Genomic DNA, 54712 nt, shown 5'->3' on the forward strand with positions numbered 1-54712 from the left:
GGCGTCGGCGTTCATCACCATCACCTTCTTGCGCTCGTGCATGGTCTCGGTGACCACGAGGTGGGTCAGGTCGGTCTTGCCGACCTCGCGCGTCAGCAGGTGGGTGGGGATCACCCCGAAGGTTTCTCCCCCCGCCGCCTGCGCCGCGCGGGCGACGATGCCCATCAGCCCGACGTCGCCGGCACCGTAGACGAGGCGCCAGTTCTCCGAGGCGATGGCGGTACCGAGCGCCTCGGCGGCATCGGAATAGGCAGCGTCGCGACCCGGGCGGGAGCCGCAATAGACACAGACGGACTTGGGGATCATGATGAAGACTCGGTCAAATTGCCGTTTTGACCGGTGATAACGGGATTGTTATACGTTCTCAACCGTGCCGCATCGCGGCACGCCGGGGACACAAGGCAGAAAATGACGACACGGGCACTGGGCTGGCTGATCTTGGGCGTGGTTGCGCTCACCGCGATACTGTATCTGGGCGACATCATCGGCCCCGGGGCGGACCCCGTGTCACAGCCTTCGCCCGAGGTCGTGCCCGAGCCCGCCCCGGCTCAGGCCAGCGTCGCGAGCGATGCGCCCGCCGACGCACCCGTCCTCTCCGACGACGCCCCCGAGGCGATGACCGAGGCGCCCGCGCTTCCCGATGCCGCTCAGCCGGTGGCGGAGGCCGCCCCCGCGGCGCCCGCCGCCTCCGACCCTGCGCCCGGGACCGGGGCCGTCGCCGCGCCCGCGGCGCCGCGCTTCGACCTGGTGCGCACCGATCCCGGCGGCCAGACGCTGGTCGCGGGCAGCGCCGCGCCCGGCGCCGAGATATCGGTGCTGCTCGACGGCGAACTGCAGCCTGCCGCCTCTGTCGACCGTTCCGGCCGCTTCGCGCTCTTCCTGGACGTGCCGCCCTCGGCCACGCCGCGGGTGCTGCGCCTGCGCATGACCATGGACGGACAGGAGGTCGTCTCCGACGACGAGGTGATCCTCGCACCGCCCGCCGGCGCCGAGACGGCGAAGGCCCTGGCCCTGGCCAAGCCAGAAACGGACTCCCCCGGGGCCTCCGCCGAGGCGCCGACAGCACTCCCGAGCCTCGACGACGCGGTCGCCCCCGACACCGCGGCCCAAGCCACCGGCACCACGCCCCAGACCGCCGGGCCCGCAGCGGCTGCAACCGAGCCCCCCGATGACCCCTCGGACAACACTCAGGCCCCCGCGGTGCTGCTCTCGACCGCCGAGGGCGTCGAGGTCATGCAGCCCGCAGCGCCCGCGATGCCGGACCAGGTCGCGATCGACGCCATCACCTACGGCGACAGCGGCGAGGTCACCCTCTCGGGCCGCGGCACCGCGTCTTCGGAACTGCGCATCTACCTCGACAACCGCCCCGTCGCCCGTGCCGACGTGCCCGGGACCGGGCGCTGGCAGGCCGAGCTTCCGGCGATCGAGACCGGCACCTACACGCTGCGGGTCGACGAGATCGACGCGCAGGGCACGGTCGCTTCCCGCGCCGAAAGCCCGTTCCTGCGCGAGGACCCGGCCAAGCTCGCCGCCGCCGGCGAGGCGGTGGACGCGGGCGCGCCGCTCCGCGTGGTCACCGTCCAGCCCGGCCACACGCTCTGGGCACTGGCCCGCGACCGTTACGGCGAGGGCACGGCCTATGTGAAGCTCTTCGAGGCCAACCGCGGCCAGATCCGCAATCCCGACCTGATCTACCCGGGACAGGTCTTCGACATGCCGGACTGACCCCGGCCGCCCCGGAACCACGGTCCGCCCTTCATCTTGCCAGATAAACTCCGGGGTGAATTGGCGCGCAGCGCCAAGAGGGGCAGCGCCCCTTCCTCCCGCGCCACCGGCGCAGCGATCCGACATCACCCCGGTGTCCTCGTGCGCGGTTATCGGCTGTGATCGCGCACCAGGGGTTGGGCCCCGGGGGCAAGCCGCCGCCATTCGCCGCGAGGTCGGAGGGCACCCTCGCGCCACGCCCCGAACGTCGCAAATCCGTGCCAGCCTCAAACGGCCCGGACCCACACAGCCTCCTCCCCGCACGCCGCGCAATGCATGACCACACCACCGCGTCCCGAACCCCGCACCATCCCCCGACCTCCCGCCATCGCTGGCAACCGGCCGCCGCTCGGGGTAAGCGTCGGGGCAGCCACCGCCGAGGACGCCAGGATGCCGCCCGAGACCACCACCGAGATCGCCACCAGCGAACGCCGCTCGGGCTGGCGCACCATCCGCCGCGTCGGCCCCTATCTCTGGCCCGACGGGCAGGCCTGGGTGAAGCGCCGGGTGGTGATCGCGCTGCTCTTCCTGCTCTGTGCCAAGCTCATCGCCGTGGGCACGCCGATCCTCTACAAGGACGCGGTGGACGAGCTCTCGGGCGAGGTCTCGGACCTGATGCTGGGCGCGGTGGGGCTGACCGTGGCCTATGGCGTGGCGCGTCTGATGACCGTGGGCTTCCAGCAACTCCGCGATGCCGTCTTCGCCCGCGTCGGCCAGCGCGCCCTGCGGCGTCTGGCGCTCGAGACCTTCACCCACATCCACCGGCTCAGCCTGCGCTACCACATCACCCGCAAGACCGGCGGGCTGTCGCGGATCATCGAGCGCGGCGTCAAGGGCGTCGAGTTCCTGCTGCGCTTCCTGCTGTTCAGCGTGGGCCCGCTGATCGTCGAGCTCGCGCTGATCGCGGGCGTGCTCTACGTGCTCTTCGACGTGTCCTACCTCGCGGTCGTGGTGCTGACCATCGCGCTCTATGTCTGGTTCACCTTCAAGGTCACCGAATGGCGCGTGCGGCTGCGCCGGACGATGAACGAGCAGGACACCGACGCCAACCAGAAGGCCATCGACAGCCTGCTGAACTTCGAGACCGTCAAGTATTTCGGCGCCGAGGACCGCGAGGCCAGCCGCTACGACGCCGCCATGCGCGGCTACGAGGCGGCGGCGGTGAAGACCACGACCTCGCTCGCCTTCCTCAACTTCGGCCAGTCTCTCCTGATCACCGCCGGGCTCGTGATCGTCATGGTGATGGCGGCGCTGGGCGTGCAGCGGGGCGATCTCACCGTGGGCGATTTCGTCATGGTCAACGCCTACATGATCCAGATCACCATGCCGCTGAACTTCCTCGGCACGGTCTACCGCGAGATCCGGCAGAGCCTCGTCGACATGGGCCAGATGTTCGACCTGCTCGACCAGCCCGAGGAGGTTACCGACCGTCCCGGCGCGCCCGCCATCGCGGTCCGGGGCGGGGTGGTGCAGTTCGACGACGTGCGCTTCGGCTACGAGGCGGCGCGGCCGATCCTCAAGGGCGTGTCGCTGACCGTCGGGGCGGGCCAGAACGTGGCCCTCGTGGGGCCGTCGGGCTCGGGCAAGTCGACCATCGGGCGGCTGCTCTTCCGCTTCTACGATGTGCAGGGCGGCGCGATCCGCATCGACGGGCAGGATCTGCGCGAGGTCACGCAGGAGAGCCTGCACGCGGCCATCGGCGTGGTGCCGCAGGACACGGTGCTGTTCAACGACACCATCCGCTACAACATCGGCTACGGCCGCGACGGCGCCACCGAGGACGAGATCGTGGCCGCCGCGCGGGCCGCGCAGATCCACGACTTCATCCGGAGCCTGCCGGAGGGCTATGACACCCAGGTGGGGGAGCGCGGGCTGAAGCTCTCGGGCGGCGAGAAGCAGCGCGTGGGCATCGCCCGGACCCTGCTCAAGAACCCTCCGATCCTGCTGCTCGACGAGGCGACCTCGGCGCTCGACACCGAGACCGAGGCCGAGATCCAGACCGCGCTGAAGCGCGCGGGCGAGGGCCGCACGGTGATCACGATCGCGCACCGGCTCTCGACCATTGCCGATGCGGACCGCATCGTGGTGCTCGAGAAAGGGCTGGTCGTCGAGGAGGGCACTCACGAGGCGCTGCTGGCGCGCGAGGGGCGCTACGCGCAGCTCTGGGCGCGGCAGCAGGCGGATCGCGACGCGGCCTGACGCGGCAGAGTCCCGGTCCGGGCTGCGGGTCTGCTGGCGGAATTGGTCAATTATCCTGACCGCACTTGTTTCCGATCGGAAACATGCCTACAGGTCAGGAAACTTCGATTCCGCTCCAATACCCAGAGGGAGGCCCGCCATGAGCGACCGCATCACCCGAAACGGTCTTCAGATTGACCCCGTCCTGTTCGATTTCATCGAGGAAAAGGCGCTTCCCGGCAGTGGCGTGACGCCCGAGACCTTCTGGGAGAAGCTGTCACAGCTGGCGCACGAGTTCGGCCCGCGCAACGCGGCGCTGCTCGAGACGCGCGACCGCATCCAGTCGCAGATCGACGCCTGGCATCTCGAGCGCAAGGGCGAGCCGCATGACGCCGCCGCCTACCGCGCCTTCCTCGAGGAGATCGGCTACATCGTCCCCGAGGGCGATGATTTCGTCATCGAGACCCGGAACACCGATCCCGAGTTCGCCGCCGTGCCCGGCCCGCAGCTGGTGGTGCCGATCACCAATGCCCGCTACGCGCTGAACGCGGCCAACGCGCGCTGGGGCTCGCTCTACGACGCCTTCTACGGCACCGACGCCATGGGCTCGCTGCCGCCGAAGGGCGGCTTCGACATGGGCCGCGCCGGCGAGGTCGTCGCCAGGGCCAAGGCCTTCCTCGACGAGACCTTCCCGGTCAACGGCGGCAGCCATGCCGGCGCCGACGGCTACACGGTCGAGGGCGGGACCCTGCGCGTCGCCGGCAAGCCGCTGCTGAGCCCGTCGCAATTCGCCGGCTACCGCGGCTCGGCCGAGGCGCCCGAGGCGATCCTGCTGCGCAACAACGGCCTGCACGTCGAGCTGGTCATCGACCGCGACCACTTCATCGGCAAGACCGATCCGGCCGGGCTTGCAGACGTGCTGATGGAAGCCGCGGTCTCGGCCATCATGGATTGCGAGGATTCGGTCGCCTGCGTCGATGCCGAGGACAAGGCGCTGGCCTATGGCAACTGGCTCGGCCTGATGAAGGGCGATCTCGAGGACAGTTTCGAGAAGGGCGGCAAGACCGTCACCCGCAGCCTGCACGCCGACCGCGTCTACACCGCGCCGGACGGCTCGGAGCTGGTGCTCAAGGGCCGCTCGATGATGCTGGTGCGCAACGTCGGCCACCTGATGACCAACCCCGCGATCCTGCTCGAGGACGGCTCGGAGATCTTCGAGGGGCTGATGGACGCGATGGTGACCACGCTCATCGCCAAGCACGACCTTGCGAAGTCGGACGGGGCTCGCAACTCGGTCGAGGGCTCGGTCTACGTGGTGAAGCCCAAGATGCACGGCCCCGAGGAAGTGGGCTTCGCCGACGCGATCTTCAGCTTCGTCGAAGAGGCGCTGGGGCTGCCGCAATACACGGTGAAGCTCGGCATCATGGATGAGGAGCGCCGCACCAGCGTGAACCTCAAGGAATGCATCCGTGCCGCGAAGCACCGGGTGGCCTTCATCAACACCGGCTTCCTCGACCGCACCGGCGACGAGATGCACACCTCGATGGAAGCGGGCGCGATGTTGCGCAAGGGCGACATCAAGAACACCGCCTGGATTGCCTCCTACGAGGACCGCAACGTCGACATCGGCCTCGCCTGCGGCCTGCGCGGCAAGGCGCAGATCGGCAAGGGCATGTGGGCGATGCCGGACCTGATGGCGGACATGCTGAAGGCCAAGATCGGCCATCCGAAGGCCGGCGCAAACTGCGCCTGGGTGCCGTCGCCGACCGCGGCCACGCTGCACGCGCTGCACTACCACGCGGTGGATGTGCTGGCGCGCCAGGCCGAGATCGCCGAGGCCGGTCCGCGCGGCACGCTCGAGGATCTGCTGACCATCCCGGTGGCGCAGGGCGCGAACTGGTCCGAGGACGAGATCCGCGAGGAGATCGAGAACAATGCGCAGGGCATCCTTGGTTACGTGGTGCGCTGGGTCGACCAGGGCGTCGGCTGCTCGAAGGTGCCGGACATCCATGACGTGGGCCTGATGGAGGACCGCGCCACCTGCCGGATCTCGTCGCAGCACCTGGCCAACTGGCTGCACCACGGCGTGGTCTCGCAGGACGAGGTGATGTCGGTGATGAAGCGCATGGCCGAGGTGGTGGACCGCCAGAACGCGGGCGACACGGCCTACGTGCCGATGGCTCCGGGCTATGACGGCTTGGCCTTCAAGGCAGCTTGCGATCTGGTGTTCGAGGGACGGGTGCAACCGTCGGGTTACACCGAGCCGGTCCTGCACCGTCGCCGGCTGGAGCTGAAGGCCGGCTGAGGGCTGGCTGCAGGCCGGTTGAGGGCCGGTTGAGGGATTGCGCCGCGGGCTGCGCCCGCGTCGCCCGGCGCCTGCCTTGCGGCAGGCGCCGGGTGGGGGCTCTGCCCCCTCTGCGGCTGCGCCGCATTCACCCCCGGAGTTTGCCGGGCAAGATGAAGAGCGCGGCGGTCCGGCTGTTCCGGGGTGCCGCCGATGGAACGCGGGGGGCGCTGTTGCGGCATGCCCCCGGAGTGGACGAGACAAGGAGAGATGACATGGCTGGACTGACGCTGAGCCGCGCGCGGGTGATGATCCGCAAGACCCTCGAGAAGGGCAAGGAAATGGACATGAACCCGCTGTCGGTGGTGGTGCTGGACGCGGGCGGCAACGTCATCGCCTTCGAACGCCAGGACGGGGCGAGCCCGGGCCGGTTCCAGATCGCCCACGGCAAGGCCTACGGGTCGATCATGCTGGGGATTCCGGGCAGCGCACAGATGGCGCGCGCTGAGTCACAGGCCTATTTCATCGCCGCCGCCAACGGCGCCTTCGGTGGCTCGCTGATCCCGGTGCCGGGCGGCGTTCTTGTCAAGGATTCCAAGGGCCGGGTGCTCGGGGCGCTGGGTGTGACCGGCGACAGCTCGGACAACGACGCGGCTGCCGCGAAAGCGGGCGTCGAGGCAGCGGGGCTGGTCGCCGCGGTCTGAGCAACCTTTCGAAAAGCTTGCTGCTGCACTATCTTGCAGTGCAGCAGCAAGCGAGAAGAGGCTTTCATGACCCGCCCAGTCGTCGGCATCATCGGCAACCAGCACCTGTTGAACGACAGCTATCCCGCCCATGCCGGGGGCGAGATGAATACCGAGGCCGTGGCCTGCGTGTCCGGGTGCCTGCCTCTCCTGATCGCGGCCGACCCACGATTCGTCACTGTCGACGAGTTGATGGAGGTCTGCGACGGCTTCCTCCTGACCGGCGGACGGCCCAACGTGCACCCCGAGGAATACGGCGAGGAGCCGACCGAGGCGCATGGCGCCTTCGACCGTGCCCGCGATGCCATCGTGTTGCCGCTGGTGCGGCAGTGCGTCGAGCGCGGGCAGCCGTTCCTCGGCATCTGCCGCGGGTTCCAGGAGGTGAACGTGGCCATGGGCGGCACGCTCTATCCCGAGATCCGCGATCTTCCCGGACGGATGAACCACCGCATGCCGCCCGACGGCACGCTGGAGGAGAAGTTCGCGCTGCGCCACAAGGTCTCGCTGGCGGAGGGCGGTTGTTTCCACCGGCTCTTCGGTGCGCCCGAGGTGATGACCAACACGCTGCACGGGCAGGGGATCAAGCGCCCCGGAGCCCGCATCGAGATCGAGGGTTTCGCGCCGGACGGCACGCCCGAGGCGCTCTACGTGAAGGGCGCGCCCGGGTTCACCATGTCGGTGCAGTGGCACCCGGAGTGGGACGCGGCCAACGACCCGGTGTCGCGGCCGCTCTTCGAGGCCTTCGGCACCGCGGTTCGCGAGTTCGCGGCGGCGCGGCGACGGGCGCCGCAGCGGATCTCGGCCTGATCTTGCCGCGCCTGGCCGGGCGGGGCCGGGCGATGGCTGGGACGTGGTTTTCGGCAGAGATAGCGCGGTCTGGTGGCGGGGTGCCTGGCCCTGACGGCCGTGGTCGCCGGTTGAGGCGCATTCGGCGGTCTTGAAGGATGCCGGGGTGACCTGGGGCAGTGGTTCCGGTCGCGCTTCGCCTCTGTGGCAAGGTTGCGCTGGTTTTCCTGGGTCTGCAGGTGTTGCGCCTGACCGCCACTGCACTGACTGAGGGCGACCGGGTAGAGCGCTGACATCAGGCAAACCGTTCCAAAGCGCCCCCTGCGGAGATCCGTGCCGGGGGGCGGTTCGTCTCTGGCAGGGGCCAAACGGCCGTTCAGATCCGGAAATCCACCGCCCGGTTGAGCGGCAAGGTGCGGTGCCGCTCGCCGGTCAGGTCGAAGATCGCGTTGGCCAGGGCCGGGGCGGCAGGGGGCGTGCCGGGCTCGCCGATGCCGCTGATGTGGCGCTGGGTCTGCAGGATGCGGGTCTCGACCAGGGGCATCTGGCTCAGGCGCAGCGCGTCGTAGTCGTAGAAGTTCTGCTGCTCCACCGCGCCGTCGGCGAAGGTGATCTCGCCCATCATCGCCGCCGAGAGCCCGTAGACCAGCCCGCCCACGAGTTGTTGGTCGATGATGCCGGGATCCAGCGCCACGCCCACGTCGGCGGCCATCCATGCGCGGGTGAGGCGGATCTTCTCGTCCTCCCCGGCCACCTCGACGACGCAGGCCACCGGGGTGCCGAAGCTGAAGCACATGGCGACGCCGCGCCCGGTGCCCTCGGGCTTCGCACGCCAGCCGGACATCTCGCGCACCGCCTCGAGCACTGCTGCCGCCGGGGCCCAGGCCTCGCGGGCGAGCGAGAGGCGGAATTCGAGCGGGTCGGCGCCGGCCGCGTGGGCGAGCTCGTCCATGAAGCTCTCGTGGAAGAAGCCGTTGTAGCTGTTGCCGACCGAGCGCCAGAAGCCCACCGGCACGTTCAGGTCGGGCGCGACGTGGCCACGGGCGCGGTGATTGGCGATGGCGTAGGGCTGGTTCCAGAGCCCCTCGACATGGACCTTGTCGGGCCCCGGCGGCGCGAAGCCCATCCAGCGGTGCAGCGCCTGCCGCGCGGTCGAGGGCCCGGCCACGGCGGCGTCGAAGAGCGCGGTGGTGCCGTCCTTCACCGCGCCGCGCATCCGGGCAATGGCGGCGGGGCGGTAGAAGTCGTGGGTCATGTCCTCTTCGCGCGACCACGTGGTCATCACCGGCGTGCCGGGCAGGGCCATGGCGACGCGGGTGGCGAGGACCGAGAAATCGAGCTCGCCGCGCCGTCCGAAGCCGCCGCCCATCAGCGTGGTGTGCACTGTGACCCGGTCGTCGGAGAGCCCGGCCGCATCGGCGCAGGACCGCCGGGTGAAGGCGGGGATCTGGTTGCCGGACCAGAGCTCGAGCCCCTCGGCGGTGATGTGAGCGGTGGCGTTGGGCGGCTCCATGGCGGCATGGGCGAGGAAGGGCACGCGGTACTCGGCGGTGATCTCGGTGGCGCCCTCGGGCAGGCGGTCGGCGTCGCCGCGGTCGAGTAAGGTGCTGTCGGGGTCGAGCGCGAAGGCGGCCTCGATCTGCGCCATGATCGCGTCGGTGGTCTCGGCGTGGGGGGCGGGGCCCCAGTCGATCTTGATGGCCGCGACCGCCTGCTGGGCGAGCCACGTGTTGCTGGCGATGACCGCGACGCCGTCGCCGAGGTCGACGATCTTCTCGACCCCCGCCATGGTCCGCGCGGTGCTGTCGTCATAACCCAGCATCGTGCCCCGGCGCGGCGACATGCGCAGCGCCGCGAACCTGAGCCCCTCGGGCCGGACGTCGATGCTATACTGTGCGGTGCCGGTGGACTTGGCGACGGTGTCGAGCCGGGGCAGCGGGCGGCCGAGCAGCGTCCACTGGGAGGGATCGCGCAGCTGCACCTCGCGCGGGGTGATGGCTGCGGCCTCGGCGGCGAGTTCGGTGTAGGGCAGCGCGGTGCCGTCGGGGGCGATCACGGTGCCGGCCTCGGTGCGGAGGAGGGCGGCGTCGATTCCGAGCCGGTTCGCGGCGGCGCCCTTGAGCATCTCGCGGGCGGCGGCACCGGTGGCGCGCATGCGCTCGTACCCGTCCTTCATGGCGGTGGAGCCGCCGGTGACCTGCATCTCGAGCGGCTTGCCGAGCGTGCCCATGGCCTCGCCCACCGCGTGCTGGAAGGCGCTCTTGCCATAGGCGGGGCCCGGGGCGCTCTCGCCCATCATGGCGGTGTTGTAATAGGCGGTGGCGGGCGGGCCGTGCAGCACGCGGACCTGGTCCCAGGCGAGGTCCATCTCCTCGGCGACGAGCGCGGCCCAGGTGCTTTGGGTGCCCTGTCCCATCTCGGCGCGCGGGGCGATGATGGTGACGCCCGCGCTATCGATCAGCACGAAGGGGTTGAGCGTGGTTTCGCCCTCCGCCGGCTTCAGCGGGTTGGCGGCGGGGCTGCCGAGGTACCAGACGCCGAGCGCGACGCCGCCGGCGATGGCGGCGGAGCCGAAGAGGAAGGTGCGGCGGGCGATCTTGCCGAGGCTTGCCATAGATCAGCTCTCCATGCCCGCGGCCGACCGGATGGCGGCGCGGATGCGGGGGTAGGTGCCGCAGCGACAGAGGTTGCCCGACATGGCGGCGTCGATCTGGTCGTCGCTGGGCTGCGGGATCTCGGCGAGCAGGGCGGCGGCTTGCATGATCTGGCCCGACTGGCAGTAGCCGCATTGCGCGACCTGGTGCGCGACCCAGGCCTGTTGCAGGCGAGAGAGGCTCTCGGGGGTGCCGTGGCCTTCGATGGTGGTGACCTCGCCCCAGACATCGGAGAGCGTCACCTGGCACGAGCGCACCGGCTCGCCGTCGATATGGACGGTGCAGGCGCCACAGGCAGAGACGCCGCAGCCGTACTTGGTGCCGGTGAGGTTCAGCGCATCGCGCAGCACCCAGAGCAGCGGGACGTCGTCGGGAAGGTCGACGTCATGCGAGGTTCCGTTGACGGTGATCGTGCCGGGCATGGCATCGTCCTCCTTGCCGATCGGTTTCTGACAGATTGAGCTGAGATCGTGCCGGGCATGGCATCGTCCTCCTTGCCGATCGGTTTCTGACAGATTGAGCTGATAGTGTCACTTCGTCAATTGACAAAATTCGGCTGATTTGTCAGAGCATTCTCCATGCAAGAGGCCCAGCAGCACATCGATCCGAAAGCCGAGGCGATTCTCGAGGCCGCCTTCGGACAGTTCGCCGCCTACGGGTTCCGGCGCACCTCGATGGAGGATATCGCGAAGGCGGCAGGCATGTCGCGCCCGGCGCTCTACCTGCATTTTGCCGGCAAGGAGGCGATCCTGCGGGCGCTGGTCGGGCTCTACTACGCGCGGCTCGGCAACGCGGTTGAGGCGGCGCTGGCAGGGGCCGGCGCGCCCGAGGAGGTGCTGGAGCGCGCCTTCGCCTGTCACGCGGCGGCGATCCCCGACGCGGTGCTGCGCGCGGCGCATGGCGAGGAACTGCTCGACCGGACCGCGGCTCTTTGCGGTGACATCTTCGTGGAGGGCGAGGGGCGGCTGGCGGCGCTCTACGCGGACTGGCTGTCGCGCGAGGCGAATGCGGGCCGGCTGCGGCTGGAGGGGCCACCGCGCGAGCTGGCGGGCACCATGCTCGCCGCCGCCAAGGGCACCAAGGTCGCGCCCTATGACGCCTATCCCGAGCGGCTGCGGCTGCTGGCCCGTCTGCTTGGCCGCGGTCTGCGGGCCTGATCTTCACGCGGCGTGACCTCGCGGTGCGCCTTCGGCGCGCAGGTCATGTCGCCTTTCCGGGCCTGCGGCCCGCCGGCTCCGCGCCCGTGGCCGGCCTGACGACACGTTCCCTGACCCGCGCGGTCTGGAAGGTGCCGGAGCCCCGCGCGAAACCGTCGCTGAGGCCGGTATCGACGTGCCGCGCGCTGTCTTCCTCTGGCCCCAAATATCCCCGCAGGAGGCCGCCCGACCTTGCCGCAGGGCTCAGGTCACAGGCTTGCGGCGGTGATATTTCGGATGATCCCACAGCGCGCCGCGCAGCACGCGGGCGAGCACCTCGACCGCTTCGCGGATCTCGTCCTCGCCGATGTAGAGCGGGGTGATGCCGAAGCGCAGGATGTCGGGGGCGCGGAAATCGCCCACCACGCCGAGGTCGATCAGAGCCTGCATGATGGCGTAGCCGTGTTCGGAGCGGAACGACACCTGGCTGCCGCGGGCGCCGTTCTCGCGCGGGGTGGCGAGCTTGAGGCCGGGGCAGTGGGTCTCGACCTCCTCGATCATCAGCCCGGTCAGCGCCAGCGAGCGCTGGCGCAGCTTGCCCATGTCGACCTTGTCCCAGATGTCGAGCGCCGCATCCAGCGCTGCCATCTGCAGCACCGGGGGGGTGCCGACGCGCATGCGCTCGATGCCCTCGCCGGGCTCGTAGTGCTGCTCGAAGGAAAACGGCCGGGCGTGGCCGAGCCAGCCGGCGAGCGCGGGGTCGCAGTGATCCGCGTGCTCGGGCGAGACGTAGATGAAGGCGGGCGCGCCGGGGCCCGCGTTGATGTACTTGTAGGTGCAGCCCACGGCGAAATCGGCGCCGCCCGCGGCCACGTCCACCGGCAGGGCGCCAACGGAATGCGCGAGGTCCCAGACCACCACTGCGCCCATGTCATGGGCCTTGCGGGTCAGCGCCTTGAGGTCGTGGCGCCGTCCCGTGCGGTAGTCGACCTCGGTGACCAGCAGCACGCCCACCTCGTCGGTGATCGCGTCCTCGAGCTCGTGCGGGGCGACGAGGCGCAACTCGTGGCGGTTGCCGAGCATCCTTATCAGCCCCTCGGCCATGTAGAGATCCGAGGGAAAGTTGCCCCGGTCCGACAGGATCACCTTGCGTTCGGGCACGATGTCGAGCGCCGCGGCCAGCGCCTGGAAAACCTTGATCGAGAGCGTGTCGCCCACCACCACGTGGCCTTCCTCGGCGCCGATCAGCCGTCCGAGCCGGTCGCCCAGCCGCCGGGGCATGCCCATCCAGCCGCAGGCGTTCCAGCCCGAGATCAGGTGCTCGCCCCATTCCTCGGAGAGCATGCGCTCGAGCCGCGCCGGCGTGCTCTTGGGCAGCGGCCCGAGCGAATTGCCGTCGAGGTAGATGAGCCCGAGCGGGATGTGGAACTGGTCACGGGTCCAGGCGAAATCTGTCAAAACTCTCCTCCGGCGATCTGGATGGCCTGGCCGCTGATGTTCTCGGACCCCGGGCCGCAGAGCCAGAGCGCCGCCTGGGCGATGGAATGCGGCGGGATCAGGCGGCCGTGCGGGTTTGCCGAGTGCACGAAGCGCGTGGCCTCGCCGCGCGTCAGGCCCTCGCGCGCCATGACGCGCTCGATGTTGCGCTCTGCCACCTCGGTCTCGACATAGCCCGGGCAGAGCGCGTTGAAGGTCAGCGGCTGACCTGCGTAATCGGCCGAGAGGGCGCGGATGAGCCCCACCATCCCGTGCTTCGCCGCCACGTAGGGGGCACAGCGCTTCATGCCCTTCACCCCGGCGATCGAGGAGATGGCGATGACCCGGCCCCAGCCGCTGGCCAGCATCGGCGGCAGCGCCTCGCGAATGGTCAGGAAGGCGCCGTCGAGGTTCACGTCCATGGTCCGGCGCCAGGTCTCGAGGCTGATGTCCGGCATGTTGGCCTGCTCGGCGAGGCCCGCGTTGGCGATCAGCACCTGCACCGGGCCACGGGCGGCCACGGCCTTGGCGAAGCCTTCGCGGACCGAGTCCTCGTCCGAGACATCCATCGCTTGCGGGTGCAGCAGGTCGCCGGCGGCGTTCAGGACCTCGGCCCGGCGACCGGTGATGGTGACGGCAGCGCCGGCACCGGCGAGCGCGCGCGCGATGGCGAGACCGATGCCGGTGCCTCCGCCGGTGACGAGCGCGTGTTTTCCTTCGAGCATGCCGACCCTTTCCTTCCGGCAGAACCTGCCGCGCTTTCGCGTCGCAGGCAAGCGGACGCTTCGTGCTGGACAGATGAATTCATGGGTGTGAATGTGTGGGCGGATGCTGTCGAGGGAGGGACAGGGATGTGGAAACAGGCGACGATTGCGGCGGTGCTGGCGGCGGGGCCGGCGGTCGGGCACGAGGATATTGCGGATCAGTACCCGCAGTCCGAGCTTTACGACAAGCCGGTCGAGGTCATCCCGCATGTCTGGAGTGCCATCGGCGCCACCGCGCCTCCGACCTACGAGAACAGCGGCCATAACAACAACCTGAGCTTCATCGAGACCGGCGACGGGGTGATCGTGATCAACGGCGGCGCCTCGGCCCGGCTGGCGGCGGCGCTGCATGACGAGATCCGCGCGGTCACCGACCAGCCGGTGAAGCTGGTGATCAACGAAAACGGGCAGGGGCACGCCATGCTCGGGAATTCCTACTGGGCGGATCAGGGCGTCGACATCCTTGCCCACGAGGACGCCATCGCGGTCTTCGAGAAGGACGGCGATTTCATCCTGCAGGGCATGCAGGGCTACAACCGGGACAAGGCCGAGGGCACGCGGGTGGCGGTGCCGAACCGGTCGTTCTCGGACCGCGAGGTCATCGAGATGGGCGACGTGACGGTCGAGGTGCTGCACCTCGGCCCCGCCCACGATCCGGGCGACACGCAGGTGTGGATCCCGCAATGGGGGATCGTGATCGCGGGCGACATCGCCTTTCACGAGCGCATGCCGCCGATCTTCGCCGAGACCTGCACGAGCTGCTGGATCGAGACCTTCGACGGACCGTTCACCGGTCTCGGCGCGACCTACGTGATCCCCGGCCACGGGCACCCGACGAACATGGCGCAGGTGACCCGCTACACCTCGGACTACCTCAAGGACATCCGGGCCAAGATCGGCGAGCACATCGACGCGGGCGGGGACCTGGCCGGGGCCTTCTACGTGGACCAGTCGCGATGGTCGCGGCTCGACACCTTCGAGGAGCTGGCAACCAAGAACGCGGGCCGGGTCTTCGAGGAGATGGAGTGGGAGTGAGCCACCGGCCCGCGCGTCGCGCGGGGGCCATCGGGGACGCGGCGTCGTGTCCCGGGCGGGCGCGGCTCTCTTGACCGCGCCGGCGCTTTGCCCCTTGCTGTCGTGACACCTGTTGCAACCTGCGGGAGCACGACCCTTCGCCATGCGCAAACTGATCGACCTTCCCAAGGCCTGGCTGGCCGGCATGCTTCTGGTCGCGTGGTGGCAAGGCCGTTACCACCCGATGGGGCTGAGCTTCGGTACGGTCTGGGCCGATCTGCTGGGCGGTTTGCTGGTGGGCGGCGGGCTTCTGTTCATCGCGCTGGCGGTGGCGGAGATGCGCCGGGCGCGGACCACGGTGATGCCGAATGAAGAGGCCTCTCAGCTGGTGACGGGAAGCGTGTTCAAGCTGTCACGGAACCCCATCTACGTTGGCGATGCGATGATCCTGCTGGGGCTGATCCTATATTGGGATGCCGTTCCCTCGCTCGTGCTGCTTCCGATCTTTGTCTGGGTTGTGGAGAAGCGCTTTGTCGAGAAGGAAGAGAAGATGTTGCGCCGAAAGTTTCTTGCGCAGTATGCGAAGTATGCGCAACAAACGAGAAGATGGCTTTAATTTCGCCACGGGTTGTGATTAACCGGCGCGATGCGATTGTGAGCACCGGGTCCGGACGCTAGACCCGGTGTCAGCCGGCGTGTGCCGTAACGTAACTGATCAATGGCTCAAAAGGACCAAGGGGGGCTACAAACGTGAAGATAGGAACGCCAAAGGAGATTGCCGAGGGCGAGAACCGGGTCGCGATGACTCCGGATTCGGCCAAGGCTCTCCAGAAACTGGGGTACGACTGCCTCGTGGAGGCCGGCGCCGGCGTGAAGGCCGGGTTTGCCGACAGCGTCTACGAAGAGGCGGGCGTGACCGTGGTGGACGGGGCCGAGGCGCTCTGGGCGCAGGCGGACGTCATCGCCAAGGTGCGCATCCCCACGACGGAAGAGCTCGAGCGGCTGACGCCCGAGAAGACCCTCATCACCTTCTTCAACCCGGGCGGCAACACCGAGGGGCTGGAGCTGGCGAAGGCGAAGGGCGCCAACGTCATCGCCATGGAAATGGTGCCGCGGATCAGCCGCGCGCAGAAGATGGACGCACTGTCGTCGATGGCAAACATCGCGGGCTACCGCGCGGTGATCGAGGCGGGCAACAACTTCGGCCGCTTCTTCACCGGCCAGGTGACCGCCGCGGGCAAGGTGCCGCCGGCCAAGGTGCTGGTGGTGGGCGCGGGCGTCGCGGGTCTTGCCGCGATCGGCACCTCGACCTCGCTCGGCGCCATCACCTATGCCTTCGACGTGCGGCCCGAAGTGGCTGAGCAGGTCGAGTCGATGGGGGCGGAGTTCGTCTACCTCGACTTCGAGGAAGAGCAGGTGGATGGTGCGGCCACCGGCGGTTACGCCGCGGTGTCCTCGCCCGAATTCCGTGAGGCCCAGCTTGCCAAGTTCCGCGAGCTCGCGCCCGAGGTGGACATCGTCATCACCACGGCGCTGATCCCCAACCGCGAAGCGCCGAAGCTGTGGCTCGCGGACATGGTCGCGGCGATGAAGCCGGGCTCGGTGATCGTCGACCTCGCCGCCGAGCGTGGCGGCAACGTCGAGGGCACGGTCAAGGACGAGAAGGTCGTGACCGAGAACGGCGTGACCATCGTCGGCTACACCGACTTCCCGTCGCGCATGGCGACCCAGTCGTCGACGCTCTACGCCACCAACATCCGTCACATGATGACCGACCTGACGCCCGGCAAGACCGACGGGCAGGTCGTGCACAACATGGAAGACGACGTGATCCGCGGCGCCACCGTGGCCTACCAGGGCGAGATCACCTTCCCGCCGCCGCCGCCCAAGACCAAGGCGATCGCGGCGCAGAAGCCCAAGGAGAAGGCGCCCGAGCTGACGCCGGAAGAGAAGCGCGCGGCCGAGGTCGCGGCCTTCAAGGCGCAGACCAAACAGCAGGTCACCCTGCTGGGCGTGGGCGGCGTGCTGCTGCTGGCGGTGGGCCTCGTGGCACCCGCGAGCTTCATGCAGCACTTCATCGTCTTCGTGCTGTCGGTCTTCGTGGGCTTCCAGGTGATCTGGAACGTCAGCCATTCGCTGCACACCCCGCTGATGGCCGTCACCAACGCGATCTCGTCGATCATCATCCTCGGCGCGCTGATGCAGATCGGCTCGGGCTCGTGGCTGGTGATCATCCTCGCCGCGCTGTCGGTGTTCATGGCGGGAATCAACATCTTCGGCGGCTTCATGGTGACGCGGCGCATGCTCGCCATGTTCCAGAAGTCGTAAGGAGGGGAAAGAACCATGGAATTCGGATTCACCACCGCGGCCTATGTGGTCGCAGCGGTCCTCTTCATCCTCTCGCTCGGCGGCCTCTCGGGGCAGGAAAGCGCCAAGCGGGCGGTGTGGTACGGCATCTTCGGCATGGCGCTGGCGGTGTTCGCGACGCTCATCGGCCCTGGAACGGGCCTGTGGCTGCTGTCGATCATCCTGATCGCGGCGGGCGGCATCATCGGCATGTACGTGGCCAAGAAGGTCGAGATGACCGAGATGCCGCAGCTGGTCGCGGCGATGCACTCGCTCGTCGGTCTGGCGGCGGTCTTCGTGGGCTACAACGCGCATTTCACCATGAAGGCGGTGACGAGCGGTCATGACCCGCACGGCACCTTCGCCGAGCTCGTCGCCCACAAGACCTCGGTCGAGCTGTCGATCCTGTCGGTCGAGCTGTTCCTCGGTGTCTTCATCGGGGCGGTGACCTTCACCGGCTCGGTGATCGCCTACGGCAAGCTCGCGGGCAAGGTGACCTCGAAGGCCGAGAAGCTGCCGGGCGGGCACATCCTGAACGCGAGCGCCGCGGCGATCTCGGTGCTGGCGCTGTTCTGGTACATGGGCACCGGCGGCTTCTTCCCGCTGTTCCTGATGACGGTCTGCGCGCTGTTCATCGGCTACCACCTGATCATGGGCATCGGCGGCGCCGACATGCCGGTGGTGGTGTCGATGCTGAACAGCTACTCGGGCTGGGCGGCGGCGGCCATCGGCTTCAGCCTCGGCAACGACCTGCTGATCGTGGTCGGCGCGCTGGTGGGCTCCTCCGGTGCGATCCTGTCCTACATCATGTGCAAGGCGATGAACCGGTCCTTCGTCTCGGTGATCCTCGGCGGCTTCGGCAGCACGGGAGGCCCCGCGATGGAGGTCGAGGGCGAGCAGATCGCCATCGACGCCGACGGCGTGGCCGGTGCGCTCGAGGATGCGGACAGCATCATCATCGTGCCGGGCTACGGCATGGCGGTGGCGCAGGCGCAGCAGAACGTGGCCGAACTGACCCGGCGCCTGCGGGCCAAGGGCAAGGAAGTGCGTTTCGCGATCCACCCCGTGGCGGGCCGTCTGCCGGGGCACATGAACGTGCTGCTGGCCGAGGCCAAGGTGCCCTACGACATCGTGCTCGAGATGGACGAGATCAACGAGGACTTCCCGGAAACGGACGTGGTCATCGTGATCGGCTCGAACGACATCGTGAACCCCGCCGCACAGGAGGACCCGAACTCGCCGATCGCGGGGATGCCGGTTCTCGAGGTGTGGAAGGCCAAGCAGGTCTTCGTCTCCAAGCGCGGCCAGGGCACGGGCTACTCGGGCATCGAGAACCCGCTGTTCTACAAGGACAACACCCGCATGTTCTACGGCGACGCCAAAGCCTCCGTGGGTGAGCTGCTCAACCGCATCAGCTGAGCGGACGCAGGGAAATGGACGGGCCCCAGGGCCCGTCCGCAGGGCGCGACACCGATGGGTGCCGCGCCCTTTTTTGTGCCGGGAACATGTCGGGAACGCACGGTGGAAACGAGATTTTCGTATTTATTAACAGTCGTTTATGAAGCATGCGTTCGGTGCTCGGATTTGACTTGAAGGGCTGCAGGGCGTAGCCTTTCCTCATGCTGGACAGATCGGGCGGACGGCCCCCGGGAACAGGCACCCGGAGGTACGACAACAAAAAAGGCCCCTGATCGGCCCCGCTGCCTCGGGCGGAGAACCTACAGGCAAGAAAGGTATCGAGCATGATCCTCATCCACCTCGAAGAGGAAATGTCGCGTCTCGAAGACGAGCGTGACGAGATCGTCGGCGTTCTCAAGGAACTCGGCGAGGAAATCAGACGCCTCAAGGCGCAGATCGAGGACGGGGAGGGAGTTTCGAAGACGGAGACGGGCAAGCTGATGAGCGACGTGCGCTACTGGATGCGCGCGTCGCATGAAACGGAGGCTCAGATCGCCAATGTCAGACGAAAACAGAAAGGACTCGCCGGGGACTGGGCTCTCGATCTCGAACGCGCACGCGATGAGATCGGGTGCCGCATGGCTCGCCTCCGCCGGTGCTGCGGTGCGGGACGACTTCCTGAATGAGCTGACCGAGGGGGAGTGCCTGGCACTCCCCTTTCTCTTCGAGTTCTGGGCGATGGAGCACCAGCTGCCACCCGGGGGAGACTGGCGCTCGTGGGTCATCATGGGCGGTCGTGGCGCGGGCAAGACCCGGGCCGGGGCCGAATGGGTGCGCGCCTGCGTCGAGGGCGCGATGCCGCTGTCGCCGGGGCGCTGCAAGCGCGTGGCGCTGATCGGCGAGACCATGGACCAGGTGCGCGAGGTGATGGTGTTCGGCGAGAGCGGCATCATGAACTGTTCGCCGCCCGACCGCCGGCCCGAGTGGCAGGCAACGCGGCGCTGTCTCGTGTGGCCCAACGGAGCCGAGGCCATGGTGTTCTCGGCCCACGATCCCGAGGGGCTGCGCGGCCCGCAGTTCGATGCGGCCTGGGTCGACGAACTGGCGAAATGGAAGAAGGCGCGCGAGACCTGGGACATGCTGCAGTTCGCGCTGCGGCTCGGGGAGCACCCGCAGGTCTGCGTCACCACGACCCCGCGCAACGTGGGCATCCTGAAGGAGCTGCTGGACCTGCCGTCAACCGTGGTAACCCGGGCGAAGACCGAGGCCAACCGCGCCAACCTCGCCGAGAGCTTCCTCGAGGAGGTGCGGGCGCGCTACGGCAATTCGCGGCTGGCGCGGCAGGAGCTGGACGGCCTCCTCGTGACGGACGTGGACGGCGCGCTCTGGACCGGCGAGACGCTCGATCGGGCGCAGGCGCTGGCCCCGCCGGCGACGTTCGACCGGATCGTGGTCGCGGTGGATCCGCCCGCGGGCGACGGCAAGGCCTCGGACGCCTGCGGTATCGTGGTGGCGGGCGTGGTCTGCGAGGGACCGCCGCAGGCGTGGCGGGCCTGGGTGCTCGAGGATGCCTCGGTGCAGGGCGTGTCACCCACCGGCTGGGCGCAGGCGGCGGCGGCGGCCTACGAGCGCTGGCAGGCGGACCGGGTCGTGGCCGAGGTCAACCAGGGCGGCGCGATGGTCGAGACCGTGCTGCGGCAGGTCTCGCCGCAGGTGCCCCTGCGCAGGGTCCACGCCACGCGCGGCAAGGCGGCGCGGGCAGAGCCCGTCGCGGCGCTTTACGAGCAGGGCCGGATCGGCCACGCGGCGGGGCTTGCCGGGCTCGAGGAGCAGATGGGGCTGATGACTTCGGCGGGCTACCAGGGGCAGGGCTCGCCCGACCGGGTGGACGCGCTGGTCTGGGCACTGACCGAGCTGGTCGTGGCGCCGATGGACAGCTGGAAGCGGCCGCAGCTGCGGGTGATCTGAATCAAGAACGGGGTCTTCGCCGGTTGCGGGGGCCTCGTGCCGTGCCGCGTCAGAGCGGCTTGCGCATGACGTAGTTCCTCAGCGCCACGCCGCGGCGGACGACGCTCTGTTCGCGCACCAGCTCGAAGCCGTTGCGCTCGAAGAACGGGCGGGCGGCCTTGCTGACATCGGCGGTGAGCTTGGTGGCGCCGCTGGCCCTTGCGATCATCGTCAGCGACTCGAGCAGCGCGGTGCCGACACCGCTGCCGGCGGCGGAGGGGCGCACGAAGGCCAGGTCGATGTGATCGGGTGCCACCAGCGTCATCAGCCCCACGGGCACGCCATTGCGCTCGGCCATCAGGCCGACCGACCCGCCGATCCGGTCGCGCCAGCGTTCCGGGTCGGGGCGGGGTCCGGCCCAGGCGCGGCGCTCTTCCTCGGAACAGTGGTTCGTTGTCCCGTTCATCACCGCGTCGACGAAGATCTCGGCCGCGACCTCGGCGTCTTTGGCAAGCAGGGGGCGCAGGTCGATGGTCGTCTTCGTCGTGGTCATTCGGGCAGTTCCGGGCAGTGAAGGGGAGGGGCTCGATTTGGTGGCGGAGCCTAACCCGGAGAAGGCTGGGCGAGCTAGAGCGTTCAGCGCATAGCTGCCTTTCGAGGCCACGTCGCAAGCGTTGCGCGATCCCCGAACGGTGCGGGCAGAGTGGCTTAATCTTCTGTTCCTAGGGTTCATCCTCAACGCGATGCGGGTCGGTGCGGCCCGGCGGGAACGGATGAAGGAGCATCAGGCGATGGTACTCGATTTTCTGCGAAAGGGCCGTGACGCGGCACCGGAGCTGGAGGAGAAGGCCTCGGCCACCGGGCCGCTGGTGGCCTATGCCAATGCGGGCCGGGTGACCTGGACCGCGCGGGACACCGGCTCACTGACGCGCTTGGGTTTTGCCGGCAACCCGGTGGGGTTCCGCGCGGTGAAGCTGATCGCCGAGGCCGCCGCCGCGCTGCCGCTGGTGCTGCAGGACGAGGGCCAGCGCTACGGGCAGCACCCGATGCTTTCGCTGATCCACGAGCCCAACACGGCGCAGGGCAAGGCGGAACTCTTCGAGGCGCTCTACGGCCACTTGCTGCTCGCGGGCGATGCCTATGTCGAGGCGGTGGGGGCAGGGGCAGGACTGCCGACCGAGCTGCACGTGCTGCGCTCGGACCGGATGCGGGTGATCCCCGGGGCGGACGGCTGGCCGGTGGCCTACGACTACCTCGTGGACGGCCGCCGTCACCGCTTTGACGCGACGGGGCCGGTGTCGCCGGTCTGCCATGTGCGGGCCTTCCATCCGCAGGACGATCACTATGGCCTTTCCCCGATCCAGGCAGCGGCACAGGCGGTCGACGTGCACAACAGCGCGTCGCGCTGGTCGAAGGGGCTGCTGGACAACGCCGCGCGGCCCTCGGGCGCCATCGTCTGGACCGGCGGCGACGGGCAGGGCTCGATGAGCAACGACCAGTTCGAGCGGCTGCGCGACGAGATGGAGAGCCTGCACCAGGGGGCGCGCAATGCCGGGCGGCCGATGCTGCTGGAGGGTGGGCTCGACTGGAAACCGATGGGCTTCTCGCCTTCCGACATGGAGTTCCAGCAAACCAAGGAGGCCGCGGCGCGCGAGATCGCGGTGGCTTTCGGGGTGCCGCCGATGCTGCTGGGCATCCCCGGCGAGGCGACCTTCGCCAACTACCAGGAGGCGCACCGGGCGTTCTATCGCCTGACCGTGCTGCCGCTGGCGACGCGGGTGACGGCTGCGGTGGGGCGCTGGCTTTCGGCGCATCTGGGCGAGGAGGTCGAGCTGAAGCCCGACCTTGACCAGGTGCCGGCGCTCTCGGCTGAGCGTGACGCACAGTGGGCGCGGGTGGCGCAGGCCGATTTCCTGACCGCTGCCGAGAAGCGCCGCATGCTCGGCCTGCCGGACCTGCCGCAGGGTGAAGACGGTGAGTGACCGGCGGCTGGAGTACGAGCCTTTCGCCTGTGCGCCGGCGCTGAAGCTGGAGGCGCATGAGCGGGTGAGCCGGTTGCAGGTGGAGGCGCTGAACGCGCGGCTCGACCGGCTGGAAGTGGTGCTGGAGCGGCTCGAGAAGCGGCTCTGGCTGGCGGCCTACGGCGTCGCCGGGGTCATTCTCGCACAGGCGTTTCAGGGCGTGATGGCGGTGACCCCGTGACGGGTTTCGGGAAAGGGACTGTTATGGATCTGGAGCACAAGTTCTGCCGTTTCGACGCGGAGGTGACGGTGACCGAGGGCACGCGGATCGAGGGGTATGCCTCGCTCTTCGGGGCCTGCGATCAGGGCGGCGACATCGTGACGACCGGCGCCTACGACGCCTCGCTGCAGCGGCTGGCGGCCGAGGGGCGGGCGGTGAAGATGCTCTGGCAGCACGACCCCGCCCAGCCCATCGGCGTCTGGGACGAGGTCCGCGCCGACGGCCGCGGGCTCTGGGTCCGCGGGCGTCTTCTCGAGACCATCGAGAAGGGCCGGGAGGCTGCGGCGCTGATCGCGGCGGGTGCCATCGACGGGCTGTCGATCGGGTATCGCACGCTGAAGGCGGCGAAGGACGAGAAGGGGCGCAGGCTCCTCAAGGAACTGGAGCTTTGGGAGGTGTCGCTGGTGACCTTCCCGATGCTGCCCAGTGCGCGGGTGGCGGCCAAGGGGGAGACCCCGGAAGAGGCCATCATGCGCGAGTTGGCGCAGGCGCTGGAGGGCGCGCGCCTGGACCTGGCGGGCGGCTGACGCGCGCCATTCACGAACGGGATCGAGATCATGACCAACTCCGAGACTGTTTCTCGGACCGGGGAAGACGTGTCCCCGGTCGCCCGGGTGAGCGCCGCGGTTGCGGGACTCGTCGGGGATATCAGGGCCTTGCAGGCCGATTTCCAGCTGAAGCTTCAAAAACAGGAAGAGCGACTGACCATGCTTGACGCCAAGATGACCACCCACCGCGCGCGCCCCGCGCTGGCCACCACGGCCGAGACCATTGCGCCGCACCAGAAGGCCTTCGACGCCTATCTGCGCACCGGCGACGACGACGGGCTGCGCGGCCTCGTGCTCGAGGGCAAGGCGCTGTCGACCGCGGTTGCCGGCGATGGCGGCTATCTCGTCGATCCGGTGACCTCGGAGACGGTGAAGTCGGTGCTCGACAGCACCGCCTCGATCCGGGCCATCGCCAGCGTCGTGACGGTCGAGGCGACCTCCTACGACGTGCTGATCGACCAGGGCGAGACCGGCGCCGGCTGGGCGGACGAGTCGTCGACCTCGTCCGAGACCGGCACCCCCACCATCGACCGGATCTCGATCAAGCTGCACGAGCTCTCGGCCATGCCGAAGGCGAGCCAGCGCCTGCTGGACGACAGTGCCTTCGACATCGAGACCTGGCTCGCGGGGCGCATCGCCGACAAGTTTTCGCGCGCCGAGGCCGCGGCCTTCGTCAACGGTGACGGCGTCGACAAGCCCATGGGGTTCCTGACCCACGACACCGTCGACAACGAGATCTGGACCTGGGGCAACATCGGCTACGTGCCGAGCGGCACCTCCGGCGGGCTCGGCGACGGCGACGCGATCATCGACCTTGTCTATGCGCTGGGCGCCGAGTACCGCGCCAAGGCGTGCTTCGTGATGAACTCGAAGACCGCGGGTGCGCTGCGCAAGCTCAAGGACGCGGACGGTCGGCATCTCTGGTCCGACGGCATCGCCGCGGCGCAGCCCGCCCGCCTGCTGGGCTATCCGGTGCTGATCGCCGAGGACATGCCGGACATCGGCGCCGACGCGGATGCCATCGCCTTCGGTGATTTCGCCGCCGGCTACACCATCGCCGAGCGCCCGGACCTGCGCGTCCTGCGCGACCCGTTCAGCGCCAAGCCGCACGTGCTGTTCTATGCCACCAAGCGGGTCGGCGGCGACGTGAGCGACTTCGCGGCGATCAAGCTGCTGCGCTGCGCCACGGCCTGAGCCTGACACGGACATGGGGGCGGAGATGATCCGCCCTCGTGGGGCGCGTGCCGGAACTGATTGCGTTGTCCAGCTGCTCCCCTCCGTCCGAGCAACGTGTGCGGCGCGCGCCCGCCCTGGCCCCAGGCCGATCCGACCGGCAGAGGATTGCGGAGAGAGATCATGATGTTGATGGAAGAAAATCAGGTGCCCGAAGCGGCGCTTCCGGTTGCCGCGCTGCGTCGCCATCTTCGGCTCGGCAGCGGGTTTGCCGAAGGAGACGTGCAGGACGAGGTGCTGTCATCCTTCCTGCGGGCGGCGCTGGCGGCGATCGAGGGACGCACCGGCAAGGCGCTGATCCGGCGCAATTTCATCTGGACGCTGCACCGCTGGCGCGACCCGGACGGCGCGTTGTTTCCGCTGGCGCCGGTCACCGATGTGGCGCAGATCTTCCTGTCCGACCGCAACGGGATCGCCGAGGAGCTCGAGGCCTCGCGCTACCGGCTCGAGGCCGATGCCCATGCGCCGGTGTTGCGCCCGATGAGCGCGGCGCTGCCGCAGATCCGGGATGGCGGCAAGGTCGAGATCCGCTTCACTGCGGGCTTCGCCGAGAGCTTCGACGAGGTACCCGCCGATCTTGCGCAGGCGGTGCTGTTGCTGGCGGCACATTACTACGAATACCGCGACGAGACCTCGCTCGGACAGGGCTGCATGCCGTTCGGCGTGACCGCGCTTATCGCGCGCTACCGCCCGCTGCGCGTGGGCTTCGGCGCATGAGCGCGCCGGTCCTGAACCGCCGCCTGCTGCTGGAGGCGCCGCAGACGGTGTCCGACGGTGCGGGAGGGCTGGCCGAGACCTGGACGCTGCTCGGCACGCTCTGGGGCGAGATCCGGCCACGCAGCGGGCGCGAGGCGCTGGGCGAGGCCGGGCCGGTTGCGGTCGGCATGTTCCGCATCACGCTGCGGGGGGCGCCGCAGGGCGCGCCCGAGCGGCCTGTGCCCGGCCAGCGGCTGCGCCATGGCGCCCGCATCTTCCGCGTTCTCGCGGTGACCGAGCGCGAGCCGGGTGGCATGTATCTGACCTGCGAGACCCGCGAGGAGGTGGCGGCATGAGCTACGCGATGTCGGCGGCGCTTCAGGCCGCGGTGTTCCAGCAGCTCTCGGGCGATGGCGGCGTGGCTGCGCTTGTGGGCAGCGACATCTACGATGCGCTGCCGCCCGGCGCGCTGCCGGGGCTCTACATCACGCTGGGTGCCGAGACCGCGCGCGACGCTTCGGACGTCAGCGGAGCCGGCGCCTGGCACGACCTGACGGTTGCCGTGGTGAGCGATGCGGCGGGGTTCCAGAGCGCCAAGACCGTCGCCGCCGCAGCCTGCGACGCGCTGAACGACGCGCCGCTGGCGCTGCAGCGCGGGCGGCTGGTGAGCCTGCGCTTCCTCAAGGCGCGGGCGAAGCGCGAGAGCGGCGGGCTGCGGCGGATCGACATGACCTTCCGCGCCCGCGTCGAAGACGACTGATCCCTTCATTCAAGGAGAGAACGAGATGGGTGCCCAGAACGGCAAGGATCTTCTGATCAAGGTGGACCTGACCGGCGACGGTCAGTTCGAGACCATGGCGGGGCTGCGCGCCACGCGGGTGAGCTTCAATGCCGAGAGCGTCGACGTGACGACGCTTGAGAGCCAGGGCGGGTGGCGCGAGCTGCTGGCCGGTGCGGGCGTCAAGTCGGCCAGCATAAGCGGCTCGGGGGTGTTCAAGGATGCGGGGACGGACGAGCGTGCCCGGCAGATCTTCTTCGACGGCGAAACCCCCGATTTCCAGGTCATCATCCCCGATTTCGGCACCGTCGCGGGACCGTTCCAGGTGACCTCGATCGAGTACGCGGGGTCGCACGACGGCGAGGCCACCTACGAGGTGTCCTTGGCCTCGGCCGGGGCGCTGCAGTTCGTGCCGGTTCCGGTGACCTGATGGCCAATCCGTGGCGGGGAGAGGTGGCGCTGCAGATCGACGGCGAGCGCCACCTGATGCGGCTGACGCTGGGGGCGCTGGCCGAGCTCGAGGCGGGGCTCGAGGAGGGCTCGCTGGTCGAACTGGTCCGCCGCTTCGAGGAGGGCCGTTGCAGCACCCGCGATGTGCTGGCGCTGATCGTGGCGGGGCTGCGCGGCGGTGGCTGGCGCGGCACCGCGAAGGACCTGCTCTCGGCCGAGATCGCCGGCGGCCCGATGGCGGCGGCGCGGGCGGCGGCCGAGCTTCTGGCGCGCGCCTTCATGCTGCCGGAGGAGAGCTGATGCAGGGCTTCGACTGGCCGAAGCTGCTGCGCGCGGGGCTCCGCGGGTTGGGGCTCCGGCCGGACGAATTCTGGGCGCTCACGCCCGCCGAGCTGCGGCTGATGCTGGGCGAGGACAGCGGCGAGGTGCCGATGGGACGGTCCCGGCTCGAGGAGCTGATCGCGGCCTTCCCGGATGAGGTGAAAGGAGAGGTTTAATGAGCGAATTCGAGAGGCTCGACGATCTCGATACGGAGATCGCGGCGCTGGAGACAAGCCTTGGCTCGGCGGCGGGCATGGCGGCGCAGTTCGACGCCGAGATGAAGCGCATCCACCAGACCTTCTCGGCCACCGGGCGCAACGTGACGCGGCTGGAAAGCTCGCTGAGCAAGGGGCTGGGCCGGGCCATAGACGGGGTCGTGCTGGACGGCATGAAGCTGTCCGAGGCGCTGGACGTGGTGGCGCGCTCGATGATCGACGCGGCCTACAAGGCGGCGGTGCAGCCGGTGACGCAGCACGTGGGCGGTATGCTGGCAGGCTCGCTTGCGGGCATGTTCGGGGGGCTGTCGCTCTTCGCCAGGGGCGGCGCGTTCACGCAGGGCAAGGTGATGCCCTTCGCCAACGGCGGCGTGGTGTCGGGGCCGGTGAGCTTTCCGATGCGCGGCGGCACCGGCCTGATGGGCGAGGCGGGCCCCGAGGCGATCATGCCTCTCACGCGTGGGGCCGACGGCAGGCTCGGGGTGCGGGCGCAGGGCAGCGGCCAGCCGGTGCAGGTCGTCATGAACATCAGCACGCCCGACGTGCAGGGCTTCCAGCGCAGCCAGTCCCAGATCGCGGCCAAGATGAGCCGGGCGCTGGGGCAGAGTGCGCGCAACAGGTGAGGTATGACAGATGAGCTTTCACGAGGTGAGATTTCCGGCGGACCTCAGCTTCGGCGCGCTCGGCGGTCCCGAGCGTCGCACCGACGTGGTGGAGCTGACCAGCGGCTACGAGGAGCGCAACAGCCCCTGGGCCCATTCGCGCCGGCGCTACGACGCGGGGCTGGGGCTGCGCAGCCTCGATGACATCGAGAAGCTGCTGGCATTCTACGAAGCCCGCCGCGGTCAGCTCTACGGCTTCCGCTGGAAGGACTGGGCCGACTACCGTTCATGCAAGCCGAGCGGGACGATCTTGCCCACCGACCAGGTGATCGCGCGGGGCGACGGTGCCACGCGGGCCTTCCAGCTGGTCAAGGTCTACCGCTCCGGCACGGCCTCCTACGCGCGGCCGATTTCGAAGCCGGTGGCGGGCACGGTGGTGGCCGCGGTGCAGGACGTCGAGATGCGCGAGGGCGTGCATTTCGAGCTCGACCTGACCACCGGGATCATCACCTTCGCCGACGCGCCGATGACCGGGGTCGAGATCTCGGCGGGCTACGAGTTCGACGTGCCGGTGCGTTTCGACACGCCGGGCATCAACGTCAGCGTCGCGAGCTTCCAGGCGGGGCAGGCGCCCGACGTGCCGGTGGTGGAGGTGCGGGTCTGATGGGCATCGCGGAGCTTCACGACCACCTCGCGACCGGGCTCACCACGGTGTCGCGCTGCTGGGGGGTGACCCGGACCGACGGGCTGCGGCTGGGCTTCACCGACCATGACCGGGACCTGTCTTTCGACGGGCTGGTGTTCCGCGCAGACACCGGGCTCAGCGCCAAGGCGTTGCAGCAGGCGACCGGGCTCGCGGTCGACAACACCGAGGCCATGGGCGCGCTGCGCGACGACGCGCTCTCGGACGCGGATATCGAGGCCGGGCGCTTTGACGGCGCAGAGGTGGTGTCGTGGCTGGTCAACTGGCAGGAGGTGTCGCAGCGCAAGATGCTGTTCCGCGGCACCATCGGCCAGATCCGGCGGGCGGGTGGCGCCTTTCACGCCGAGCTGCGCGGGCTCACCGAGATGCTCAACCGGCCCATCGGGCGCGCCTACCAGCGGCCCTGCTCGGCGGTGCTGGGCGATGCCATGTGCCGCGCCGACCTCACCGAGCCGGGCTATTTCCACGAGGGCGCGGTGCTGAGCGCCAGCGAAAACCGCTCGTTCGGCTTCGGCCCGCTGGTGGGGTTCGAGGAGGGCTGGTTCCAGCGCGGTCGGCTGGTGGTGGTGAGCGGCGCGGCCGCGGGTCTCACGGGCCACATCAAGCGCGACCGGCTCTGGAACGGCGAGCGGCTCATCGAGCTGTGGGAGCCGCTGGGCGCCGCGGTGGTGCCGGGCGACGTGCTGCGGATCCAGGCCGGTTGCGACAAGCGCTTCGAGACCTGCCGGCTCAAGTTCAACAACGCGCTGAATTTCCAGGGCTTTCCGGACATCCCCGAGGAGGACTGGATGATCGTGCATCCCACTGCCGCCAAGAAGACCAGTGGCGGGAGCCGCCGCAATGGCTAGGCCCGAGGTGGTGACGGCAGCGCGGGGCTGGATCGGCACACCCTACGTGCACCAGGCCTCGGTGCGGGGCGCGGGCTGCGATTGCCTCGGCCTCTTGCGCGGGGTCTGGCGCGAACTCATCGGCCCCGAGCCCGAGGTGGTGCCGCCCTACACCATGGACTGGTCCGAGCCGCAGGGCGACGAGGCCCTGCTGCGGGTGGGGCTGCGCCACCTGCACCGCAAGCCCCCGGGCGACGAGGCCCCTGGCGACGTTCTGCTCTTCCGCATGCGCGAGGGCGCCGTCGCCAAGCATCTCGGGCTGCAGGCCCGCACCGGGGCCGCGGCGAGCTTCATCCACGCCTACACCGGACACGGCGTGATCGAGAGCCCGCTCAGCCTGCCATGGCGCCGCCGCATCGCGGCGCGCTTTGCCATTCCAACGGAGAAGACCTGATGGCGACGATCCTTTTCTCGGCCGTGGGGGCTGCGGTCGGCAGCGCTTTCGGCGGCTCGATCCTTGGCCTGTCGATGACCGCTGTGGGCCGCTTCATCGGTGCCAGCTTCGGGCGCGCGCTCGACCAGCGGCTGATGGGGCAGGGCTCGGAAACCATCGAGACCGGCAAGGTCGAACGGTTCCGGCTCAGCGCCTCGGGCGAGGGGGCGGCGATTGCGCAGGTCTACGGGCGGATGCGCATCGGCGGGCACGTGATCTGGTCGACCGAGTTCACCGAGCGGGTGCGTACAAAGAAGGCGGGTGGCGGCGGCAAGGGCACGCCCTCGGGGCCCACTGTGAAGAGCTACAGCTATTCTCTGAGCCTTGCGGTGGCGCTTTGCGAGGGCGAGATCAGCGGCGTGAACCGGGTCTGGGCGGATGGCGCCGAGGTGCCGGTCAGCGATCTGAACATGCGCGTCTATACCGGCTCCATGGACCAGCTGCCCGACCCGCAGATGGAGGCGATCGAGGGCGTGGGCATGGTGCCCGCCTATCGCGGCACCGCCTACGTGGTGTTCGAGGATCTCGCGCTCGAACCTTTCGGCAACCGCGTGCCGCAGTTCAGCTTCGAGGTCACCCGGCCGGTGCAGGAAGACCCCGAGGACGTGCCCCACGCCATCAGCGGCGTCGCGATGATCCCGGGCACCGGGGAATACTCGCTGGCGACCGAACCGGTGTACCTGAAGTACGGGCAGGGGTCCTCGGGGGTGGTCAACGTCAACACGCCCTCGGAGCAGCCGGATTTCAACACCTCGCTCAAGCAGCTCACCGACGAGATGCCGGGCTGCCGCGCGGTGTCGCTGGTGGTGAGCTGGTTCGGTGACGATCTGCGCTGCGGGTCCTGCACCATCCGCCCCAAGATCGAGCAGAACGAGTTCGAGGCGAAGAACGGCATGGCGTGGCGGGTCTCGGACCTGACGCGAGACGAGGCTCTGCTGGTGCCCCGGCAGGACAACCGCCCGGTCTACGGCGGCACGCCCTCGGATGCCTCGGTGGTGATGGCGATCCGGCGCATGGCCGAGCAGGGGATGGAGGTGCTCTACTACCCGTTCATCCTGATGGACCAGATGGCGGGCAACGGCAGGCCCAACCCCTGGACCGGCGAGGCGGATCAGCCGGCGCTGCCGTGGCGCGGCCGGATCACGCTTGACGTGGCGCCGGGGCGCGACGGCTCGAGCGATGGCAGTGCGGCGGCGGCGGCCGAGGTCGCAGCCTTCATCGGCACCGCCTCGGCGGCGGATTTCACCGTGGGCGACGGCACCGTCTCCTATTCCGGCCCCGACGAGTGGTCCTATCGCCGCTTCATCCTTCACCAGGCGGCGCTCTGTGCGGCGGCGGGCGGGGTCGAGGCCTTCTGCATCGGCTCCGAGATGCGGGCGCTGACGCAGATCCGCTCGGACGCGGGCTTCCCGGCGGTGGACGCGCTGCGGGCGCTGGCGGCGGAGTGCCGCGCGCTGCTCGGGCCGGACGTGAAGCTCAGCTACGCCGCCGACTGGTCGGAGTATTTCGGCTACCACCCGCAGGACGGTTCGGGCGACCTGTATTTCCACCTCGACCCGCTCTGGGCCGACCCCGAGATCGACTTTATCGGCATCGACAACTACATGCCGCTCTCGGACTGGCGCGATGGCGAAGACCACGCGGATGCGGGCTGGGGGACAATCTACAACCCCGAGTACCTCGCCTCGAACGTCGCCGGGGGCGAGGGCTACGACTGGTACTACCCGACGCCGGAATCCCGCGCCGCGCAACGCCGCGAGCCGATCACCGACGGCGTCCACGGCGAGCCATGGGTCTGGCGCTACAAGGACATCCGCAACTGGTGGCAGAACGCCCACCACGAGCGGGTGGGCGGCGTGCGCTCGGAGATCCCCACCGCCTGGCAGCCCGCCTCGAAACCGATCCGCTTCACCGAGCTGGGCTGCGCGGCGCTCGACAAGGGCACCAACCAACCGAACAAGTTCCTCGACCCCAAGAGCTCGGAAAGCCGGTTGCCGCGCTATTCGAACGGGCTGCGCGACGAGGTCATCCAGCGCCAGTACCTGCGGGTGATGCACAGCTTCTGGCGCGACCCGGCCAACAACCCGGTGTCCGAGGAATACGGCGCCCCGATGCTCGACATGGACCACGCCTATGTCTGGGCGTGGGACGCTCGGCCGTACCCATGGTTCCCGGGGCTGACCGAGCTCTGGGCGGACGGCGACAACTACCGGCGCGGGCACTGGCTCAACGGGCGGGTGTCGTCGCGCACGCTCGCCTCGGTGGTGGACGAGATCTGCCGGAAGGCCGGGCTGCGCCATCACGACGTCAGTGCACTGCACGGCTGGGTGCGGGGCTACGTGGTCGACCAGACCGGCGATGCGCGCCGGGCGCTGCAGCCCTTGATGCTCGCCCATGGTTTCGACGCCATCGAGCGCGACGGGCGGCTGGTGTTCCTGCCACGGGTCGGGCGCGGGGCGGTCGAGATCGACCCCGAGCGGCTTGCCGTGTCCGACGAGCTGGACGGCGATCTCGTGCGCATCCGCGCCAGCGAAGCCGAGATGGCGGGTCGGGTGCGGTTGCGCTTCGTCGAGGCCGATGGCGACCACGGCATCGCCGCCGAAGAGACCGTGCTTCCCGATGAGAGCACCCATGCGGTTGCCGAGACCGAGCTTCTGATGTCGCTGACCCGGCGCGAGGGGCGGCTCACGGTCGAGCGCTGGCTGGCCGAGGGGCGGGTCGCGCGCGAGTCGCTGCGCTTTGCCCTGCCGCCCTCGCGCATGGACATCGCCGCGGGCGACGTGGTGTCGCTGCCCTCGAAGGCCGGGCGGGTGCTGGCGCGCATCGACAGCGTCGAGATCGGCACGCAGCAGATCGTCGACGCGGTGCGCATCGAGCCCGACATCTACCTGCCCTCGGACTTCCCCGACGACAGCCCGACCCTGCGCGGCTTCGTGCCCGCGGTCGAGGTGCTGCCGCTGTTCCTCGACCTGCCGCTGATGACCGGCGATGAGACCGAGCACGCGCCACATCTGGCGCTGACCGCCGATCCCTGGCCGGGCACGGTGGCGGTCTACGACGCGGGCTCGGACGAGGGCTACGTGCTCAACGAGATCATCGCCGCGCGGGCCGCCATCGGGGTCACCGAGACGGCGCTTTACGCCGCCCCGGCGGGGCTCGTGGATCAGGGGGCCGCGCTTCAGGTGCGGATGCTCTCGGGGGCGCTGCAGTCGATCGACGATGCGACGCTGCTCTCGGGCGGCAACCTCGTGGCCATCGGTGACGGCAGCCCCGGCAACTGGGAGATCCTGCAGTTCCGCGACGCTCAGATGCTGAGCGACCGCACGTGGCTGCTCGGTCACCGGCTGCGCGGTCAGTTCGGCAGCGACGGGCTGATGCCCACGGTCTGGCCGCCCGGCTCGTGGCTGGTGGCGCTCGACGGCACTCCGCAGCAGATCGCGCTGGCAGCGGCGCTGCGGCGCCAGCAGCGGCACTACCGCATCGGCCCGGCCCGGCGCGGCTACGACGACCCGAGCTACGTGCACGAGGTTCACGCCTTCGACGGCAACGGGTTGCGGCCCTACCGCCCGGCGCATCTGCGCGCCGCGCCGCTGGGATCGGGGCTCGCAGTCAGCTGGGTGCGGCGCACCCGCATCGACGGCGACGACTGGGACCTGGCGGAGGTGCCGCTGGGCGAGGAGCTCGAAAGCTATGCGGTGCGCGTGGTGCAGGATGGCAGCGTGCTGCGCGAGGCGCAGGTCTCGCAGCCGTCGTGGAACTACACCCCGGCACAGGACGGGCTGAGCGGCGTCTTTGCCATCGAGGTCGCGCAGATCTCGGCGCGTTACGGACCAGGGCCCTTTGCCCGGCTGGAACTGGTCGCATGAGGCCGGTGCTGCACACCGACCTGATCACCGCCGCCAGCGCGCTGCTGACGGTGCCGCGGGGCCAGCGCTGGCGCGCCGCGCGGGATCTGGTAATGCAGGCGGACGCCGCCGACCGCTACCGCCAGCGCACCGGCAAGGCGCACGCGGACTGGGGCAACGGCACGCTCATGGCGGCGGCGCTGGCGCGCGGCGTGGCGCCCGAGCGGCGCCCCGACGATCCGGACTATGCCGAGGCGCTGATCCTCGTGCTCGAGGCGCTGCGGATCTGGCGCCTGCGCAAACGGCTCCGCCGCGAGGGGCGGCTCGGCCCGCTGCGGTTCTCGGCGCCCGAGATGATGCCGGGCGGGGATGCGGCGGGCGAAAGCCGCCCGGCCTGACGCCGCTAACGACAAGCGGCGGCCCCGGCCACGATCCCGGCCGCCGCCTGCAGTGGCGCGGATCCCCTCGGTTCCGTCATTCACCGCATCACGGTTTTGCGTTTCAAGCCCCACGGCCTATCTGCTATAAGAAGCGGATCGAACGGAGGGAACCAATGCCCGAAACCCGCGCCCGGATCGCAGAGTTTGACCCCGTATGGGATCGTATCACCCGCGAGGCTGAAGATGCCGTCGCCGCCGAGCCTCTGCTGGGCGGCATGGTGCACGTATCGGTGCTGCACCACGCCACGATCGAGGGGGCCCTGGCCTTCCGGATCTCGATGAAGCTCTCCAACGGCGAGATGTCCGAGCAGATCCTGCGCGAGATCTGCGACGAGGCCTATTCCTCGGACCCATCGCTGGCCCGCGCCGCGCGCGCCGACATCCGCGCGACGTTCGAGCGCGATCCGGCCTGCCACCGCTTCCTGCAGCCGCTGCTCTACTTCAAGGGCTTCCAGGCGGTGCAGAGCCAGCGCGTGGCGCATTGGCTCTGGGGGCAGGGGCGCAAGGATCTCGCGTTCTTCTTCCAGATGCGGGCCTCCGAGCTTTTCGGCGTCGACATCCACCCGGCCGCGAAGATCGGGCAGGGGATCATGATCGACCACGCCCACTCCATCGTGATCGGCGAGACCGCGGTGGTCGGCAACGACGTGTCGATCCTGCACTCGGTTACGCTCGGCGGCACCGGCAAGGAGGACGAGGACCGTCACCCCAAGATCGGCGACGGCGTGCTGATCGGGGCCGGGGCCAAGGTGCTCGGCAATATCCGCATCGGCAACGGCTCGCGGATCGCGGCGGGCTCGGTGGTGCTGGAAGAGGTGCCGCCCTGCAAGACCGTCGCGGGCGTGCCCGCCAAGATCGTCGGCGATGCGGGCTGCGACCAGCCCTCGCGCAGCATGGATCAGAAGCTCACCGGTTGTAACTGCTCGTCCTGACGGGCGCACCGGAGACCGGACATGAAAACGCCGGGCGCGAGACGCGCCCGGCGTTTTTTCGTTTCGGGGTCCGGGGCGTGCGGGCCGCGGAAGCTCAGGCCTGCGCGGGCCGCAGGGTGCGGCGCGGGCGGCCGTCGAGCCATGCCAGCGCCAGCGCCACGATGCCGGCCGCCGACAGCGCCGCACCGACGTAGCCGGTGGCGCTCCAGCCGTAGCCTGCCGCAAGCGCCATCCCCGCCAGCCATGGCCCCAGGGCGTTGGCGGCGTTGAAGGCGGCGTGGTTCAGCGCGGCGGCAAGGGTCTGGCCGTCGCCGGCCACATCCATCAGGCGCATCTGCAGCGGGATCACGAGGCCCGCGGTCAGCCCGAGCGCCATCACCGTGAGGCTCATGGCGATCCAGTCGCCCATCACCAGCGCGTAGACCAGCGTCACCGCGACCATGCCAACGAGCAGCACAAGCGTGCCGCCGAAATGCGACCAGTTGGCAAGGCGTCCGGCCCAGTAGTTGCCGAGCGTGGCGCCGATGCCGAAGCCCGAGAGCGCGAAGGGGATCACCCATTCCGGGGCGCCCGCCGCGTTGATCAGGGCGGCGGAGAAAAACGAGTAGACCGCGAAGACGCCGCCGAAGCCGATCGCGCCCACCAGCAGGGTCAGCCAGACCGCGCGGTTGGCCAGCGCCGAGAGCTCGCCCAGCGGGTTCGGCGCGGGGCCGTCCTGTGGCTGCGGCGCAACGCGGGCGATCATCAGCGCCGAGCCGGCCGCGATCACCGCCACCAGTACGAAGCACCAGCGCCAGCCGAAGGCCTGCCCGATCGCGCCCGCTGCCGGCACGCCGATGATGTTGGCGACGGTCAGCCCCATCAGCACCTGCGCGACCCCCGCGGCCTTGCGGCCCGCGGGCATCATCTCGGCGGCGAAGAGCATGCCGATGCCGAGGAAGGCCCCGTGCGGCAGCCCCGAGAGCACGCGCGAGATCACCAGTGTCTCGATCGAGGTGGCCATGGAGCTCAGCAGGTTGGCGAGCATGAAGAAGGTCATCAGCAGCACCAGCAGGAGCTTGCGCGGCAGGAAGCTGCCCAGCACCGCGAGCACCGGGGCACCCACCACCACGCCGATGGCATAGGCGCTCACCGCGTGGCTGGCGGTGGGTTCGCCCACGCCGAGATCGGCCGCGTAGTAGGGCAGCAGGCCCATGGCGGCAAACTCCGTCACCCCGATGGCGAAGGCGCCAAGCGCGAGGGACAGGATCGTCAGGCGGGCCTGGCGGTCGGTGTAGACCATGGATCAGCTCCGGAATTGCAGGGGACTCGGAACGCGGCAGACGTGGGAAATCCTGCCGCGTTGCAGCATGTCCTACGCTAACGGAGAGGGAGGGCGCGGCACAAGCCATGCTCTTTGCAAGGGTGCCATTCCGCGAAAACATGAGTGGCGGATAAAGGAAACGCCCGCCGGTGGGCGGCGGGCGTCTCAGACGATGCGGTCCTGACAGACAGGGTCAGGCGAGCATCACCATGGGGTTCTCGAGGTTCTCGACGATGGCCTGCAGCAGCTCGGCCCCGAGCGCGCCGTCGATGACCCGGTGGTCGACCGAGAGCGTCACCGACATCACCGTGGCCACGGTCAGCTCGCCATCGGCACCGACGACTGGCTTCTTGACGCCCGCACCCACGGCGAGGATGGCGCCGTGCGGCGGGTTGATCACCGCGTCGAAGTTGTCGATGCCGAACATGCCGAGGTTGGAGATCGCGAAGCTGCCGCCGACGTATTCATGCGGCGCGAGCTTGCGGTTCCGGGCCCGGCCCGCGAGGTCCTTCATCTCTGCCGAGAGGGCGGAGAGCGACTTCATCTCGGCGTCCTTGAGCACCGGGGTGAAGAGCCCGCCGTCCACCGCCACGGCGACCGCCACGTCCGAGGGCTTGAGCTTGAGCATCCGGTCGCCGGCCCAGACCGCGTTCGCGTCCGGCACCGACTGCAGCGCCAGCGCGCAGGCCTTGATGATGAAGTCGTTGACCGAGAGCTTCACGCCGCGGCCCTCGAGCTGCTTGTTCAGCTGCGAGCGGAACTTGAGCAGCGCGTCGAGCTTGATGTCGCGGCGCAGGTAGAAATGCGGGATGGTCTGCTTGGCCTCGGTGAGGCGGGCAGCCACGGTCTTGCGCATGCCGTCGAGCTTGACCTCTTCGTAGTCGCGCCCCTCGTACATCTTCATGACCTGCTCGGCGCCGGGGCCCGCGGGCATCGCGGCGGCGGCGGGCTTGGCCGCGGGGGCCTCGGCGGCGGCTGCCGCGGGTTTCGCCGCAGGGGCCGCGGAAGCCCCTTCGACGTCTGCCTTGACGATGCGGCCATGCGGGCCCGAGCCCTTGATCGCCGCGAGGTCCAGCCCCTTGTCGGCGGCGATGCGGCGCGCCAGCGGGGTGGCGAAGATGCGCTTGCCATCGGCGCCCTGCGGTGCGGCGGGCGCCGCGGCGGGGGCGGCCTTCTCGGAGCCCCCTTCGGGGGCCGCCTCGGCGGCCGGCTCGGACGCCTTCGGCGCCTCCGGTGCGGACGAGGAGGTGTCAGAGATGTCGGAGGCCGACTCGCCCTCTTCGAGGAGCACCGCGATGGGGGTGTTGACCTTCACCCCCTCTGAGCCCTCGGAGATGAGGATCTTGCCGATGGTGCCCTCGTCGACGGCCTCGAACTCCATCGTGGCCTTGTCGGTCTCGATCTCGGCGAGGATGTCGCCCGAGGACACGGTGTCACCCTCTTTCACCAGCCACTTGGCCAGCGTGCCCTCTTCCATGGTCGGAGACAGGGCGGGCATCAGGATTTCGGTGGGCATTGGTCTCGCTCCCTTACCGATAGGTGACTTGCTTGACTGCCTCGATCACCTCGGCGGTGGTCACCAGCGCGTGCTTCTCGAGGTTCGCGGCATAGGGCATCGGAACGTCCTTGCCGGTGCAGTTGATCACCGGGGCATCGAGGTAATCGAAGGCGTTCTGCATGATGTAGGCCGAGAGGTGGTTGCCGATGGCCCCCACCGGGAAACCCTCTTCCACGGTCACGCAGCGGTTGGTCTTCTTCACCGACTCGATGACGGTGCCGTAATCGAGCGGGCGCAGGGTGCGCAGGTCGATGACCTCGGCGTCGATGCCCTCGTCGGCCAGCTTCTCGGCGGCTTCCAGCGCGTACTGCATGCCGATGCCGAAGCTGACGATGGTGACGTCCTTGCCCTCGCGCCAGATCTTGGCCTTGCCGAAGGGCACGGTGAAGTCGTCCAGCGCCGGCACCTCGAAGGAGCGGCCGTAGAGGATTTCGTTCTCGAGGAAGATCACCGGGTTCGGATCACGGATCGCCGACTTGAGCAGGCCCTTGGCGTCCGCTGCCGAGTAGGGCATCGCCACCTTGAGGCCCGGGATCATCGCGTACCATGCCGCGTAATCCTGACTGTGCTGCGCACCCACGCGGGCGGCGGCGCCGTTGGGGCCGCGGAACACCATCGGGCAACCCATCTGGCCGCCGGACATGTAGAGCGTCTTGGCCGCCGAGTTGATGATCTGGTCGATCGCCTGCATGGCGAAGTTGAAGGTCATGAACTCGACGATCGGCTTCAGGCCGCCGAAGGCCGCGCCCACGCCGATGCCGGCGAAGCCGTGTTCGGTGATCGGCGTGTCGATGACGCGCTTCGAGCCGAACTCGTCCAGCAGGCCCTGGGTCACCTTGTAGGCGCCCTGGTACTCGGCCACTTCCTCGCCCATGACGAAGACGTTGGCGTCCGAGCGCATCTCCTCGGCCATGGCATCCCGCAGCGCCTCGCGCACGGTCTGGGTCTTCATCTCGGTGCCCTCGGGCCAGTCGGGCTCGACCGCCTTGGCCTTGGGGGTGGCCGGAGCCGAGGCGGGGGCCGCCTCGACCGGAGCAGCCGGGGTTTCTTGCGCCGGGGCGCTGTCGCCGGACGGGGCAGGGGACTCGGCGTCGTCGACGCTTTCGCCTTCCTCGACCATCACCGCGATGGGCGTGTTGACCTTCACGCCCTCGGAGCCTTCGGCCACGAGGATCTTGCCGACGATGCCCTCGTCGACGGCTTCGAATTCCATCGTCGCCTTGTCGGTTTCGATCTCGGCCAGGATGTCACCCGAGGACACGGTGTCGCCCTCTTTCACCAGCCATTTCGCCAGTGTGCCCTCTTCCATGGTGGGGGACAGGGCGGGCATCAGAATTTGCGTTGCCATTGCTTCGTCTCTCCTGCCTCAGGCCTCGATCGCGTCGCCCTGGGGCACGTCGTCGGAGTAGATGTCGGTCCAGAGCTCGTCGAGCGCAGGTTCCGGGCTCTCCTTGGCGAACTCGGCCGAGGCGTTCACGATGTCCTTGATTTCCTTGTCGATCGCCTTGAGGTCGTCCTCGGTGGCGTGCTTGCCCTGAAGCAGCAGGTCACGGACGTTCTGGATGCAGTCGCGCTCTTCGCGCATCTTCTGCACCTCCTCGCGGGTCCGGTACTTGGCCGGGTCCGACATGGAGTGACCGCGGTAGCGGTAGGTCTTGATCTCGAGGATGTAGGGGCCCTTGCCCGCGCGGCAGTGCGCGACGGCCTTATCGCCCGCTTCCTTCACCGCCAGCACGTCCATGCCGTCGACGATCTCGCCCTGGATGCCGAAGGGCGCGCCGCGGGTGTGGATGTCGTCGGTCGAGGTCGAGCGCTTCTGCGAGGTGCCCATGGCGTACTGGTTGTTCTCGATCACGAACACCACCGGCAGCTTCCAGAGGGCGGCCATGTTGAAGGTCTCGTAGACCTGGCCCTGGTTGGCGGCGCCGTCCCCGAAATACGTGAAGGTCACGCGCTTGTTCTCGAGGTAGTTGTCGGCGAAGGCGAGACCCGCGCCCAGCGGCACCTGCGCGCCGACGATGCCGTGACCGCCGTAGAAGTGCTTCTCGCGGCTGAACATGTGCATCGAGCCGCCCTTGCCCTTCGAGTAACCGCCTTCGCGGCCCGTGAGCTCGGCCATGACGCCGTTGGGGTCCATGCCGCAGGCCAGCATGTGGCCGTGGTCGCGATAAGAGGTGATGCGCTTGTCGCCCTCTTCCGCCGCGGCTTCGAGCCCGACGACGACGGCCTCCTGGCCGATGTAAAGGTGACAAAAGCCTCCGATGAGCCCCATACCGTAGAGCTGACCCGCCTTCTCTTCGAAGCGGCGGATGAGCAGCATATCACGGTAGTATTGCTTGAGCTCCTCGGGCGAGACGTTCGGCTTGGCAGCGGCTTTTCGGGCGGCCATGCGATTCCTCCCCAACTAGTTTAGTGTTAAACTTTCCGGCAGCCTAACTAGAGCGGGCGCGGGTGTCAAAGGGCTCGGACCACCTCGGCGGGAAAAATCGCACGCGGCGTCGCCGCGCGTTTGCCGGGCCCCCGGCCGGGGAGGGGCGAAAACCCTTGCATGGTGGGCGTTCAAGGCGCATATCTCGAATCCGGGAATAATTCCCGATATGCGTTGAGGCCCCATGTCCGACACCCTCACCTCCCGCCTGTCGCGCCGTCTTGCGCAGTTGCGCGCCGAGCGAGGCCTGACCCTCGACCAGCTCGCGTCGGCCAGCGGCGTCAGCCGCGCGGCGCTGTCGCGGCTGGAAAAGGCCGAGGTCAGCCCCACCGCCGAGGTGCTGGGCAAGCTCTGTACCGCCTACGGGCTCACCATGTCGCGGCTGCTGGCGATGGTCGAGGAAAGCGTCACGCCGCTGGTACCCCGGGACGCGCAGGCGGTCTGGCAGGACGCGGGCTTCACCCGCCGGGTGGTCTCGCCCGGCAGCGCGGCACTCGCGGCGGAGGTGCTGGAGTGCCGGCTCGACCCCGCCACCCGCATCGCCTACGACGCCGCGCCGGTGCCGGGGCTCGAGCATCACCTGGTGCTGCTCTCGGGGCGGCTTCAGGTCACGCTGGAGGGGCAGCTGCACGATCTGAGGCCCGGCGACGCGCTGCGCTACCGGCTGAGCGGCGGCTCCTGCTTCGAGACCCCGCCGGACGAGGGCGCACGCTACATGCTCGTGCTGGTGACGCCATGAGCCTCGTGATCCGCGAGCTGGGCCCGGACGAGGCCGAGGCGCTTGCCGCCGAGCTGGGCGCGCTCTTGCGCAACTGTGTCGAAGACGGCGCCAGCGTGGGCTTCGTGATGCCCTTCACCCAGGCCGAGGCCGAGGCGTTCTGGACCGCGAGCGTGTTTCCCTCGCTGCGCCGGGGGGGCCGGGTGCTCTGGGCTGCCTTCGAGGGCGGGGTGCTGGTGGGCACCGTGCAGCTGGCGCTCGAGATGATGCCGAACCAGGTTCACCGCGCCGAGGTCTCGAAGATGCTCGTCGCCCCCGCCCACCGCCGCCGCGGCCACGCGCGGGCCCTGATGTCCGCACTCCTCGCCCGCGCTACCGTGGAAGGGCGCAGCCTCGTCACCCTCGACACCCGCAGCGGCGACGCGGCGCAGCTCCTCTATGCCAGCCTCGGCTTCGAGGTGGCGGGCGAGATCCCCGGCTTCGCCCTCGCCCCCGAGGGCAGCGACCGGCGGGACGCCACCACCTACATGTATCGTCTGGGCTGAGCGCCTGACGTTGCGCCCGTGGCGGGCGGTGCAGGGGGCGCTGCCCCCGTCCCTGCGGGACTCCCCCGGAGTTTGTCTGGCAAGATGAAGGGTGGGGTTTGTGGTGTGGTTTCGGGGCGTGGATCGGGGGGAGTGTGTGTTGGGAGGTTAGCAGGGGGCGCTGCCCCCTCGGCGCGGTGCGCCTCACCCCCGGAGTTTATCTGGCAAGATGAAGGGGAGGGGCTGCCCTGGTGTTGGGGATCGCGAGGGGCGCGCGGACGGGTCGGTTTGGGCGGGGGCGCTGCCCCCCGCGGTGCGTGCGCGCCTCACCCCCGGAGTTTGCTGGCCAAGATGAAAGAGAGGGGCTGTGCCTGGGGTGGGGAGGTGCGGGAGGTTTGAGGTCGGGGCTGGAATGGGAAACGCCCGGGCTGTGGGGCCCGGGCGGTGTTTTGTTGGGATAATGGATCGGGAGGCTCAGAGGCCGAGGCGGGCGGCGACGATCTCGTTCACGGCCTTGGGGTTGGCCTTGCCGCCGGTGGCCTTCATCACCTGGCCCACGAACCAGCCCGCGAGCTTGGGGTTCTGCTTGGCCTTCTCGACCTGCGCCGGGTTGGCGGCGATGATCTCGTCCACCGCGGTCTCGATGGCGCCGGTGTCGGTCACCTGCTTCATGCCGCGCTCTTCGACGATCTTCTCGGGGTCGCCACCCTCGGTGTAGACGATCTCGAACAGGTCCTTGGCGATCTTGCCCGAGATGGCGTCCGAGGTGATCAGGCGGATGATGCCCGCGAGCTGCGTCGGCGTGACCGGGCTGTCCTCGATCGAGTGGTCTTCCTTCTTGAGGCGGCCGAAGAGCTCGTTGATGACCCAGTTGGCGGCCAGCTTGCCGTCGCCCGCATCGCCCGCGACCTGCTCGAAATAGGCGGCGTTCGCCACTTCGGCGGTCAGCACGCCCGCGTCGTATTCCGACAGGCCGAACTCGGTGACGAAGCGCGCCTTCTTGGCGTCGGGCAGCTCGGGCAGGGAGGCGGCGATGTCGTCCACCCAAGCCTGCTCGATCTCGAGCGGCAGCAGGTCGGGGTCGGGGAAGTAGCGGTAGTCGTGCGCCTCTTCCTTGGAGCGCATCGAGCGCGTCTCGCCCTTGTCCGGATCGTAGAGACGGGTTTCCTGGTCGATGGAGCCGCCGGCCTCGAGGATGGCGATCTGGCGCTTCGCCTCGTAGTCGATGGCCTGCTGGATGAAGCGCATCGAGTTCATGTTCTTGATCTCGCAGCGGGTGCCGAGATGGCCGAAGTCCTGCGTCTCCTGGTAGCGCTCGTAGGCGCCGGGCAGGCAGACCGAGACGTTCACGTCGGCGCGCAGGTTGCCGTTCTGCATGTTGCCGTCGCAGGTGCCGAGATAGCGCAGGATCTGGCGCAGCTTGCCGACATAGGCGGCGGCCTCTTCGGGGCCGCGGATGTCGGGGCGCGAGACGATCTCCATCAGCGCCACGCCGGTGCGGTTGAGATCGACGAAGGACATGTTCGGATCCATGTCGTGGATCGACTTGCCGGCGTCCTGCTCGATGTGGATGCGCTCGATGCGCACCAGCCGCGCGATGCCTGGCTCCATGTCCACCAGCACCTCGCCCTCGCCCACGATCGGGTGATAGAGCTGGCTGATCTGGTAGCCCTGTGGAAGGTCCGGGTAGAAGTAGTTCTTGCGGTCGAATGCGGATTTCAGGTTGATCTGCGCCTTCAGGCCCAGCCCGGTGCGCACCGCCTGCTCGACGCAGTACTCGTTGATGACCGGCAGCATGCCGGGCATGGCCGCGTCCACGAAGGACACGTTGGAGTTCGGCTCGGCGCCGAACCGGGTCGAGGCGCCGGAAAACAGCTTGGCCTGGGACGAGACCTGGGCATGGATCTCCATCCCGATCACCAGTTCCCAGTCGTGTTTGGCCCCGGCAATGACCTTGGGTTTGGGGGCCTCGTAGCTCAGGTCAAGCATGGCGTATCCTCGTCTCGCTGATCGCGACGGGGATACGCCAGAGCGGAACAGGGGGCAAGGGTGCAGGAGGAACAGGGCGTGGGGGTGAGGGCGATCCCCGCCTCGGAGAAGCGGACCTGCCGTCCAAGGCGCAACTGATGGGCGAAATGCTCCGCCAGCGCCGAGAGCGCGCGCGACTTGCCGCGGCGCAGGCGCTCGCCGGCGTCAACGCTGCCGGGGATGGGCCGGGCGCGGGCCCAGAGGTCGGGGTGGATCTCGCGCAGGTGGTTGTGGACGATCCAGCCGAAGCAGCCGGCGATGCGCGCCTGCGCCGAGCGCGGCGCCGCGGCGCCCGAAAGCGAGAGGCCGCAGAAGGCGGCGAGCTGGTTGGCCATGTGCTGGTCGGGGCGGCGCGCGAGGATGTCGTGCAGCGCCTCGGCGAAAAGCTCGCCGTCGACCGCCGCGAAGGCGCCGGCCTCGCCGCTGGCCAGCGCGTCGAACCAGACCCAGGCGTAGGCGCCGCTGCCCCAGAGGTCGGCGGTGCGCCCGGCGGTGCGGCGCGCCTCGTGGTCGAGTCGGTCCCAGTTGCCGAAGCGCGAGGGCCGCAGGTCGCGCCCCAGCGCGCGCATGTGGTCGGGGCAGGCCGGGTCGAGGTCGATGAGGTCCTCGTAATCGTCGATCACCCGCGCCTCGGGGCGGGGCTCGAGCTCGAGCAGGGCGCAGCGCACGGCGGCAAGCGCGGGCGAGTCGCATTCCAGCGGATCGAAGCGCGCCACCAGCCGCTGTGCCGCCTCGAGATGCTGGGCGCGGGCGTCGCGGCGCAGGGCGCCGGGCACGGGGGCGCCGGGGCGTCCGGCCCAGCCGCGCGCCACCGCGAGATGCGCCAGCGCCGGCACCAGCGCCAGCCACGGGTCGCGCTCGACGTGGTCGATGGCGTCGCGCAGGGCGAAGAGGCTGGCGCGGGCGGCGGTGGGATCGTTGCGCCCGGCCGCGGCCAGCGCGCTTTCCACCGCGTCGGAATGCGCGCCCTCGGCCAGCAGCCGCGCCACCGGGGTGCCGCCCAAGGTGGCGGCGCGATCGATGTCGGCCTCGCGCAGGCCGCGGGCCAGCGTCTCCCAGTCGTCCTGCCGGGCGAGGAAGCGGCCCTGCGTGCGCAGCCTCCCGCGCTCGGCGGACTCGGGCGGGCTGTCGCGGAAGGGGATGTCGATCTGCCGGGGGTGACGGCCATCGCGACAGGCCTCGGGAAGCTCCTCGTCGGCGGGGACGGGGCGGGGCTGGGGACGGGCGGCCGAGCGGGGGCGGGCACGCCATCCGGCCAGCTGCGCAGAGAGCGCGCGGACGGCCGGAAGTACCGATGGAAGTACGGACGGACGTACGGTGGAGGGCTTGTCGGAGTTGATCATGGCCACGAAACTGACCGTGGATTCGGGCACCTTGAGGGCGGGCTCGCGAACAAGCGGCGGCAATCCGCCCATGGCCGCAGGGGGCTCGCCTTATTGAGTCCCAATGGGTTAACGCAGGTTCCTGCGGAGAGGTTCCCGGGTCGGCCGATTTCGCAGGCGCAGAAAACTTTACCGGAAAGCGCCCGTATGGCATGGGTTCAGCCATGCTGCCACGTCTGTTTTCCATACTGGCGGCGCTGCTGATCGCAAGCGCTGCACATTCGGACCCGCTTCCGTTTCCGCTTCCCCCGACCGAGTCGGTGCACGCGGTGTCTTCCTCGGTGCGCCCGCTCGCCCGCCGGACGACCATCCCCGAAGCCCGCTGGGGCACCAAGGGCGGGCGCAACACCTGGTCGCTCGCGGCGCTCTCGGCGCTGCGCGGGCCGGCGAGCCGGCTGCCCGAGATCGTTCCCGACGACATCGCGACCTGGTGCCCGGCCTACCCGAGCGCCGGCCGCGAGGACCGCGAGGCGTTCTGGCTTGGGCTGGTCTCGGCGCTGGCCAAACACGAGAGCACCTATCGCCCCACCGCGGTGGGCGGCGGCGGGCTCTGGTACGGGCTGCTGCAGATCCTGCCCTCGACCGCGCGGCTCTACGGCTGCCAGGCGGGCAGCGGCGACGCGCTCAAGGATCCGCGCCTGAACCTTGCCTGCGGGCTGCGCATCATGGCCAAGACCGTGTCGCGTGACCGCGTGGTGAGCCGCAACATGCGCGGCGTGGCCGCCGACTGGGGCCCGTTCCACAGCCGCACCAAGCGCGAGGATATGATCGCATGGACCCGCGCGCAGCCCTATTGCGCCGGCCTGCCGCGCTCGCTGAAGCCGGTTGCCCGGCCCGACGCCTGGGGCGCGCCCGCCGTCATGGCCTCGGCCGAGCTGCCGCAGTCGGACATGGTCATTGCGCTGAGCGAGAACGGCACCATCCTGCGCCCGGTCGACCACTCGGCCGAGCCTGTGATCGCCACCTCGGGCCACGACCACCGTGCGCCCGCCGGGGCCTACAGCCGGTTCGAATGAGCCGGGGCTGAGGTTCCGCCGGGCGCCCTCAGGCCCGGTCTGCAAGACGATACCGGACGCCACTCACGGAGCGCCGGGGGCCCAGCCCCCGGCGTTTTTCTTTGGTGCCGGGTTCAGCCCAGCAGGCGGGTGACCATCTCGGTCACGTCCCGCGACAGGCCGGGCCGGGCGGCGATGCGCTCGAGCGCGGCCTTCATCAGCGCCTGCCGGTCGGCGTCGTAGCGCTTCCACGTCTGGAAGACCGAGCACATGCGGGCGGTGGTCTGCGGGTTCTTCTCGTCGAGCTTGATGAGCCAGTCGGCAAGGAACCGGTAGCCGCTGCCGTCCCTGGCGTGGAAACCCGCGTGGTTCATCGCCAGAGAGCCCATCACCGCGCGGAAGCGATTGGGGTTCTTCCAGTCGAAATCGGCCCGCTCGGTGAGCGCGGCGGCACGGGCGACGGCCTTTTCCGGTGCGGTGGCGGCGACCTGCAGCGCGAACCACTTGTCCATCACCAGCCGGTCGTCCTTCCACTGCGCCTCGAAGGCGGCAAGGGCGGCATCCTCGGCCCCGGCGGTGATCAGGCAGGAGAGCGCGCTCAGCTGCATGGTCATGTTGTCGGCGGCGTCGTACTGCGCCTGCGCCGCCTTGCCGCCATCGAGCCGGGTCTGCAGCGACAGCACCGCGTTGCCGAGCGTGCGCTTGCCGGACTGTTCGGCGTCGGGCGCGTAGGGGGCATCGACCTGCGCCTCGGCCATCAGCTCGGGCAGCAGCGCCGACCAGCGCGTCGCCATGGCGTCGCGCAGGGTCTCGGTGGCGGCATAGATCGCGTCGGGATCCGGGGTCACACCACGGGCGTGCAGCATCTGCGCCAGCTCCGCCTGCGTCGGCAGCGCCAGCATCAGCGCCCGGAACGCCGGGTCGAGCGTCGTGTCGCGCAGCACCTGCTCAAGCGCGTCGATCCATGCCAGATCCGGCCCCGCGCCCTCGGTGATCATCGCCAGGAGACAGGCCCGGGCCAGATCGCGGCTCGCTTCCCAGCGGTTGAAGGCGTCGGTGTCATGGGCCAGCAGGAAGCTCTTTTCCTCGGCCGTGCTTTCGCGCATCAGCACCACCGGCGCCGAGAAGCCGCGCAGGATCGACGGTACGGGCTTCGCGTTCAGCCCCTCGAAGGTGAAGCTCTGGGTGGCCTCGGTCATCTCGAGCATGGTTGTCGGGACCACCTCGTCGCCATTGGGGTTCAGCAGGCCCACGGCGATCGGCAGCACCTGCGGCGCCTTCTCGGGCTGGCCGGGGGTGGGGGGCGTCTCCTGCGTGAAGGTCAGCGTGTAGGTGCCATCGGTGTAGTCGTCGCTGACCTTGAGATGCGGCGTGCCCGACTGCGAGTACCAGCGCTTGAACTGGGTGAGATCGCGGCCGGTGGAATCCTCGAAGACCTTCAGCCAGTCCTCGATGGTGCAGGCCTGACCGTCGTGCCGTTCGAAATAGAGGTCGAGCGCCTTGCCATAGGCCTCGGCCCCGACCAGACGGCGCAGCATCCCGATCACCTCGGCGCCCTTCTCGTAGACCGTGGCGGTGTAGAAGTTGTTGATCTCCTGGAAGCTCTCGGGCCGCACCGGGTGCGACAGCGGACCCTGGTCCTCGGGGAACTGGCGGGCGCGCAGGTCGATCACGTCCGAGATCCGCTTCACCTCGGCCGAGCGCATGTCCGAGGTGAACTGGCTGTCGCGGAACACCGTCAGCCCTTCCTTCAGGCAGAGCTGGAACCAGTCGCGGCAGGTGATGCGGTTGCCGGTCCAGTTGTGGAAATACTCGTGTGCGATGATCGCCTCGATGCGCTCGAAATTGGCGTCGGTCGAGGTCTCGGGCGACGCCAGAACGCAGGAGCTGTTGAAGACGTTGAGCCCCTTGTTCTCCATCGCGCCCATGTTGAAGTCGTCGACGGCCACGATATTGAAGATGTCGAGATCGTATTCCCGGCCGTAGACCTCTTCGTCCCAGCGCATGGAATCCTTCAGCGCCTGCATGCCGAAGGCGCATTTGCCCTCGTCGCCGGGGCGCACGTAGATGTTCAGCTCGACCTCGCGGCCGGACATGGTGGTGAAGCTGCCCGGGTGGTTCAGCAGCTCGCCCGCCACCAGCGCGAAGAGATAGGCGGGCTTGGGCCACGGATCGTGCCACTCGGCCCAGCCCTCGCCCTGCGCCACCGGGTTGCCGTTCGACAGCTTGACGGGCTCGTCGCCCTCGATGCGCACGGTGAAGACCGACATCACGTCGGGGCGGTCGGGGTAGTAGGTGATCTTGCGGAAGCCCTCGGCCTCGCATTGCGTGCAGTACATGCCGTTCGACATGTAGAGCCCCTCGAGCGCGGTGTTGGCGGCGGGGGCGATCTCGACCTCGCTCTCCCACAGGAAGCCGCCCTCGGGCACGTCGCATTCGAGCCCCTCGGCGGTCAGCACCGGCGTGACCTCGGTGCCGTCGATGCTGGCCCGGATCAGCCGCAGGTCCTCGCCATGCAGGAAGAAGCGCTGCGCGGGGGCGTCCGGGTTGGGCTCGAAGCGGATGCGCGAGCGGACGCGGGTCGCGTCGGGCGACAGCGCCACCGTGAGGTGCACGTCGGCCACCTGCCAGCCGAAGGGGGTGTAATCCTTGAGATAGATGGTCTGGGGGCTTGCGTCTTTCATGCTCTCTCTCTCGTCCTCTCGCTGCGCGGGCCCGGGACCCGCGCCGTTTGGCCAAGTGTTAGGCCCAGCGGGGGCGGGCGGCAACCGCGCCGCCGGAATTTCCCTGAAGGCCCCTTTGGCCGGGGGCGTCGCCGCGCCGGGGCGGCCTGTCGCGAGGCCACGGTTCACAATGTGTTCTTTACCTCGCGCCGCTCCTCCGGCAGTCTTCGCCCGAGCCGTACGCGGAGAGCCCCATGCGCCGTTTCGAAGAGATCCTCGCCATCGCCATCGACCGCAAGGGCAGCCGCGAGGCGGTGCTGGGCGATGCCCCGGTGCCCCGCTCTGCCGACGAGATCGCCGCCATCCCCGACGACCGCTGGCTCGCGGGCATGGCGCGCGGCATCTTCCAGGCAGGCATCAGCTGGACCGTGGTCGAAAGCAAGTGGCCCGGCATCGAAGAGGCCTTCCACGGCTTCGACACCGGGCGCTGCGCGATGATGTCGGACGACTGGTTCGACGCGCTGCTGGGCGACCGGCGGGTGATCCGCTCGGGTCCCAAGATCGCCGCCATCCGCGACAACGCCGTCTTCATCCGCGAGACCGCCGCCGCCTCGGGCAGCTTCGGGCGGCGGGTTGGGGACTGGCCGGCGGGCGATTTCATCGGCCTGCTCGACTGGCTCAAGCGCGAGGGCGCGCGGCTCGGTGGCAACACCGGCGCCTACCTGCTGCGCGGCATGGGCAAGGACGGCTTCCTGCTGAGCCGCGACGTGGTCGCCCGCCTCGTGGCCGAGGGGGTGATCGACAAGGCCCCGGGCTCGCGCAAGGCCATGGTGCCGGTGCAGGAGGCCTTCGACCGCTGGGCGGCGGAAAGCGGCGAGAGCTTCACCACCATCAGCCGGGTGCTGGCGCGCAGCATCGGCTGAGCCGCCCGGCCTGCGTCAGTCGGGGATCAGCGCCGCCGCAGCGGTCCGCCGCACCGAGGCGGTGAGCCCCGAAAGCGCCCCTGCCACCAGCCGGTTCACCTGCCAGTAAAGCGCCACGTCGCGCGGCGCGGTGGGCATCAGCGGCACCAGCAGACCCTTGGCAATCGCCTTCACCACCAGCGGCTTGGGGTTCAGCCCCCAGCCGAGCCCCAGCCGCGCAGCCTCGACGAAGCCCTGCGACGAGGGCAGGCGGTGGACCGGCGGCAACAGGTTCTCGCCGGTGACCTCGCGCAGCCAGTCGTGCTGCATCCGGTCCTTGGCGTTGAACTGCAGCATCGGCGCGCGGGTGAGGGCGGCGGCGGTGACGCCCTCGGCGAAAAAGCGGCGATGGAAGGACGGCGCACAGGTCGCGACGTAGCGCAGCCGTCCCAGCGGATGGACGTCACAGCCCTGTACGGCGCGGCCATGGGCGGTGATCGCAGCCGAGACCTCGCCCCGCCGCAGCCAGTCGGCGGAGTGGGTCTCGTCGTCGAGCGCGATGTCGAAGAGCAGGTCCTGCCCGGCCAGCGCCGGCAGGAACCACGTCGAAAGGCTGTCGGCATTCACCGCCAGCCGCAGCCGTGCCGGGGCGGCGGGCAGCAGCAGATCCCGCGCCAACGCCGCATCCAGCAGCGCGATGTCCGAGGCGTGCCGCGCCAGCCGCGCACCGGCGGGGGTGGCGGTGCAGGGGGCGCCGCGCAGCACCAGCGCGGTGCCGACGCGGTCTTCGAGCGCCTTGATCCGCTGCGAGATCGCCGAGGGCGTGACATGCAGCGCACCGGCGGCGGCGTCGAAGCTGCCGAGACGCAGCACCGCGTCGAGCGCGGCCAGCTGGGCGGGGTCGTGTGACATTAGCAGAACTTATCCAGATACAGATCGTTTAACTAGCCTGATCTGAAGCCGGCTGCTACCTCCGCCGGCACCACGAGTGCAAGGGCAGGAGAGAGACACATGCAGGCGGCACTGGCGGGCTTTTCACTGGGGATGTCGCTGATCGTGGCGATCGGCGCGCAGAACGCCTTCGTGCTGCGGCAGGGCATCGTGCGGGCGCATGTCTTCCCGGTGGCGGCGATCTGCGCCGCCTCGGACGCGGTGCTGATCGCGGCGGGGGTCGCGGGCTTCGGCGCGCTCACCGGCGCGCTGCCGTGGCTCGAGACCGCGATGCGCTGGGTCGGCGCCGCCTTCCTGCTCTGGTACGGCCTGCGCAGCTGGCGCGCGGCATGGCTGGGCGAGGGCGCGCTTCGGGCCGGGGCCGCCGCCGGCAGCCTGCGCGCCGCGGTGCTGACCTGCCTCGCGCTGACATGGCTCAACCCGCATGTCTACCTCGACACGGTGATGCTGCTGGGTGCGGTCTCGGCCCAGTACGAGGACCGCACCGGCTTTGCGCTGGGCGCGATGGCGGCCTCGGTGCTGTTCTTCTTCACGCTGGCCTATGCGGCGAGGCTGCTGGCGCCGGTTTTCGCGCGCCCGGCGGCGTGGCGGGTGCTCGACCTCGGCATCGGGGCGGTGATGCTGGCACTGGCGGCGCGGCTGGCCTCGGGGCAGTGATCCGGGGAGAGACCTCCGCCAGAACGCGCGTGCAGCAGGGTTGCCGCAGGCCGCCCGCCAAATCCCGTGCCGCGCGGCTCACGCAAGCCCCGCGCCAAAACGCGCGTGCCTGACGGTTCCCGCTGACCGCCCGCCACATCCCCGTGCCGCGCGGTTCCCGCTTGCACCCCTTCGTTGGCAGGCTAATGGTCCTCGCCATGACACGCGACGCTCAATCCCCTGTCAGGGGTGTTCTCTGGATGGTCGTGACGGGGCTTTGCTTCGTTGCGGTGACCGCGCTCGTGAAGATGCTGGGCGGTCGCGTTCCGGCGGCGGAATCCGCCTTCCTGCGCTACCTGCTGGGCCTCGTTCTGCTGTTGCCGGCGTGGCGCGATCTGCGCGGGCTGCAGATGACGCCGCGGCTCTGGGGCCTGACGGCGGTGCGCGGAGCGGCGCAGACCGTGGGCGTGATCTGCTGGTTCTTCGCGATGACCCGCATCCCGCTGGCCGAGGTCACGGCGATGAACTACCTGGCGCCGGTCTACATCACCATCCTCGCGGTCTTCGTCCTTGGCGAGCGCCTCGCCATCCGCCGCATGATGGCCATCGCCGCGGCCTTTGCCGGCGCGCTGCTGATCCTGCGCCCGGGCTTCCGCGAGCTCGACCCCGGCCATTTCGCCATGCTGGCGACGGCGGCGCTGTTCTCGGTCTCCTACCTCGTGGCCAAGATCGTCTCGGCCGAGCTGCCGGCGGCGGTGGTCGTGGCGCTCCTGTCGGTGTCGGTGACGCTGGGGCTCTTGCCCTTCGCGCTGGCGGTCTGGGTTACACCCTCGCTGACGGATTTCGGCATCCTCGTGGGCGTTGCCTGCTTCGCGACCGGCGGGCATTACGCCATGACGCTGGCCTTCGCGGCGGCGCCGGTGACCGTCACCCAGCCGGTGACCTTCCTGCAGCTGATCTGGGCGGTGCTCCTCGGCGCGGTGTTCTTCGGCGAACCGGCGGACGTCTGGGTGATGGCAGGCGGCGCCGTGATCATGGGCTCGGTGCTTTTCATCACCTGGCGCGAGGCGGTGCTGAAGCGCCGCATCGCCACCGCCGCGCCGCCGCCGCAGGGGTGAAGTGGGGAAACGCAGTGTTTCCCGTCCCACAAAAATCCCCGTCCTGAGCGCAGTTTCGCCCCAATTGGCCCGCAGCCTTCCCGGCATGCGAGGAGACGATTGGAGCGTGACATGTATCCCGAGACCAAGCCCGCCGAAGACCTGACCGAGATCCGCAGCTTCCTGCTGAGCGAGCGTGACAAGTCGCTTTCCGAAACCGAATGGCGGTTCCGGATGCGCGGCTACGGCTACAACCTCCGCCGCACCGAGCGCGGCATGGAGATCGCCCGCCTGCCGCAGAACGCGGTGTTGGGCACGCTCGAGATCTGAGCAGGGCACGCGGGCTGCGCCGGTGACCGGGCGCGGGTGACGGAGCGGGGGCTGCTCTTGGGCTGTGCCACCCTTCGGAGCCCGCGCCCTGGTCGCCGCCGGCGTGTCGCCGTGACGTCCGCGCCAGGGTACCCAATGGCGTGTCGCCAGTAAGCCAGCGGGCGCGTGGTCCAGAGGCGGCGCCCGGCTCCTGCCAGCGCGTCGCCCAACGGCAGGGCCACCGTGGCGCGATTGCCCGCACGCAAGATTACGGTGCGGGCTGTCGCAATCCTTGTAGCCTTGTCCGCAATCCGACGTATCATCCGGCAACATGCGCTTGTCTTCACTCGGATTCTCGGAATGGACGTTGTGGACCCCGTCTCTCTCTACAACCAGATCGCCATGCCTGCGCTGTCGCTGCCGGAGGTCGCCCTGCTGCTGTTCCTGTCGCTGCCCGCGGCGGCGGTGATCGGCTTCCGCACCGGCGCCCACCGGCGCCGGAGGTTGCTGGCGGCAGACAACAAGATCGAGCACGTGGTGGGCGAGACCACGCTCGGTGCCATCCTCGCGCTCCTGGGTCTGCTGCTGGCGTTCAGCTTCGGCAATGCCCTGAACCTCGCGCAGGCCCGGAAGGCGGCGGTGGTGGGCGAGGCCGCGGCCATCGGCACCGCCTTCCTGCGCGCCGATTACGTCGCCGAGCCCGCCCGGACCGAGCTGCAGAAGGCGCTGCTCGACTATGGCCGCAGCCGCATTCTGCCGATGGACGGCAGCCTTGCCACCACCGAGCAGGCCCGCGCCTTCCTCAAGGAGACGCTGACAGCGCAGGAGAAGCTCTGGCCGCTGACGCTGGAGGCCACCGCCGACCCGATGCCCGCGCCGCTGAAGGGATTCGTCGCGGGGGCGATGAACGACGCGCTCGACGCCCATCTCTACCGGGTCGAGCACCTGTCGAATCCGGTCTCGGACGTGGTGCTGAGCATGTTGCTGGCGGCGGCGCTGATGTCGCTGTTCCTGCTCGGCAACCGCAACGGCAGCAACGGCCGCGACCTTACGTGGCGAACCTTCGTGCTGTCGGGCTTCCTCTTCGTGGTGATGCTGACCATCGTCGACACCCAGCGCTCGGCCGAGGGGCTGGTGCGCACCGACGAGACCGCGCTGCTGGTCACGGTGCACGACATGGAACTGGCGCTCGCGGGGCGGAACTGAACGTGCGCCGGGACGGGTTGCGCGTGGCCCTGCGATAGGCTGTTAACCTTTCTTAACGGATCCCCTAGACCGCGCCGGAGTTATCGAGGACTCCGGCACCATGATCCGTATTGCCCTGTTTTTCCTGGCCCTCACCGCGGCCCAGCCGCTGCTGGCCGGCCCGTCGGGGTCGGTGCACGTGGTCGATGGCGACACTTTCGACGTCGGCGGCACGCGGGTGCGGCTGCATGGCATCGACGCCCCCGAGGCCGAGCAGATGTGCGGCGGCGACGGCGTGCCGATGTGGGCCTGCGGGGCCTGGGTCTCGGACGAGGTCCGGGTCCGCTACGAGGGCCGCGTCGCCCGCTGCGAACAGCGCGACACCGACCGCTACGGCCGGGTGGTGGCGACCTGCGTGATCGATGGCGAGGACGTGGGCCGGGCGTTGGTGCGCGACGGGCTGGCCTTCGCCTACCGGCGCTACGGCATGGACTACGACCTCGACGAGAAGGGCGCGGCGGTGCAGGAGCGCGGGCTGCACGGCGCGGGCGTGCAGTCGCCGGCGGCGTTCCGGGCGGCGGCACGTGCCGGCGCCGCGCAGGCCAATGCCGCCAGTGCTCCGGCGGGCTGCGTGATCAAGGGCAACGTTTCGCGCGATGGCAAACGCATCTACCACGTGCCCGGGCAGCAGTATTACGACGACACCCGCATCAGCCTCTCGAAGGGCGAGCGCTGGTTCTGCTCCGGGGCGGAAGCAGAAGCCGCGGGCTGGCGCAAGGCGCGCCGGTAGGGACCTGATGCGGGGCTGGACGGGGCCCTTGCCTGGCGGGGGGCCGGGACGTGCCGGGTGATTTGCCGGGGTGGCCCGCGCGGGAAGCGCCCGGGGTTCAGTCGAGCAGCGGCTCGATTTCCGAGACGATGGCCTCGGACATCGGCCGCGTGGTCGCGCCCCAGTCGGCGACGAATGTGCCGTCGGGTCCGATCAGTGCCTTGTTGAAGTTCCACGAGGGCTCGAACCCCTGCTCGGCGAGCCAGAGATAGAGCGGATGCGCCGCGTCGCCGCGCACCCGGGTGATCGTGGTCATCGGGATGTCGAGCCCGAAGGTCAGCTCGCAGAACTCCTTGACCTCGGCCTTGCTGCCGAGCTCCTGGCGGAAGTCGTTCGAGGGCACGGCGAGCACCACGAGCCCGCGCTCGCGGTAGCGGTCGTAGAGCTCCT

Annotated in this window: 53 protein-coding genes (2 of these 53 only partly in view); 38 read left to right on the plus strand and 15 right to left on the minus strand. The window is 69.4% G+C overall.

What is annotated here, in order from left to right; genetic code table 11:
• Positions 1–306 carry the 5' portion of an LOG family protein gene (locus BLQ77_RS18380; RefSeq protein WP_008885000.1) on the minus strand. It extends 246 nt beyond the left edge of the window, so only the first 306 of its 552 coding nucleotides appear in the window; it begins with the start codon at positions 304–306; its stop codon lies off the left edge, out of view.
• A 102-nt stretch (positions 307–408) separates the two neighbouring features.
• Here BLQ77_RS18380 and BLQ77_RS18385 point away from each other — a divergent pair, with 102 nt between their 5' ends.
• From BLQ77_RS18385 to BLQ77_RS18405, 5 genes are all read left to right on the plus strand, one after another.
• Positions 409–1725, plus strand: a complete 1317-nt coding sequence (locus BLQ77_RS18385; RefSeq protein WP_089961843.1) for a LysM peptidoglycan-binding domain-containing protein — start codon at positions 409–411, stop codon at positions 1723–1725.
• 429 nt (positions 1726–2154) lie between these two features.
• Complete coding sequence (locus tag BLQ77_RS18390) at positions 2155–3963, plus strand: ABCB family ABC transporter ATP-binding protein/permease (protein WP_089961846.1); 1809 nt, start codon at positions 2155–2157, stop codon at positions 3961–3963.
• Between the two features lie 139 nt (positions 3964–4102).
• Positions 4103–6247, plus strand: a complete 2145-nt coding sequence (locus BLQ77_RS18395; protein ID WP_089961848.1) for a malate synthase G — start codon at positions 4103–4105, stop codon at positions 6245–6247.
• Between the two features lie 254 nt (positions 6248–6501).
• Positions 6502–6930 (plus strand): GlcG/HbpS family heme-binding protein, encoded by a 429-nt coding sequence (locus BLQ77_RS18400; protein WP_008883622.1) that lies wholly within the window; start codon positions 6502–6504, stop codon positions 6928–6930.
• A gap of 66 nt (positions 6931–6996) precedes the next feature.
• Complete coding sequence (locus BLQ77_RS18405) at positions 6997–7776, plus strand: gamma-glutamyl-gamma-aminobutyrate hydrolase family protein (RefSeq protein WP_008884401.1); 780 nt, start codon at positions 6997–6999, stop codon at positions 7774–7776.
• Positions 7777–8131: 355 nt separating this feature from the next.
• On the opposite strand, the gene BLQ77_RS18410 is transcribed toward BLQ77_RS18405, so the two are convergent.
• Complete coding sequence (locus BLQ77_RS18410; RefSeq protein WP_089961851.1) at positions 8132–10369, minus strand: xanthine dehydrogenase family protein molybdopterin-binding subunit; 2238 nt, start codon at positions 10367–10369, stop codon at positions 8132–8134.
• Positions 10370–10372: 3 nt separating this feature from the next.
• A complete protein-coding gene (locus BLQ77_RS18415) occupies positions 10373–10831 on the minus strand; it encodes a (2Fe-2S)-binding protein (protein WP_008885589.1) in 459 nt (152 codons plus the stop codon).
• A gap of 156 nt (positions 10832–10987) precedes the next feature.
• Here BLQ77_RS18415 and BLQ77_RS18420 point away from each other — a divergent pair, with 156 nt between their 5' ends.
• On the plus strand, positions 10988–11566 hold the full coding sequence (locus tag BLQ77_RS18420) for a TetR/AcrR family transcriptional regulator (protein ID WP_089961852.1): 579 nt from the start codon (positions 10988–10990) through the stop codon (positions 11564–11566).
• A gap of 243 nt (positions 11567–11809) precedes the next feature.
• Here the strand turns inward: BLQ77_RS18420 and kynU are convergent, their stop codons facing one another.
• Together kynU and BLQ77_RS18430 are read right to left on the minus strand one after the other, a co-directional pair.
• On the minus strand, positions 11810–13003 hold the full coding sequence (gene kynU, locus BLQ77_RS18425; protein ID WP_089961855.1) for a kynureninase: 1194 nt from the start codon (positions 13001–13003) through the stop codon (positions 11810–11812).
• Positions 13000–13746, minus strand: coding sequence for an SDR family NAD(P)-dependent oxidoreductase (locus tag BLQ77_RS18430; protein ID WP_089961856.1), 747 nt, complete (start codon positions 13744–13746; stop codon positions 13000–13002). Before BLQ77_RS18430 ends, kynU begins: the two co-directional genes overlap by 4 nt.
• 126 nt (positions 13747–13872) lie before the next feature.
• Between BLQ77_RS18430 and BLQ77_RS18435 the strand changes: the two genes are divergently transcribed.
• The 6 genes from BLQ77_RS18435 to BLQ77_RS18460 all read left to right on the plus strand — a co-directional run bounded on the left by BLQ77_RS18435 (position 13873) and on the right by BLQ77_RS18460 (position 20511).
• Positions 13873–14820: an MBL fold metallo-hydrolase gene (locus BLQ77_RS18435; RefSeq protein ID WP_089961859.1), complete on the plus strand. Its 948-nt coding sequence runs from the start codon at positions 13873–13875 to the stop codon at positions 14818–14820.
• 142 nt (positions 14821–14962) lie between these two features.
• Positions 14963–15415, plus strand: a complete 453-nt coding sequence (locus BLQ77_RS18440) for a methyltransferase family protein (RefSeq protein WP_089961862.1) — start codon at positions 14963–14965, stop codon at positions 15413–15415.
• Positions 15416–15549: 134 nt separating this feature from the next.
• Entirely contained in the window at positions 15550–17127 is a 1578-nt protein-coding gene (locus tag BLQ77_RS18445) for a Re/Si-specific NAD(P)(+) transhydrogenase subunit alpha (protein WP_008884431.1), read from the plus strand.
• 15 nt (positions 17128–17142) lie between these two features.
• Positions 17143–18564, plus strand: coding sequence for an NAD(P)(+) transhydrogenase (Re/Si-specific) subunit beta (locus BLQ77_RS18450; RefSeq protein ID WP_089961865.1), 1422 nt, complete (start codon positions 17143–17145; stop codon positions 18562–18564).
• Between the two features lie 323 nt (positions 18565–18887).
• The gene (locus BLQ77_RS18455) at positions 18888–19229 is read left to right on the plus strand and encodes a hypothetical protein (protein ID WP_089961867.1); all 342 of its coding nucleotides are present in this window, start codon (positions 18888–18890) and stop codon (positions 19227–19229) included.
• Positions 19165–20511: a DNA-packaging protein gene (locus BLQ77_RS18460; protein ID WP_089961869.1), complete on the plus strand. Its 1347-nt coding sequence runs from the start codon at positions 19165–19167 to the stop codon at positions 20509–20511. The genes BLQ77_RS18455 and BLQ77_RS18460 overlap by 65 nt, the downstream gene beginning before the upstream one ends.
• A gap of 49 nt (positions 20512–20560) precedes the next feature.
• Here BLQ77_RS18460 and BLQ77_RS18465 read toward each other — a convergent pair whose 3' ends face one another.
• Complete coding sequence (locus BLQ77_RS18465; RefSeq protein ID WP_089961871.1) at positions 20561–21043, minus strand: GNAT family N-acetyltransferase; 483 nt, start codon at positions 21041–21043, stop codon at positions 20561–20563.
• Between the two features lie 238 nt (positions 21044–21281).
• On the opposite strand from BLQ77_RS18465, the gene BLQ77_RS18470 reads away from it, so the two are divergent.
• The 17 genes from BLQ77_RS18470 to cysE all read left to right on the plus strand — a co-directional run bounded on the left by BLQ77_RS18470 (position 21282) and on the right by cysE (position 34814).
• Positions 21282–22472: a phage portal protein gene (locus BLQ77_RS18470; RefSeq protein WP_089961983.1), complete on the plus strand. Its 1191-nt coding sequence runs from the start codon at positions 21282–21284 to the stop codon at positions 22470–22472.
• Positions 22465–22692 carry a GTA head formation protein, RCAP_rcc01685 family gene (locus tag BLQ77_RS18475; protein WP_008885161.1) on the plus strand — a complete coding sequence of 76 codons (228 nt, stop codon included), beginning with the start codon at positions 22465–22467 and terminating at the stop codon, positions 22690–22692. The genes BLQ77_RS18470 and BLQ77_RS18475 overlap by 8 nt, the downstream gene beginning before the upstream one ends.
• Positions 22693–22715: 23 nt before the next feature.
• Positions 22716–23258 (plus strand): HK97 family phage prohead protease, encoded by a 543-nt coding sequence (locus BLQ77_RS18480; RefSeq protein WP_089961872.1) that lies wholly within the window; start codon positions 22716–22718, stop codon positions 23256–23258.
• Between the two features lie 30 nt (positions 23259–23288).
• Entirely contained in the window at positions 23289–24473 is a 1185-nt protein-coding gene (locus tag BLQ77_RS18485; RefSeq protein WP_089961874.1) for a phage major capsid protein, read from the plus strand.
• 162 nt (positions 24474–24635) lie between these two features.
• Positions 24636–25229, plus strand: coding sequence for a head-tail connector protein (locus BLQ77_RS18490; RefSeq protein WP_008884144.1), 594 nt, complete (start codon positions 24636–24638; stop codon positions 25227–25229).
• The gene (locus BLQ77_RS18495; RefSeq protein WP_008885987.1) at positions 25226–25564 is read left to right on the plus strand and encodes a head-tail adaptor protein; all 339 of its coding nucleotides are present in this window, start codon (positions 25226–25228) and stop codon (positions 25562–25564) included. The genes BLQ77_RS18490 and BLQ77_RS18495 overlap by 4 nt, the downstream gene beginning before the upstream one ends.
• A complete protein-coding gene (locus BLQ77_RS18500; RefSeq protein WP_089961877.1) occupies positions 25561–25968 on the plus strand; it encodes a DUF3168 domain-containing protein in 408 nt (135 codons plus the stop codon). The genes BLQ77_RS18495 and BLQ77_RS18500 overlap by 4 nt, the downstream gene beginning before the upstream one ends.
• Positions 25969–25993: 25 nt before the next feature.
• Positions 25994–26416 carry a phage major tail protein, TP901-1 family gene (locus tag BLQ77_RS18505; RefSeq protein ID WP_089961880.1) on the plus strand — a complete coding sequence of 141 codons (423 nt, stop codon included), beginning with the start codon at positions 25994–25996 and terminating at the stop codon, positions 26414–26416.
• On the plus strand, positions 26416–26736 hold the full coding sequence (locus BLQ77_RS18510; protein ID WP_089961884.1) for a gene transfer agent family protein: 321 nt from the start codon (positions 26416–26418) through the stop codon (positions 26734–26736). The genes BLQ77_RS18505 and BLQ77_RS18510 overlap by 1 nt, the downstream gene beginning before the upstream one ends.
• Entirely contained in the window at positions 26736–26933 is a 198-nt protein-coding gene (locus tag BLQ77_RS18515; protein ID WP_089961887.1) for a rcc01693 family protein, read from the plus strand. Before BLQ77_RS18510 ends, BLQ77_RS18515 begins: the two co-directional genes overlap by 1 nt.
• Positions 26933–27595 carry an RcGTA-type gene transfer agent tail tape measure protein gene (locus tag BLQ77_RS18520; RefSeq protein ID WP_089961889.1) on the plus strand — a complete coding sequence of 221 codons (663 nt, stop codon included), beginning with the start codon at positions 26933–26935 and terminating at the stop codon, positions 27593–27595. The genes BLQ77_RS18515 and BLQ77_RS18520 overlap by 1 nt, the downstream gene beginning before the upstream one ends.
• Before the next feature lie 10 nt (positions 27596–27605).
• Positions 27606–28238, plus strand: coding sequence for a DUF2460 domain-containing protein (locus BLQ77_RS18525; RefSeq protein ID WP_089961891.1), 633 nt, complete (start codon positions 27606–27608; stop codon positions 28236–28238).
• The gene (locus BLQ77_RS18530; RefSeq protein ID WP_207545858.1) at positions 28238–29125 is read left to right on the plus strand and encodes a phage/gene transfer agent baseplate hub protein; all 888 of its coding nucleotides are present in this window, start codon (positions 28238–28240) and stop codon (positions 29123–29125) included. Before BLQ77_RS18525 ends, BLQ77_RS18530 begins: the two co-directional genes overlap by 1 nt.
• Entirely contained in the window at positions 29118–29558 is a 441-nt protein-coding gene (locus BLQ77_RS18535; protein WP_089961893.1) for a C40 family peptidase, read from the plus strand. Before BLQ77_RS18530 ends, BLQ77_RS18535 begins: the two co-directional genes overlap by 8 nt.
• Positions 29558–33463, plus strand: a complete 3906-nt coding sequence (locus tag BLQ77_RS18540; protein ID WP_089961895.1) for a baseplate multidomain protein megatron — start codon at positions 29558–29560, stop codon at positions 33461–33463. Before BLQ77_RS18535 ends, BLQ77_RS18540 begins: the two co-directional genes overlap by 1 nt.
• Entirely contained in the window at positions 33460–33840 is a 381-nt protein-coding gene (locus BLQ77_RS18545; protein ID WP_089961898.1) for a DUF7742 family protein, read from the plus strand. Before BLQ77_RS18540 ends, BLQ77_RS18545 begins: the two co-directional genes overlap by 4 nt.
• Positions 33841–33995: 155 nt before the next feature.
• Positions 33996–34814, plus strand: coding sequence for a serine O-acetyltransferase (cysE, locus tag BLQ77_RS18550; RefSeq protein WP_008883738.1), 819 nt, complete (start codon positions 33996–33998; stop codon positions 34812–34814).
• A 94-nt stretch (positions 34815–34908) separates the two neighbouring features.
• Here the strand turns inward: cysE and BLQ77_RS18555 are convergent, their stop codons facing one another.
• From BLQ77_RS18555 to pdhA, 4 genes are all read right to left on the minus strand, one after another.
• Positions 34909–36096 (minus strand): MFS transporter, encoded by a 1188-nt coding sequence (locus BLQ77_RS18555; RefSeq protein ID WP_089961899.1) that lies wholly within the window; start codon positions 36094–36096, stop codon positions 34909–34911.
• Between the two features lie 214 nt (positions 36097–36310).
• Positions 36311–37633: a pyruvate dehydrogenase complex dihydrolipoamide acetyltransferase gene (locus BLQ77_RS18560; protein ID WP_089961902.1), complete on the minus strand. Its 1323-nt coding sequence runs from the start codon at positions 37631–37633 to the stop codon at positions 36311–36313.
• A gap of 13 nt (positions 37634–37646) precedes the next feature.
• Positions 37647–39023 carry a pyruvate dehydrogenase complex E1 component subunit beta gene (locus tag BLQ77_RS18565; RefSeq protein WP_089961905.1) on the minus strand — a complete coding sequence of 459 codons (1377 nt, stop codon included), beginning with the start codon at positions 39021–39023 and terminating at the stop codon, positions 37647–37649.
• Positions 39024–39041: 18 nt separating this feature from the next.
• Positions 39042–40064 (minus strand): pyruvate dehydrogenase (acetyl-transferring) E1 component subunit alpha, encoded by a 1023-nt coding sequence (gene pdhA, locus BLQ77_RS18570; RefSeq protein ID WP_089961907.1) that lies wholly within the window; start codon positions 40062–40064, stop codon positions 39042–39044.
• A gap of 223 nt (positions 40065–40287) precedes the next feature.
• Here pdhA and BLQ77_RS18575 point away from each other — a divergent pair, with 223 nt between their 5' ends.
• Positions 40288–40842 carry a helix-turn-helix domain-containing protein gene (locus BLQ77_RS18575; protein WP_089961910.1) on the plus strand — a complete coding sequence of 185 codons (555 nt, stop codon included), beginning with the start codon at positions 40288–40290 and terminating at the stop codon, positions 40840–40842.
• On the plus strand, positions 40839–41366 hold the full coding sequence (locus BLQ77_RS18580; RefSeq protein ID WP_089961913.1) for a GNAT family N-acetyltransferase: 528 nt from the start codon (positions 40839–40841) through the stop codon (positions 41364–41366). The genes BLQ77_RS18575 and BLQ77_RS18580 overlap by 4 nt, the downstream gene beginning before the upstream one ends.
• 453 nt (positions 41367–41819) lie before the next feature.
• Here the strand turns inward: BLQ77_RS18580 and gatB are convergent, their stop codons facing one another.
• Both gatB and BLQ77_RS18590 read right to left on the minus strand, forming a co-directional pair.
• A complete protein-coding gene (gene gatB / locus BLQ77_RS18585) occupies positions 41820–43334 on the minus strand; it encodes an Asp-tRNA(Asn)/Glu-tRNA(Gln) amidotransferase subunit GatB (RefSeq protein ID WP_089961915.1) in 1515 nt (504 codons plus the stop codon).
• A complete protein-coding gene (locus tag BLQ77_RS18590) occupies positions 43322–44788 on the minus strand; it encodes a hypothetical protein (RefSeq protein WP_089961918.1) in 1467 nt (488 codons plus the stop codon). Before BLQ77_RS18590 ends, gatB begins: the two co-directional genes overlap by 13 nt.
• A 131-nt stretch (positions 44789–44919) precedes the next feature.
• Between BLQ77_RS18590 and BLQ77_RS18595 the strand changes: the two genes are divergently transcribed.
• Entirely contained in the window at positions 44920–45771 is an 852-nt protein-coding gene (locus tag BLQ77_RS18595) for a transglycosylase SLT domain-containing protein (RefSeq protein WP_089961921.1), read from the plus strand.
• Between the two features lie 113 nt (positions 45772–45884).
• On the opposite strand, the gene pepN is transcribed toward BLQ77_RS18595, so the two are convergent.
• Positions 45885–48434 (minus strand): aminopeptidase N, encoded by a 2550-nt coding sequence (gene pepN, locus BLQ77_RS18600; protein ID WP_089961924.1) that lies wholly within the window; start codon positions 48432–48434, stop codon positions 45885–45887.
• 233 nt (positions 48435–48667) lie between these two features.
• Here pepN and BLQ77_RS18605 point away from each other — a divergent pair, with 233 nt between their 5' ends.
• Positions 48668–49336 (plus strand): DNA-3-methyladenine glycosylase I, encoded by a 669-nt coding sequence (locus BLQ77_RS18605; RefSeq protein WP_089961927.1) that lies wholly within the window; start codon positions 48668–48670, stop codon positions 49334–49336.
• Between the two features lie 15 nt (positions 49337–49351).
• Here the strand turns inward: BLQ77_RS18605 and BLQ77_RS18610 are convergent, their stop codons facing one another.
• Positions 49352–50227 (minus strand): LysR family transcriptional regulator ArgP, encoded by an 876-nt coding sequence (locus tag BLQ77_RS18610; RefSeq protein ID WP_089961929.1) that lies wholly within the window; start codon positions 50225–50227, stop codon positions 49352–49354.
• A 99-nt stretch (positions 50228–50326) separates the two neighbouring features.
• On the opposite strand from BLQ77_RS18610, the gene BLQ77_RS18615 reads away from it, so the two are divergent.
• From BLQ77_RS18615 to BLQ77_RS18635, 5 genes are all read left to right on the plus strand, one after another.
• On the plus strand, positions 50327–50923 hold the full coding sequence (locus BLQ77_RS18615) for a LysE/ArgO family amino acid transporter (protein WP_089961932.1): 597 nt from the start codon (positions 50327–50329) through the stop codon (positions 50921–50923).
• Positions 50924–51108: 185 nt separating this feature from the next.
• On the plus strand, positions 51109–52020 hold the full coding sequence (locus BLQ77_RS18620) for a DMT family transporter (protein ID WP_089961936.1): 912 nt from the start codon (positions 51109–51111) through the stop codon (positions 52018–52020).
• A 111-nt stretch (positions 52021–52131) separates the two neighbouring features.
• Positions 52132–52329, plus strand: a complete 198-nt coding sequence (locus BLQ77_RS18625; RefSeq protein WP_089961939.1) for a hypothetical protein — start codon at positions 52132–52134, stop codon at positions 52327–52329.
• Positions 52330–52668: 339 nt separating this feature from the next.
• Positions 52669–53514 carry a hypothetical protein gene (locus BLQ77_RS18630; protein ID WP_089961942.1) on the plus strand — a complete coding sequence of 282 codons (846 nt, stop codon included), beginning with the start codon at positions 52669–52671 and terminating at the stop codon, positions 53512–53514.
• Positions 53515–53614: 100 nt separating this feature from the next.
• A complete protein-coding gene (locus BLQ77_RS18635) occupies positions 53615–54283 on the plus strand; it encodes a thermonuclease family protein (protein ID WP_089961943.1) in 669 nt (222 codons plus the stop codon).
• A 97-nt stretch (positions 54284–54380) separates the two neighbouring features.
• Here BLQ77_RS18635 and BLQ77_RS18640 read toward each other — a convergent pair whose 3' ends face one another.
• Positions 54381–54712, minus strand: the 3' portion of a protein-coding gene (locus tag BLQ77_RS18640; RefSeq protein WP_089961946.1) for a glutathione peroxidase. 208 nt of this gene lie beyond the right edge of the window; the window shows 332 of its 540 coding nt (coding positions 209–540); its start codon lies beyond the right edge, outside the window; its stop codon occupies positions 54381–54383.

It is taken from the genome of Salipiger thiooxidans (genome assembly GCF_900102075.1).
GTDB classification, from domain to species: Bacteria; Pseudomonadota; Alphaproteobacteria; order Rhodobacterales; family Rhodobacteraceae; genus Salipiger; species Salipiger thiooxidans.

Excerpts from the sequence above, each read along its gene's own strand:
- BLQ77_RS18615 (WP_089961932.1), top strand. The coding sequence starts at position 50,327 with ATGCAGGCGGCACTGGCGGGCTTTTCACTGGGGATGTCGCTGATCGTG.
- BLQ77_RS18420 (WP_089961852.1), top strand. The coding sequence starts at position 10,988 with ATGCAAGAGGCCCAGCAGCACATCGATCCGAAAGCCGAGGCGATTCTC.
- BLQ77_RS18435 (WP_089961859.1), top strand. The coding sequence starts at position 13,873 with ATGTGGAAACAGGCGACGATTGCGGCGGTGCTGGCGGCGGGGCCGGCG.
- BLQ77_RS18395 (WP_089961848.1), top strand. The coding sequence starts at position 4,103 with ATGAGCGACCGCATCACCCGAAACGGTCTTCAGATTGACCCCGTCCTG.
- BLQ77_RS18605 (WP_089961927.1), top strand. The coding sequence starts at position 48,668 with ATGCGCCGTTTCGAAGAGATCCTCGCCATCGCCATCGACCGCAAGGGC.
- BLQ77_RS18520 (WP_089961889.1), top strand. The coding sequence starts at position 26,933 with ATGAGCGAATTCGAGAGGCTCGACGATCTCGATACGGAGATCGCGGCG.
- BLQ77_RS18490 (WP_008884144.1), top strand. The coding sequence starts at position 24,636 with ATGATGTTGATGGAAGAAAATCAGGTGCCCGAAGCGGCGCTTCCGGTT.
- BLQ77_RS18455 (WP_089961867.1), top strand. The coding sequence starts at position 18,888 with ATGATCCTCATCCACCTCGAAGAGGAAATGTCGCGTCTCGAAGACGAG.
- BLQ77_RS18565 (WP_089961905.1), bottom strand. The coding sequence starts at position 39,023 with ATGGCAACGCAAATTCTGATGCCCGCCCTGTCCCCCACCATGGAAGAG.
- BLQ77_RS18470 (WP_089961983.1), top strand. The coding sequence starts at position 21,282 with ATGGTACTCGATTTTCTGCGAAAGGGCCGTGACGCGGCACCGGAGCTG.
- cysE (WP_008883738.1), top strand. The coding sequence starts at position 33,996 with ATGCCCGAAACCCGCGCCCGGATCGCAGAGTTTGACCCCGTATGGGAT.
- BLQ77_RS18535 (WP_089961893.1), top strand. The coding sequence starts at position 29,118 with ATGGCTAGGCCCGAGGTGGTGACGGCAGCGCGGGGCTGGATCGGCACA.
- BLQ77_RS18505 (WP_089961880.1), top strand. The coding sequence starts at position 25,994 with ATGGGTGCCCAGAACGGCAAGGATCTTCTGATCAAGGTGGACCTGACC.
- BLQ77_RS18510 (WP_089961884.1), top strand. The coding sequence starts at position 26,416 with ATGGCCAATCCGTGGCGGGGAGAGGTGGCGCTGCAGATCGACGGCGAG.
- BLQ77_RS18485 (WP_089961874.1), top strand. The coding sequence starts at position 23,289 with ATGACCAACTCCGAGACTGTTTCTCGGACCGGGGAAGACGTGTCCCCG.
- pepN (WP_089961924.1), bottom strand. The coding sequence starts at position 48,434 with ATGAAAGACGCAAGCCCCCAGACCATCTATCTCAAGGATTACACCCCC.
- BLQ77_RS18465 (WP_089961871.1), bottom strand. The coding sequence starts at position 21,043 with ATGACCACGACGAAGACGACCATCGACCTGCGCCCCCTGCTTGCCAAA.
- BLQ77_RS18405 (WP_008884401.1), top strand. The coding sequence starts at position 6,997 with ATGACCCGCCCAGTCGTCGGCATCATCGGCAACCAGCACCTGTTGAAC.
- BLQ77_RS18500 (WP_089961877.1), top strand. The coding sequence starts at position 25,561 with ATGAGCTACGCGATGTCGGCGGCGCTTCAGGCCGCGGTGTTCCAGCAG.
- BLQ77_RS18590 (WP_089961918.1), bottom strand. The coding sequence starts at position 44,788 with ATGGGCGGATTGCCGCCGCTTGTTCGCGAGCCCGCCCTCAAGGTGCCC.
- BLQ77_RS18555 (WP_089961899.1), bottom strand. The coding sequence starts at position 36,096 with ATGGTCTACACCGACCGCCAGGCCCGCCTGACGATCCTGTCCCTCGCG.
- pdhA (WP_089961907.1), bottom strand. The coding sequence starts at position 40,064 with ATGGCCGCCCGAAAAGCCGCTGCCAAGCCGAACGTCTCGCCCGAGGAG.
- gatB (WP_089961915.1), bottom strand. The coding sequence starts at position 43,334 with ATGCTTGACCTGAGCTACGAGGCCCCCAAACCCAAGGTCATTGCCGGG.
- BLQ77_RS18580 (WP_089961913.1), top strand. The coding sequence starts at position 40,839 with ATGAGCCTCGTGATCCGCGAGCTGGGCCCGGACGAGGCCGAGGCGCTT.
- BLQ77_RS18630 (WP_089961942.1), top strand. The coding sequence starts at position 52,669 with ATGGACGTTGTGGACCCCGTCTCTCTCTACAACCAGATCGCCATGCCT.
- BLQ77_RS18635 (WP_089961943.1), top strand. The coding sequence starts at position 53,615 with ATGATCCGTATTGCCCTGTTTTTCCTGGCCCTCACCGCGGCCCAGCCG.
- BLQ77_RS18595 (WP_089961921.1), top strand. The coding sequence starts at position 44,920 with ATGCTGCCACGTCTGTTTTCCATACTGGCGGCGCTGCTGATCGCAAGC.
- BLQ77_RS18515 (WP_089961887.1), top strand. The coding sequence starts at position 26,736 with ATGCAGGGCTTCGACTGGCCGAAGCTGCTGCGCGCGGGGCTCCGCGGG.
- BLQ77_RS18610 (WP_089961929.1), bottom strand. The coding sequence starts at position 50,227 with ATGTCACACGACCCCGCCCAGCTGGCCGCGCTCGACGCGGTGCTGCGT.
- BLQ77_RS18530 (WP_207545858.1), top strand. The coding sequence starts at position 28,238 with ATGGGCATCGCGGAGCTTCACGACCACCTCGCGACCGGGCTCACCACG.
- BLQ77_RS18495 (WP_008885987.1), top strand. The coding sequence starts at position 25,226 with ATGAGCGCGCCGGTCCTGAACCGCCGCCTGCTGCTGGAGGCGCCGCAG.
- BLQ77_RS18480 (WP_089961872.1), top strand. The coding sequence starts at position 22,716 with ATGGATCTGGAGCACAAGTTCTGCCGTTTCGACGCGGAGGTGACGGTG.
- BLQ77_RS18525 (WP_089961891.1), top strand. The coding sequence starts at position 27,606 with ATGAGCTTTCACGAGGTGAGATTTCCGGCGGACCTCAGCTTCGGCGCG.
- BLQ77_RS18410 (WP_089961851.1), bottom strand. The coding sequence starts at position 10,369 with ATGGCAAGCCTCGGCAAGATCGCCCGCCGCACCTTCCTCTTCGGCTCC.
- BLQ77_RS18390 (WP_089961846.1), top strand. The coding sequence starts at position 2,155 with ATGCCGCCCGAGACCACCACCGAGATCGCCACCAGCGAACGCCGCTCG.
- BLQ77_RS18415 (WP_008885589.1), bottom strand. The coding sequence starts at position 10,831 with ATGCCCGGCACGATCACCGTCAACGGAACCTCGCATGACGTCGACCTT.
- BLQ77_RS18625 (WP_089961939.1), top strand. The coding sequence starts at position 52,132 with ATGTATCCCGAGACCAAGCCCGCCGAAGACCTGACCGAGATCCGCAGC.
- BLQ77_RS18545 (WP_089961898.1), top strand. The coding sequence starts at position 33,460 with ATGAGGCCGGTGCTGCACACCGACCTGATCACCGCCGCCAGCGCGCTG.
- BLQ77_RS18440 (WP_089961862.1), top strand. The coding sequence starts at position 14,963 with ATGCGCAAACTGATCGACCTTCCCAAGGCCTGGCTGGCCGGCATGCTT.
- BLQ77_RS18450 (WP_089961865.1), top strand. The coding sequence starts at position 17,143 with ATGGAATTCGGATTCACCACCGCGGCCTATGTGGTCGCAGCGGTCCTC.
- BLQ77_RS18560 (WP_089961902.1), bottom strand. The coding sequence starts at position 37,633 with ATGCCCACCGAAATCCTGATGCCCGCCCTGTCTCCGACCATGGAAGAG.
- BLQ77_RS18575 (WP_089961910.1), top strand. The coding sequence starts at position 40,288 with ATGTCCGACACCCTCACCTCCCGCCTGTCGCGCCGTCTTGCGCAGTTG.
- BLQ77_RS18430 (WP_089961856.1), bottom strand. The coding sequence starts at position 13,746 with ATGCTCGAAGGAAAACACGCGCTCGTCACCGGCGGAGGCACCGGCATC.
- BLQ77_RS18460 (WP_089961869.1), top strand. The coding sequence starts at position 19,165 with ATGAGATCGGGTGCCGCATGGCTCGCCTCCGCCGGTGCTGCGGTGCGG.
- BLQ77_RS18620 (WP_089961936.1), top strand. The coding sequence starts at position 51,109 with ATGGTCCTCGCCATGACACGCGACGCTCAATCCCCTGTCAGGGGTGTT.
- BLQ77_RS18400 (WP_008883622.1), top strand. The coding sequence starts at position 6,502 with ATGGCTGGACTGACGCTGAGCCGCGCGCGGGTGATGATCCGCAAGACC.
- BLQ77_RS18385 (WP_089961843.1), top strand. The coding sequence starts at position 409 with ATGACGACACGGGCACTGGGCTGGCTGATCTTGGGCGTGGTTGCGCTC.
- BLQ77_RS18540 (WP_089961895.1), top strand. The coding sequence starts at position 29,558 with ATGGCGACGATCCTTTTCTCGGCCGTGGGGGCTGCGGTCGGCAGCGCT.